Origin of the sequence: Halopseudomonas oceani, assembly GCF_002903165.1 — a bacterium.
GTDB classification, from domain to species: Bacteria; Pseudomonadota; Gammaproteobacteria; order Pseudomonadales; family Pseudomonadaceae; genus Halopseudomonas; species Halopseudomonas oceani.
The window spans coordinates 336024-393449 of sequence record NZ_PPSK01000002.1; the positions used below are offsets into that span (position 1 = coordinate 336024).

At 60.8% G+C, this 57426-nt stretch carries 51 protein-coding genes and 3 tRNA genes (2 of these 54 running past the window's edge); 38 read left to right on the forward strand and 16 right to left on the reverse strand.

Going from position 1 to position 57426, the window contains the following annotated elements:
- Positions 1–46, forward strand: a tRNA-Sec gene (locus tag C1949_RS19385); it begins 49 nt to the left of the window's first position.
- A gap of 15 nt (positions 47–61) precedes the next feature.
- On the opposite strand, the gene C1949_RS03785 is transcribed toward C1949_RS19385, so the two are convergent.
- Positions 62–496, reverse strand: a complete 435-nt coding sequence (locus C1949_RS03785; protein WP_104737135.1) for a GNAT family N-acetyltransferase — start codon at positions 494–496, stop codon at positions 62–64.
- 258 nt (positions 497–754) lie between these two features.
- Here C1949_RS03785 and katG point away from each other — a divergent pair, with 258 nt between their 5' ends.
- The 3 genes from katG to C1949_RS03800 all read left to right on the forward strand — a co-directional run bounded on the left by katG (position 755) and on the right by C1949_RS03800 (position 7547).
- A complete protein-coding gene (gene katG, locus C1949_RS03790; protein ID WP_188656514.1) occupies positions 755–2965 on the forward strand; it encodes a catalase/peroxidase HPI in 2211 nt (736 codons plus the stop codon).
- A gap of 474 nt (positions 2966–3439) precedes the next feature.
- Positions 3440–5422 (forward strand): carboxylesterase/lipase family protein, encoded by a 1983-nt coding sequence (locus tag C1949_RS03795; RefSeq protein WP_170062992.1) that lies wholly within the window; start codon positions 3440–3442, stop codon positions 5420–5422.
- Positions 5423–5522: 100 nt separating this feature from the next.
- The gene (locus C1949_RS03800; RefSeq protein WP_104737137.1) at positions 5523–7547 is read left to right on the forward strand and encodes a carboxylesterase/lipase family protein; all 2025 of its coding nucleotides are present in this window, start codon (positions 5523–5525) and stop codon (positions 7545–7547) included.
- A gap of 346 nt (positions 7548–7893) precedes the next feature.
- Here C1949_RS03800 and C1949_RS03805 read toward each other — a convergent pair whose 3' ends face one another.
- The 3 genes from C1949_RS03805 to C1949_RS03815 form a co-directional block, all read right to left on the reverse strand.
- Positions 7894–8913: a CNNM domain-containing protein gene (locus tag C1949_RS03805; protein ID WP_104737138.1), complete on the reverse strand. Its 1020-nt coding sequence runs from the start codon at positions 8911–8913 to the stop codon at positions 7894–7896.
- Positions 8914–9079: 166 nt separating this feature from the next.
- Positions 9080–9514: a regulator gene (locus tag C1949_RS03810; RefSeq protein ID WP_104737139.1), complete on the reverse strand. Its 435-nt coding sequence runs from the start codon at positions 9512–9514 to the stop codon at positions 9080–9082.
- A 35-nt stretch (positions 9515–9549) separates the two neighbouring features.
- The gene (locus C1949_RS03815; protein ID WP_104737140.1) at positions 9550–11682 is read right to left on the reverse strand and encodes a NosR/NirI family protein; all 2133 of its coding nucleotides are present in this window, start codon (positions 11680–11682) and stop codon (positions 9550–9552) included.
- Between the two features lie 217 nt (positions 11683–11899).
- Between C1949_RS03815 and ercA the strand changes: the two genes are divergently transcribed.
- The 5 genes from ercA (at position 11900) to tatB (ending at position 17655) form a co-directional block, all read left to right on the forward strand.
- Positions 11900–13063, forward strand: coding sequence for an alcohol dehydrogenase-like regulatory protein ErcA (gene ercA / locus C1949_RS03820; protein WP_104737141.1), 1164 nt, complete (start codon positions 11900–11902; stop codon positions 13061–13063).
- A complete protein-coding gene (locus C1949_RS03825; RefSeq protein ID WP_104737142.1) occupies positions 13047–14792 on the forward strand; it encodes a PAS domain-containing hybrid sensor histidine kinase/response regulator in 1746 nt (581 codons plus the stop codon). Before ercA ends, C1949_RS03825 begins: the two co-directional genes overlap by 17 nt.
- Before the next feature lie 197 nt (positions 14793–14989).
- Positions 14990–17026: a PhoX family protein gene (locus C1949_RS03830; protein ID WP_104737143.1), complete on the forward strand. Its 2037-nt coding sequence runs from the start codon at positions 14990–14992 to the stop codon at positions 17024–17026.
- A 118-nt stretch (positions 17027–17144) separates the two neighbouring features.
- Positions 17145–17366, forward strand: coding sequence for a twin-arginine translocase TatA/TatE family subunit (gene tatA / locus C1949_RS03835; RefSeq protein WP_104737144.1), 222 nt, complete (start codon positions 17145–17147; stop codon positions 17364–17366).
- Between the two features lie 13 nt (positions 17367–17379).
- Positions 17380–17655, forward strand: coding sequence for a Sec-independent protein translocase protein TatB (tatB, locus tag C1949_RS03840; RefSeq protein ID WP_104737145.1), 276 nt, complete (start codon positions 17380–17382; stop codon positions 17653–17655).
- 27 nt (positions 17656–17682) lie between these two features.
- Here tatB and C1949_RS03845 read toward each other — a convergent pair whose 3' ends face one another.
- On the reverse strand, positions 17683–19155 hold the full coding sequence (locus C1949_RS03845; protein WP_146040284.1) for an alpha/beta hydrolase family protein: 1473 nt from the start codon (positions 19153–19155) through the stop codon (positions 17683–17685).
- A 445-nt stretch (positions 19156–19600) separates the two neighbouring features.
- On the opposite strand from C1949_RS03845, the gene gspC reads away from it, so the two are divergent.
- From gspC to bamD, 13 genes are read left to right on the forward strand one after another with little or no spacing between them, the layout of a single operon-like run.
- A complete protein-coding gene (gene gspC, locus C1949_RS03850; RefSeq protein WP_170062994.1) occupies positions 19601–20467 on the forward strand; it encodes a type II secretion system protein GspC in 867 nt (288 codons plus the stop codon).
- Positions 20468–20472: 5 nt separating this feature from the next.
- Positions 20473–22518 carry a type II secretion system secretin GspD gene (gene gspD, locus C1949_RS03855; protein ID WP_104737209.1) on the forward strand — a complete coding sequence of 682 codons (2046 nt, stop codon included), beginning with the start codon at positions 20473–20475 and terminating at the stop codon, positions 22516–22518.
- A 3-nt stretch (positions 22519–22521) separates the two neighbouring features.
- The gene (gspE, locus tag C1949_RS03860; RefSeq protein ID WP_104737148.1) at positions 22522–24027 is read left to right on the forward strand and encodes a type II secretion system ATPase GspE; all 1506 of its coding nucleotides are present in this window, start codon (positions 22522–22524) and stop codon (positions 24025–24027) included.
- 2 nt (positions 24028–24029) lie between these two features.
- Complete coding sequence (gene gspF / locus C1949_RS03865) at positions 24030–25241, forward strand: type II secretion system inner membrane protein GspF (protein ID WP_104737149.1); 1212 nt, start codon at positions 24030–24032, stop codon at positions 25239–25241.
- Between the two features lie 2 nt (positions 25242–25243).
- The gene (gene gspG, locus C1949_RS03870; protein ID WP_104737150.1) at positions 25244–25708 is read left to right on the forward strand and encodes a type II secretion system major pseudopilin GspG; all 465 of its coding nucleotides are present in this window, start codon (positions 25244–25246) and stop codon (positions 25706–25708) included.
- Positions 25708–26250 (forward strand): GspH/FimT family pseudopilin, encoded by a 543-nt coding sequence (locus C1949_RS03875; RefSeq protein ID WP_104737151.1) that lies wholly within the window; start codon positions 25708–25710, stop codon positions 26248–26250. The genes gspG and C1949_RS03875 overlap by 1 nt, the downstream gene beginning before the upstream one ends.
- Positions 26237–26626: a type II secretion system minor pseudopilin GspI gene (gene gspI / locus C1949_RS03880; RefSeq protein ID WP_104737152.1), complete on the forward strand. Its 390-nt coding sequence runs from the start codon at positions 26237–26239 to the stop codon at positions 26624–26626. Before C1949_RS03875 ends, gspI begins: the two co-directional genes overlap by 14 nt.
- The gene (gene gspJ / locus C1949_RS03885) at positions 26623–27249 is read left to right on the forward strand and encodes a type II secretion system minor pseudopilin GspJ (RefSeq protein WP_104737153.1); all 627 of its coding nucleotides are present in this window, start codon (positions 26623–26625) and stop codon (positions 27247–27249) included. The genes gspI and gspJ overlap by 4 nt, the downstream gene beginning before the upstream one ends.
- Entirely contained in the window at positions 27246–28046 is an 801-nt protein-coding gene (locus C1949_RS03890) for a type II secretion system minor pseudopilin (protein ID WP_104737154.1), read from the forward strand. Before gspJ ends, C1949_RS03890 begins: the two co-directional genes overlap by 4 nt.
- A 19-nt stretch (positions 28047–28065) precedes the next feature.
- Positions 28066–29262 carry a type II secretion system protein GspL gene (gspL, locus tag C1949_RS03895; protein WP_104737155.1) on the forward strand — a complete coding sequence of 399 codons (1197 nt, stop codon included), beginning with the start codon at positions 28066–28068 and terminating at the stop codon, positions 29260–29262.
- On the forward strand, positions 29259–29744 hold the full coding sequence (gspM, locus tag C1949_RS03900) for a type II secretion system protein GspM (RefSeq protein ID WP_104737156.1): 486 nt from the start codon (positions 29259–29261) through the stop codon (positions 29742–29744). Before gspL ends, gspM begins: the two co-directional genes overlap by 4 nt.
- Positions 29744–30496: a type II secretion system protein N gene (locus C1949_RS03905; RefSeq protein WP_104737157.1), complete on the forward strand. Its 753-nt coding sequence runs from the start codon at positions 29744–29746 to the stop codon at positions 30494–30496. Before gspM ends, C1949_RS03905 begins: the two co-directional genes overlap by 1 nt.
- Positions 30497–30507: 11 nt before the next feature.
- Entirely contained in the window at positions 30508–31131 is a 624-nt protein-coding gene (gene bamD, locus C1949_RS03910; protein WP_170062995.1) for an outer membrane protein assembly factor BamD, read from the forward strand.
- 372 nt (positions 31132–31503) lie between these two features.
- Here the strand turns inward: bamD and rdgC are convergent, their stop codons facing one another.
- Positions 31504–32421: a recombination-associated protein RdgC gene (gene rdgC / locus C1949_RS03915; protein ID WP_104737159.1), complete on the reverse strand. Its 918-nt coding sequence runs from the start codon at positions 32419–32421 to the stop codon at positions 31504–31506.
- Between the two features lie 189 nt (positions 32422–32610).
- Between rdgC and C1949_RS03920 the strand changes: the two genes are divergently transcribed.
- The 3 genes from C1949_RS03920 (at position 32611) to bamJ (ending at position 33633) form a co-directional block, all read left to right on the forward strand.
- Positions 32611–32686 (forward strand) — tRNA-Val (locus tag C1949_RS03920).
- Positions 32687–32701: 15 nt separating this feature from the next.
- A tRNA-Asp gene (locus tag C1949_RS03925) sits at positions 32702–32778 on the forward strand.
- Positions 32779–32931: 153 nt separating this feature from the next.
- The gene (gene bamJ, locus C1949_RS03930) at positions 32932–33633 is read left to right on the forward strand and encodes a BamJ family beta-barrel-assembly machinery protein (RefSeq protein ID WP_104737160.1); all 702 of its coding nucleotides are present in this window, start codon (positions 32932–32934) and stop codon (positions 33631–33633) included.
- A gap of 269 nt (positions 33634–33902) precedes the next feature.
- On the opposite strand, the gene C1949_RS03935 is transcribed toward bamJ, so the two are convergent.
- The 3 genes from C1949_RS03935 to C1949_RS03945 all read right to left on the reverse strand — a co-directional run bounded on the left by C1949_RS03935 (position 33903) and on the right by C1949_RS03945 (position 38735).
- Complete coding sequence (locus C1949_RS03935) at positions 33903–34631, reverse strand: substrate-binding periplasmic protein (RefSeq protein WP_146040285.1); 729 nt, start codon at positions 34629–34631, stop codon at positions 33903–33905.
- Positions 34632–34680: 49 nt separating this feature from the next.
- Complete coding sequence (locus tag C1949_RS03940; RefSeq protein WP_104737162.1) at positions 34681–36471, reverse strand: bifunctional diguanylate cyclase/phosphodiesterase; 1791 nt, start codon at positions 36469–36471, stop codon at positions 34681–34683.
- 167 nt (positions 36472–36638) lie between these two features.
- The gene (locus C1949_RS03945; RefSeq protein ID WP_104737163.1) at positions 36639–38735 is read right to left on the reverse strand and encodes a carboxy terminal-processing peptidase; all 2097 of its coding nucleotides are present in this window, start codon (positions 38733–38735) and stop codon (positions 36639–36641) included.
- A 97-nt stretch (positions 38736–38832) separates the two neighbouring features.
- On the opposite strand from C1949_RS03945, the gene C1949_RS03950 reads away from it, so the two are divergent.
- The gene (locus C1949_RS03950) at positions 38833–39786 is read left to right on the forward strand and encodes an NAD(P)H-quinone oxidoreductase (RefSeq protein ID WP_373289798.1); all 954 of its coding nucleotides are present in this window, start codon (positions 38833–38835) and stop codon (positions 39784–39786) included.
- Positions 39787–40108: 322 nt separating this feature from the next.
- On the opposite strand, the gene C1949_RS03955 is transcribed toward C1949_RS03950, so the two are convergent.
- The 5 genes from C1949_RS03955 to minC all read right to left on the reverse strand — a co-directional run bounded on the left by C1949_RS03955 (position 40109) and on the right by minC (position 44104).
- The gene (locus C1949_RS03955; RefSeq protein WP_104737165.1) at positions 40109–41404 is read right to left on the reverse strand and encodes a M18 family aminopeptidase; all 1296 of its coding nucleotides are present in this window, start codon (positions 41402–41404) and stop codon (positions 40109–40111) included.
- Positions 41405–41439: 35 nt separating this feature from the next.
- Positions 41440–42075 (reverse strand): RluA family pseudouridine synthase, encoded by a 636-nt coding sequence (locus tag C1949_RS03960; protein WP_104737166.1) that lies wholly within the window; start codon positions 42073–42075, stop codon positions 41440–41442.
- A gap of 42 nt (positions 42076–42117) precedes the next feature.
- Complete coding sequence (gene minE, locus C1949_RS03965; protein ID WP_088276757.1) at positions 42118–42375, reverse strand: cell division topological specificity factor MinE; 258 nt, start codon at positions 42373–42375, stop codon at positions 42118–42120.
- Entirely contained in the window at positions 42375–43184 is an 810-nt protein-coding gene (gene minD / locus C1949_RS03970; RefSeq protein ID WP_104737167.1) for a septum site-determining protein MinD, read from the reverse strand. Before minD ends, minE begins: the two co-directional genes overlap by 1 nt.
- Before the next feature lie 143 nt (positions 43185–43327).
- A complete protein-coding gene (gene minC, locus C1949_RS03975) occupies positions 43328–44104 on the reverse strand; it encodes a septum site-determining protein MinC (protein WP_104737168.1) in 777 nt (258 codons plus the stop codon).
- A 209-nt stretch (positions 44105–44313) separates the two neighbouring features.
- Between minC and C1949_RS03980 the strand changes: the two genes are divergently transcribed.
- On the forward strand, positions 44314–45273 hold the full coding sequence (locus C1949_RS03980; RefSeq protein ID WP_104737169.1) for a lipid A biosynthesis lauroyl acyltransferase: 960 nt from the start codon (positions 44314–44316) through the stop codon (positions 45271–45273).
- The gene (locus tag C1949_RS03985) at positions 45273–46454 is read left to right on the forward strand and encodes a patatin-like phospholipase family protein (protein ID WP_104737170.1); all 1182 of its coding nucleotides are present in this window, start codon (positions 45273–45275) and stop codon (positions 46452–46454) included. The genes C1949_RS03980 and C1949_RS03985 overlap by 1 nt, the downstream gene beginning before the upstream one ends.
- Here the strand turns inward: C1949_RS03985 and rapA are convergent, their stop codons facing one another.
- Positions 46455–49289, reverse strand: coding sequence for an RNA polymerase-associated protein RapA (gene rapA, locus C1949_RS03990; protein WP_104737171.1), 2835 nt, complete (start codon positions 49287–49289; stop codon positions 46455–46457).
- 108 nt (positions 49290–49397) lie between these two features.
- On the reverse strand, positions 49398–49523 hold the full coding sequence (locus C1949_RS19735; RefSeq protein WP_268236196.1) for a hypothetical protein: 126 nt from the start codon (positions 49521–49523) through the stop codon (positions 49398–49400).
- Between C1949_RS19735 and C1949_RS03995 the strand changes: the two genes are divergently transcribed.
- The 10 genes from C1949_RS03995 to astA form a co-directional block, all read left to right on the forward strand.
- Positions 49522–49779 carry a hypothetical protein gene (locus C1949_RS03995; RefSeq protein WP_104737172.1) on the forward strand — a complete coding sequence of 86 codons (258 nt, stop codon included), beginning with the start codon at positions 49522–49524 and terminating at the stop codon, positions 49777–49779. The genes C1949_RS19735 and C1949_RS03995 overlap by 2 nt on opposite strands.
- A gap of 48 nt (positions 49780–49827) precedes the next feature.
- Positions 49828–50004 carry a hypothetical protein gene (locus tag C1949_RS19390; protein ID WP_170062996.1) on the forward strand — a complete coding sequence of 59 codons (177 nt, stop codon included), beginning with the start codon at positions 49828–49830 and terminating at the stop codon, positions 50002–50004.
- 89 nt (positions 50005–50093) lie between these two features.
- Positions 50094–50210: a cytochrome c oxidase subunit CcoM gene (gene ccoM / locus C1949_RS19740; RefSeq protein WP_280527925.1), complete on the forward strand. Its 117-nt coding sequence runs from the start codon at positions 50094–50096 to the stop codon at positions 50208–50210.
- 60 nt (positions 50211–50270) lie between these two features.
- The gene (locus C1949_RS04000) at positions 50271–50888 is read left to right on the forward strand and encodes a tRNA-uridine aminocarboxypropyltransferase (protein WP_104737173.1); all 618 of its coding nucleotides are present in this window, start codon (positions 50271–50273) and stop codon (positions 50886–50888) included.
- A 192-nt stretch (positions 50889–51080) separates the two neighbouring features.
- Complete coding sequence (locus C1949_RS04005) at positions 51081–51893, forward strand: SDR family oxidoreductase (RefSeq protein WP_104737174.1); 813 nt, start codon at positions 51081–51083, stop codon at positions 51891–51893.
- Between the two features lie 191 nt (positions 51894–52084).
- Positions 52085–53272, forward strand: coding sequence for a thiolase family protein (locus tag C1949_RS04010; protein WP_104737175.1), 1188 nt, complete (start codon positions 52085–52087; stop codon positions 53270–53272).
- Between the two features lie 193 nt (positions 53273–53465).
- Positions 53466–54458 (forward strand): GlxA family transcriptional regulator, encoded by a 993-nt coding sequence (locus C1949_RS04015; RefSeq protein WP_104737176.1) that lies wholly within the window; start codon positions 53466–53468, stop codon positions 54456–54458.
- A gap of 66 nt (positions 54459–54524) precedes the next feature.
- The gene (locus tag C1949_RS04020; protein WP_373289799.1) at positions 54525–55733 is read left to right on the forward strand and encodes an aspartate aminotransferase family protein; all 1209 of its coding nucleotides are present in this window, start codon (positions 54525–54527) and stop codon (positions 55731–55733) included.
- Positions 55734–55750: 17 nt separating this feature from the next.
- On the forward strand, positions 55751–56770 hold the full coding sequence (locus C1949_RS04025; RefSeq protein WP_104737178.1) for an arginine N-succinyltransferase: 1020 nt from the start codon (positions 55751–55753) through the stop codon (positions 56768–56770).
- Position 56771: 1 nt separating this feature from the next.
- Positions 56772–57426, forward strand: the 5' portion of a protein-coding gene (gene astA, locus C1949_RS04030) for an arginine N-succinyltransferase (protein WP_104737179.1). 356 nt of this gene lie beyond the right edge of the window; the window shows 655 of its 1011 coding nt (coding positions 1–655); it begins with the start codon at positions 56772–56774; its stop codon lies beyond the right edge, outside the window.

A 57426-nucleotide genomic window follows, 5' to 3' on the forward strand; every position in this document is an offset into this window, starting at 1 on the left:
TGCGCAACGCGTGTCTGGTGGGTTCGACTCCCATGTCCTTCCGCCAACTTTCCGCTCTGAGCTATTCGCCCTGGGTGTCGTAGCGCATGCACAGCTCGGCATGGCCGGTGTGCTCGTCTACTTGCTCGGCGGTGACCCTGAAACCCTGTTTTTGGTAGAAGCCGACACTGGCGTGATTGGCCTTGTAGACGGTCAACTGTAGTGACTTGCGCCGCCGCTTGGCTTCATCCAGCAGTCGAGAACCGATCCCCTGGCCCTGACGGTCAGGTGCGACAAACAGCGCTGCCAGACAGTCGTCCACCAGACAGCAGAAACCGCTAGCCCGGCCTTGATGCTCCTCCAGAAAACACTCCGAGGCAGGAATGTAGAGCGTGCGCATGTCCTCCAGCCGTGCCTGCCAGAAGGCCGGTTCGACAAAGTCATGCGCCTTGATTGAGGCGGCCAGCCAGATGTCGGCAAGCTGTTTCGTATCGTCCTGACTAGCGGCTCTGATCACCTTCCGTGCTCCCTGCAAAATGTTAAGGCGGCGATGCTACCTGAACAGCGCCAGGGCGCAAGGCGATGCAAGCACTGTCTGCCTCTGCGCCGGTCTTCTAGTCATAGGCCTGCTCTATGAGGACCTTTGTTTTTAGTTAATGGCGCAAATTGTCTCGCATGCTTAACTTGTCAACAGGTGGCAGACATACGGCCAACCCGGTTCGACCAGGGTTGCCCTGCGATGACCATGATACCCATACCTGCAGCGGAGAATGACATGAGCGACAAGAAGACTGGCGGATGCCCGGTGATGCATGGTTCCAATACCAGGCTGACTGGCCGCGGCACCATGAACAAGGACTGGTGGCCGAACCAGCTCAATCTGGCGATTCTGCATCAGCACAACCCCAAATCCGACCCGATGGGCGGTGACTTTGACTATGCGGCCGAGTTCAAAACGCTCGACCTGGCGGCGGTCAAGCAGGATATCGCTGCCGTCATGACCGACTCGCAGGACTGGTGGCCGGCCGACTACGGGCATTACGGGCCGTTGATGATTCGCATGGCCTGGCACGCCGCGGGTACCTACCGTACCGCTGACGGTCGTGGCGGCGCTTCTACCGGCAATCAGCGCTTTGCGCCGCTCAACAGCTGGCCGGACAACGGCAATCTCGACAAGGCACGCCGCCTGCTGTGGCCGGTGAAGAAAAAGTACGGTAACAAGCTGTCCTGGGCTGACCTTTACGTTCTGGCCGGCAACGTGGCGCTGGAGTCCATGGGCTTCAAAACCTTTGGCTACGGCGGTGGTCGCGCTGACATTTGGGCGCCGGAAGAAGACATCTACTGGGGCGCCGAGAGCGAATGGCTCGCCACCAGCGACAAGCCGAACAGCCGCTACTCTGGTGACCGTGACCTGGAAAACCCGTTGGCGGCAGTGCAGATGGGGCTGATTTACGTCAACCCGGAAGGTCCGGATGGCAACCCCGATCCGTTGGCATCAGCCCGTGACATTCGCGAAACCTTTGCCCGCATGGCGATGAACGACTATGAAACCGTCGCCTTGACCGCCGGCGGTCATACCTTCGGTAAAGCACACGGCGCCGGCGATGCTGCCTGTGTCGGGCCGGAGCCGGAAGCGGCGCCGATCGAGGCGATGGGCTTTGGCTGGCTGAGCAGCCACGGCAGTGGCAAGGGCAGCGATGCTATCACCAGTGGCATTGAAGGCGCCTGGACGCCAAACCCGACCCAGTGGGACATGGGCTATTTCGACGTGTTGTTCGGTTACGAGTGGGAACTGACCAAGAGCCCGGCCGGCGCCCATCAGTGGCAGGCCAAGGGGTTGGCGGACAAGGACCATGCACCGGATGCCGAGGATGCTGCCAAACGTGTTGGCATCATGATGACGACTGCCGACATGGCCATGCGCGAAGACCCGGCATACCGCAAGATCGCCGAGCATTTCCACAAGAACCCGGAAGAGTTCGCCGATGCTTTCGCCCGTGCCTGGTTTAAGCTGACTCACCGCGACATGGGGCCAAAGGTGCGCTACCTCGGCCCGGAAGTACCGGCCGAAGACCTGATCTGGCAGGATCCGGTGCCGGCGGTGGAGCACGAGCTGATCAATGCGCAGGACATCACGACGCTCAAGGCCAAGCTGCTGGCCTCGGGCCTGAGCGTAGCCGAGCTGGTATCGACCGCCTGGGCGTCTGCTTCGACCTACCGTGATTCCGACAAGCGTGGTGGCGCCAATGGTGCGCGGATTCGCCTGGCGCCCCAGAAGGACTGGGAAGCCAATCAGCCGCAGCAACTGGCGAGGGTACTCAAGGTACTGGAAGGCATCCAGGCTGACTTCAATGCCGCCGGTGCCAAGAAGGTATCGCTGGCTGACCTGATCGTGCTGGGTGGTGCCGCCGCCATTGAGAAGGCAGCGCAGGATGCCGGGCACAGCGTGTCCGTACCCTTTGCGCCGGGCCGTACCGATGCCACCGACGAGCAGACCGATGTTGAATCCTTCGAGCCGCTCAAACCCGAAGCTGATGGCTTCCGCAACTACCGCCGGACCAAATTCACCGTCTCTGACGAGGAAATGCTGGTCGACAAGGCGCAGCTGCTGGGTCTGAGTGCACCGGAGATGACCGTGCTGGTCGGTGGTCTGCGGGTTCTGGGTGCCAACCACGGCGCTAGCAAGCACGGTGTGTTTACCAGCACCCCGGGCGCGCTGACCAATGACTTCTTCGTCAATCTGGTCGATATGGATACCGCCTGGTTCCCGACTTCGGCCGATGGGGATGTGTTCGAGGGACGCTGCCGCAAGAGCGGGGCAGTAAAGTGGACCGGTACCCGGGTGGACCTGGTATTTGGTTCCAACTCGCAACTGCGGGCACTGGTCGAGGCCTACGCCCAGGATGATGCCAAGGCGAAGTTCGTTGCTGACTTCGTCGCAGCCTGGAACAAGGTGATGAACGCGGACCGGTTCGATCTGACCTGATCCCGTCGAGGTTATCCTTCCTACCCACGGGCGCCGCGAGGCGCCCGTGGCGTGTCTGTTACCTGCACCGACCTATCACGCTGGTGAATACCGTCTCACAGGAAGAAGTGTGACTGTTCCTGCGTCATTTTCTGTCTCGTTGCGCTCGGTTATCTGCCCCCTTTTCAGGGTGATTTATCTGTTTTGGCGCAGTAGCTGCGTTGCTCGCAGGTGATTGTTTTTATTTAAAGAATGAATGTTCAGTCATTTATTTGCTGCGTTGATGTCGCTATGTCTGTGCGCTAGCGATGGCTGAGACGGAGTTGCTTTATGTATCGAAGTGAGCTGTTGATACGGCCGGAATGATCGTTCATTTTTGCGTTGTGCGGTCTTGCCCGCTTGCCTATGCTCGTTGCGATCGGACCTGTGACTGCCAGGTCACGACTGGTCTGACGCCCTCACAAAAATAAAATGGAGCGTTGCATGAAACCCGGTATGGCAAAATCCCCTTTGCGTCTCAGCTATCTGAGCGCCTCTCTTATGGTGCTGGCACTGCCGCTGGCCGGCTGTCTTGGCGGCGGCGGTGGCGGAAGTGACGACAATAGTCGCACCGGTACCTTCGTCGATAGCCCGGTAGCTGGTCTCGATTACAGTGCTGGCAACCGCACTGGCACTACCAGCGCCACCGGCGACTTCAGCTACCAGCCAGGAGAAACGGTCACCTTTTCAATTGGTGACCTGGTGCTGGGCGCCGCGGCAGGTGCTGAAATGATGACCCCACTGAGCATCATGCAGGGTGCAACCGATGCATCCGACCCGCGGGTCAACAACCTGCTTATTCTGCTGCAGTCGCTGGATGCCGACGGCAACCTGAACAACGGTATCCAGATTACCGAGCAGATTCGGGCCGAGGTCTCGCTCGCGGCGGCGGGTATCAATTTTGATCAGCCGGTGGCCGACTTTCGCACGGCCATTGCTGGCCTGATCGGTGATCTTGAGACTGCCGGTGCGTTTTCCGATACCGATCCGCGTGCGCGCAAGGTGGTAGCCGCTGACGATGCCCGTGAGCACTTCAGCCGCTCGACCGGTGAGCGTATCGTCGTCACCACGAGTGCTGGCGAGCTGCGCGGTTTCGAGTCCAGCAACACGACCTGGCAGTTCCTTGGGGTGCCCTACGCCAAGCCGCCGCTGGGTGAGCTGCGCTGGCGTGCCCCGGAGCCGGCTGAGCCGTGGGAAGGCGTCCGCGATGCTGTCGCCTGGAGCGATCAGGCGGCTCAGAACGCGGCACTGGAGCGTTTCGGTGAAGGCGGTATGAGTGAAGATTCGCTCTACCTCAACGTCACCACTCCCAAGGACGCCGATAACCTGCCGGTCATGGTCTGGTTTCACGGCGGCGGTTTCACCGCGCTGACCAGCAATACCATCCCGTTCAACAACCCGGAAGCGGTTGTCAGCAAGGGCGTTGTGCAGGTCTCGGTCAACCACCGACTGGGCGCCTTCGGCTACCTGGCACACCCGGAGCTGACCGCCGAGAGCAGCTACGGCGGCTCCGGTAACTATGGTCAGATGGACCTGATCATGGCCCTGCAATGGGTTCAGGACAACATCGAGGCGTTCGGCGGCAATCCGGATAACCTGACCATTTTTGGCGAGTCCGGTGGTGGTCGCAAGGTGCTGTCGCTGATGGCGTCTCCGCAGGCCGCAGGACTGTTCCATCGCGCGATCAGCCAGAGCGGCACCCTGCGTCCGGATACCCGCACGCTGGCCGATGGTGAGGCCCTTGGCCTGACAATTCAGGAGCGCATGGGCGTCGATTCACTGGCCGAGATGCGAGAAGCGACCTGGCAGCAGGTGGCGGCAGCTGCGACGGGTAACGAGTACACCAACATCGACAACTACTACCTGCCGGTATCCGAGCGTGCGCTGTTCGAGACCGGTCAGGATAACGACGTGCCGTTCATGTTCAGCGTCAACACCAACGACACTGTGGAGCCGACCTATACGGCTATCAACGTGTTCCCCTGGATGGCACCGCTGAAAGCCCAGCCGATGTACGCGACCTTGTTTGCCCACCAACCGGCAGGCTGGCGCGCCCGCGGCATGCAGGCCTATCACGCGGCAGAGCTGGCTTATCTGTTCAACAAGCTCGATAGCGTGGTGACCCATTACCAGCTTGGTCTGGTACTGGATCCGGCGACCGGCAGCTCATTGGTGATTGGTGATCTGAACAACAACGGCGTTACTGGCTCGCGCGGTGATCCTGCAGACATCATGGCTTCAGCTGGTTTCGATGCCACTGACGAGGAGGTGATCGACCGCATGATGACCATCTGGACCAACTTCGCCAAAACCGGTAACCCGAGCATTGACGGCGAGATCAGCTATCCGGCCTACAACGCTGCCTCCGAGCCTTATGTCGAGCTGAACGAGGGCGCCGAGGCCAAGGTGTATCTGGGGGGCGCGCTCAGCGATGACTGAGTGCAGCGCAGATAACGCAAACAATCTTAGGTTGGTTCTCGACCCACCGGCTGCAACGGCAGCCCGGTGTGGTCGCTGAAGATGCAACAGGGAGTATCACATGGCTATTTCAAGACTGCGTAAACCGGCGCGTGTAGCCGCGCTGGGAGTCGGTTTGACCCCGCTGTTTCTGGCCTTGACGGGATGTCTGGGCGGTGGTGGCGGTGGCTCTGATGGTGATGCCACGCGCACCGGGGTGTTTGTTGACAGTCCGGTCGCCGGACTGGATTACGAGGGCAGTAAAACGCCTGCCGGACAGACCGATGCCGAGGGAGGATTCCGCTACCAGGCGGATGAAACCATTCGCTTCTTCATCGGCGATCTGGCGTTGGGGGCGGCAGTCGGTGCCCCGGAATTGACGCCGCTGAGTGTTGTCTCCGGAGCGGAGTCTGCGACTGATCAGCGGGTCACCAATCTGCTGATTTTGCTGCAGAGCATCGATGCCGATGGCAACCTGAATAACGGTATTCAGATCACCCACGAGATCCGCCAGGAAGTCTCGTTCAATGCTGGCAATATTGACTTTGACCAACCCAGTGCTGATTTCCGCGCCAGCCTGACGGCCATGCTGGAACGGCTGGATGACGTCGGTGCGTTCACCGATACCGATCCGCGTGCTCGTGCGGTTGTTGATGCCGCTGACGCTCTGGCGCATTTTCAGCGTTCGACCGGCGCGCGTGTTGAAGTCGAGACCACCGGTGGCACCTTGCGCGGATTTGAAGCCAACGCCTCGACCTGGCAGTTCCTCGGGGTTCCCTATGCCAAGCCCCCGTTGGGTGAGTTGCGCTGGCGCCCGCCGCAGCCGGCCGAGCCGTGGGAAGGTGTGCGTGAAGCGACGTCCTGGGCGGACCAGTCAGCGCAGGACTACACCCTAGAGCGGGTCAATGAAGGGGGCATGAGCGAAGATTCGCTTTACCTCAATATCACCGCACCCAAGGATGCTGACAACCTGCCGGTCATGGTTTGGTTCCACGGCGGTTCGTTCGCCATCCTGTCGGCCAACTCGCCGCAGTACAACAACCCCAACGGACTGGTCACCAAGGGCGTGGTGCAGGTCAGCGTCAATCACCGACTGGGGCCATTCGGTTACATTGCCCATCCGTTGCTGAGTGCCGAGAGTGGCTATGGCGCCTCTGGCAACTACGGCCAGATGGACCTGGTCATGGCGCTGGAGTGGATTCGCGACAATATCGCCGCCTTTGGCGGTGACCCGGGCAATGTCACCATTTTCGGCCAGTCCGGCGGCGGCGGTAAGGTCTATTCGTTGATGAACTCGCCGCAGGCGGTTGGGCTGTTCCACAAGGCGATCGTGCAGAGTGGCGTCGCACCGTTGGAGACCGACAGCTCGCCTGCCGATTCGCTGGCGGTATCTGAAGCCATTGGTGAGGCACTGTTCGAGCGGGTTGGGGTATCCACCCTGGAGCAAGCGAGGGCGTTACCCTGGACGGCGTTTGCCAAGGCGGATCTGGATAACGACATCCCGCGGCAGACCTATCGCCCCAACTCGGATAATTACTATCTGCCCAACACCTATTACGACAATGTTCAGCAGGGCATGCCCAGCGATGTACCGTTGATGGCTGGGGTGACCAATGGTGACTACACCACGATACGCGGGGCATTGCCGATCTGGTTGCAGCAGCGTAGTGCCGACTATCAGTCCAATCAGTACATCTATCGCTTCAGCCGGGTGCCGCCGGGCTGGGATGATCTGGGGCTGAGCAGTTGCCATGGCTGTGAGCTGCCGTACCTGTTCAATTACCCGGCCGGTATGGTGCAGAACTACCTGCTGGGGCTGGTATTGACCGATGCCTACACCCGGCCGCAGATCGGTGACCTGAACAACAACGGTGTGACCGGGACCCAGGGCGACGCAGCGGATATCTACGCCTCCATGCGCTGGGGCGCGCAGGATATGGCCATGGCCGATTTGCTGATGACCCAGTGGAGCAACTTCGCCCGTACTGGCGACCCGAGTACCGAAACGCTGGCCTGGACGCCCTACAGTCTGGCAAACGATGCCCTGATGGAGCACGGCAATGACGGTGTCGCGGCGATGACCACCGGAGTCGCCGAGACTCCCTGAGCCTTTTGTATCGTGCGTGGGCTGTGAGAGCAGCCCTTCTGGCCAGATGGCCTGATCCGGTGCCCGCGTTGGTGGGCACCGGTTTTTTTGTTCTGTTCGGAAGATCGGCGGTGCTACAGAATATTCCGCCAATGTGGTTCGCCGAATACTCGGATGGTGGAGTGTGCACTGGGGGGACGTCCCGTTTACGCGGGCAAGCAGCCACCCTTGGCTCGCCGTGAAGGCGAAAGGCTGATGCAACATCAGCGCGATACAGGAAGTGGTTCTGCTACCTGTGCTTGGCCAAGTCGGCGTTGGAGCTCTGCCAGCCTGAGGGCAGCTCCCATGCTCACCCGGGATGAACCGTTTACCCGGCGGCCTTCAGTCGGTGTTCCCACAACCGGCGCGCCAGGCGACGCATGTTCGGAATCTCGTCGGTTTCATCGAGGATCGGACGACCGATAAGGGTCTCGATGATGTCTTCCATGGTTACCAGGCCGCACCAGCTGCCGAACTCGTCGTAGACCAGACACAAATGCTGCTGCTCCTTGAGCATCTGGGTCATCAGCGCCTCGATATTCTGGCTGTCCTGCACGACCTTGACGGGCTTCATCAGGGTCGATATCGCAGCGTTCCGGTCATCGGTTGCCAGCAGGTCTACGCGAAACAGCACACCCAGCGGGGTTTCCTGCTCATCCAGCACCGGATAACGCGAGAACTGACCGTGCTGGACGCGCTGGCGTGCCTGCGTAACTGTCAGATTCGGGCCCAGTACTTCGCTGACGGTACGCGGTGTCATGATGTCGCGTACTCGGATGGTGTGCAGGTCCAGCACGTTTTGAATCATTCGCTGCTCGTCTTCATCCAGCGATTTGAGCTCCTGACCGAGCGCGGCCAGCGCCTTGATTTCGGCGCGCAGGTCATGCTCCGGCGCCTTGCCACCGAGACAGCGGGTCACCAGATCAGATAGCAGAATGAATGGTTTGAGCAACAGAATCATGCTGTTCAGCACACCGGGCATCAGCGGTGCCAGTGCCGGCCAATAGCGAGCGCCCAACGTCTTGGGCAGGATTTCTGAGCCCAGCAGGATCAGCAGGGTCATGATCGCGGAAGCGACGCCCAGATAGCCGTCACCGAACACGATTGTCACCTGTGCACCAACGCCAGTGGCGCCAACGGTATGGGCGACGGTGTTAAGGGTCAGGATGGCCGCCAGCGGTTGGTCGACGTTCTCCTTCAGCTGCTTCAGGCGTGGGTACAGGTTCGGGCGCTCGGACTTTTGTCGGGCGATGAAACTAGGTGTCATCGACAGCAGTGCCGCTTCGAGGATGGAACAGATGAAGGAAACCAGAATGGAGAGGACAGCAAACGCTATCAGAAGGGACATGGGGATCTTGAGTGGCCAATGATGCGCCTAGTATACGACCGGTCGATTCCGGCTCAATTGTCTGGCTGATTCAGGATGTTTCCAGTCTCTGAGTGCCGGTGCCGCCACCTGTGCCTGGTTCGGGATACCTACCAGGCCGGATGCTCTCGGCGATCCGGCACCGGCGCTATGCTGCGTCGCTGTTGGCTGCGAACAAGGCTTCAAAGGTGTCCATGTCGAGCGCGGCGATGATCTTCTGTTGGTCATCGAGAATTTCGTACATCACACCTTCGGTACCGCGGATGCTGAACAGCACCAGGGTGCCGCCATCGCCGCCGCACTCGCGGTGGGGCGTGGTGTCTGGCTGGCTGATGGTGTAGCTGCCGGTTGGGCGGGTTTCTTTCAGCTCGCCGTTGGCGTGAAACAGCTGATGCTCACCGCGAATAACGAAGGTGTGGTTCACCGCGCAATGTCGGTGCAGCACGATGGGATCGTGGGCGTGAAAGTGAAATAGTACGTCGACCAGCTGGTTGGGGCGGTCGACACTGAGAATGCAGTAGTCGAAGTTCTCGAAGCCCGGCAGTTGGTGCCAGCGGATGTGGTTCAGATCAAGAGTGTGCATGGTTACGTCCTTTTGTTGTTGTGGCACTGCGGTTATCAGCGCTGTGGCATCCAGTCACTGACGATGATGTTGTCAGCACGCTTGGCGCGTTCGGCCTTTTTGCGTGCACTGATCTGCGCGACGCACTGGTCTTCGTTATTGAGGATCACGATGCACTCCAGGCACTGAATGCACTCGTCGTAGTCGATGGTGCCGCTGCGTTTGATCGCCCCGATCTCGCACTTGTTGTGGCAGTGTTGGCAGGGTTTGCCGCAGGCGTCGATGCGCGTCAGCCAGGAGAACAGGCGCAACCGGCCGAGGATCGCCAGGCCAGCGCCGAGGGGGCAGACATAGCGGCAGTAAAACTTGTGTACGAACAGGCCGATACCCAGCAGCAGCACCGCGTACAGCACAAACGGCCAACTGCGCACGAACACCAGGGTGATTGAGGTCTTGAAGGGCTCCACTTCGGCCAGCCGCTCGGCCAGCGTCAGTGAGTAGAAAGCGGTTGGGACCAGGCCGATCAGAATCAGGTATTTCAGCCACTGCAGTCTGTGGTGCCAGCGCTCGCTGATCTTCCACTGGCGCAGGTGCAGCTTCTTCGCCAGCCAGCTGACCATCTCCTGCAGTGCACCAAAGGGGCAAAGCCAGCCGCAGAACAGGCCGCGCCCCCAAAGGAACAGGCTGATGAAGGTAAAGGTCCAGAGGATGAATATCACCGGGTCCATCAGAAAAACGGTGATGTCGAAGTCATGCCATATGGCGAGCAGCAGGGTGAAAATATTGACCACCGAGAGCTGGCCCTGGGCGTAGAACCCGATGAACAGCAGGGTGAACAGCAGGAAGCCGGCGCGCAGCAGGTGAAAGCCGCGGGCGTGCCGGCTGACCCGCTGCTGATAGATGAATAGCGCGGTGACCAGCGCGAGCGACAGCAGCAGAGCGCCAATTTGCCAGGCACGTTGCTGCCACATCTGCAGCCAGATTGGCGTGGGGGCGGCAACGGCGCTGGCTTCTTGCAACTCGAACAGTTCCGGCTCCAGTGTCAACGCTTGCTCGAAGTGGCTTTGCTGCTCGCTCAGCGGGTTACGGCGCAGGGTGACGTTGAGCTGCAGCGCGGCAGGCTCCACCGGATTGAAGGCCGCGTGGGTCTTGATGCGGAAGATGTTGGCCCGCCAGTCGCCGGGCGGTGCTGCCAGCAGCGGCAGCAGGATGCCGTTATTGAAGTTCATGTCGTGCAGCTCGATCGCCTTGCCGTGTTGCAGCAGGTTGATGCGACTGGGTGCGGTGGCGGGAATGAAATCCTCCGGCACATGCGGGTACTGGCCGCGTGAGAGCACCAGCAACGCCTGCTCGCCTGGCAGCAGTTCGTCTTGCAGCTGACTGAAGGTGTCGTCGCCGAGCAGGTTACGGCCAGTGATCGGCGTGTTCAGGTACGCGAAGTACAGCTCACTGAAAGGCCGCTCGGTCGTGTCGGAAAAGTCCGGATACAGGTTCAGGCTGCTACCCAGTGCTGCTTCCACTGTGGGCGTATCCAGTTGCCAGTGCTGCAACAACCCTCGAGTCAGCAACTGCTGCCAGTCCAGTGGCTCGAACAGCTCGGGACGGGCAACGGCCTGTGGTCCCTGGGCAAAATCCGGCAGCAGCGCGCGGGCAACGGTCATCGCCGATTGCAGTACTGTTTCGTTGAGGATGACGACCGACACGGTGGCCTTGCTGACCCCGTCGATGTAACCCACCGCATCGCCATCGACGCTGCCGCCGTGGGTGCTGCCGACGACGATGGGTGTGGCGATATTGCGCCCGGCGTACTGGTCGGCGAAGTCGAACAGCGCCTGTTCACCCAGGCCATGCAGGAACACCGGTTCATGGTGCTCGAGCACGGTCACACCGGTTAACTTGCCTTCCGGGGTCATGCCGATCAGCAGCCGAATCGGCTTGCCGGAAAAGCCCTGCAGGCTGGAATAGTCGGTCGACTCGAAGGCATAGCCGAGCAGTTGATCCAGCTGAAACGCCTGATAGACGGGAGGCGTGCCCTGTTTTTCGATCAGCCGGGTGGCACTGGGGAACAGTTGCTGCACCGCCGGCTGCCAGTCGCGCGCACTTTGGGGTTCGGCGCGCAGGGCGGAGCCAAGCAGGCACAGCAGGCAGACCAGCAGTAGCTGCCGGAGCATTGGGCGACGGGCAGACATGGCGACTCATCCTTGTTGTTGTGCTCCCATGCTGGCGAGCACAGGGGCAGGGGAGCCATCCAACTTAGGGGCCGAGCCGTTGCTACTTCAGTCTTAGTTCGCTGCCTGGCGGCTTATAAACGGGACCGCTTTGGGGTAGTCTGCCGGAACCGCCTGCGTCGCTCTGCAGCGCCTTCTGGAGCACGCAGCATTACAACAACAACGCGGATGCCAGAGCATGTCCTACGATGTCAGCCAGTTGCGCAAGTTCGTCACGCCCGAGATCATCTTCGGTGCAGGGTCGCGCAAAACCGTCGCCAATTACGCCTCTACCTTCGGTGCCCGCAAGGTGCTGCTGGTGTCGGACCCGGGAGTCCAGGCTGCCGGGTGGGTGGTCGATGTCGAGCAAAGTCTGATGGAGCAGGGTATCGACTATGTGTTGTTTACCCAGGTCTCTGCCAATCCGCGCACCGAAGAGGTCATGCATGGCGCCGAGGTGTACCGCGCAGCCGGTTGCAATGTGATCGTTGCCATTGGTGGCGGCAGCCCGATTGACTGCGCCAAGGCCATTGGCATTGCCGTGGCGCATGACCGGCATATCCTGGAGTTTGAAGGGGTCGATACCATTCGGGCCCCGATTCCGCCGCTGATCTGCATCCCGACCACCGCCGGCACCTCGGCCGATGTGTCGCAATTCGTGATCATTTCCGATCAGCAGGAGAAGGTGAAATTCTCCATCATCAGCAAGGCGGTGGTGCCGGACGTGTCGCTGATCGATCCGGAAACCACGTCAACCATGGACACCTTCCTGTCTGCCTGTACCGGAATCGACGCCATGGTGCACGCCATCGAGGCCTTCGTATCGACCGGCAGCGGGCCGATGACCGACGCCCACGCCCTAGAGGCGATGCGCCTGCTTAACAGCAATCTGGTGCAGATGATTCAGAACCCGCAGGACATTGCCGTGCGCGAGCAGATCATGCTCGGCAGCCTGCAGGCGGGGCTGGCGTTTTCCAACGCCATTCTCGGCGCAGTACACGCCATGTCACACAGCCTCGGCGGCTTTCTCGACCTGCCGCATGGGCTGTGCAACGCGATCCTGGTCGAACACGTGGTGGCGTTCAATTTCGACGCCGCACCCGAGCGCTTCAAGGTGATTGCCAATACCCTGGGTATCGACACCCGTGGCCTGACTACGCCGCAGGTTCGGCAGCGGCTGGTGCAGCATGTGATCGATCTCAAGCAGGCGATGGGCTTCCATCAGAGTCTTCGCATGCACGGGGTCAGTAACAGCGATCTGCGCACCCTGTCGCTGCACGCGATGGACGATCCCTGCATTCTTACCAATCCGCGCGAGTCCAGCCTGAAGGATGTCGAGGTGGTCTATGCAGAAGCCCTCTGATCCGCGCCGTGAGGTGCTGACAGGGCTGCTGGGACTGGGGTCGCAGTCCTCGCGCAAGAGCTACTACCCGGAGCTGCTGGCGCGATTGGAAGAGCTGGAGGACGAACGCAATCGCTACAAATGGCTGTTCGAAAATGCAGTGCACGGGATTTTTCAGGCCAGCCTGGGTGATGGCTTGCGGGCGGCCAACCAGTCGCTGGCGCGGATGCTTGGCTATGACTCGGTTAGCGCGCTGGTGGACGCCCGGCGTTCGCTGGCAGAGCAATTTTTTATCGGAGGTTCCGAGGAGTTCCAGCGCATTCGTCATCACCTGCTACGCAAGGGCGAACTGAGCGGCTACGAAACCCGGCTACGCCGTGCCGATGGGAGCCTGATGGACGTACGCATGAATATTTTGCTGCGCCCTGACGCCTCCGACCATGTGATCGAAGCCTTTGTTGCTGATGTGACCGAGCGCAAGCAGGCGCAGCAGGCAATGCAGCAACTGAATGATGAGCTGGAGCAGCGGGTTCAGCAGCGTACCCGGGAGCTGGAAACACTGAACGAAAGCCTGCGTTTCGAGATCATTGAGCACGAGCGCACTCAGGGGGAGTTGCGCAAGGCGCGGGATGCTGCCGAGCAGGCCAATCGCAGCAAGGGCCGTTATCTGGCCGCAGCCAGTCACGACCTGCTGCAACCGCTTAATGCTGCGCGGCTGCTGATCTCCACGCTGCGCGAAACTCCCTTGGAGGAGGGCGCGGGTCTGCTGGTCGAGCGCTCGCACACGGCATTGGAAAGTGCCGAGGATATGCTCAGCGATTTGCTGGACATCTCGCGGCTGGACCAGCCGAATCTGCAGCCCGATTGTGGCGACTGCGCGGTGGCCGACATTCTGGAGCCCCTGCTCAGTGAGTTCGGCAGCGTGGCCGAAGCCGCCGGGGTTGGCCTGCGAGGCCGCTTTGGTGATCAGGTGGTGCGTACCGACTACCGTCTGCTCAGTCGCATCCTGCGCAATTTCATCAGCAACGCGATTCGCTACACGGACCGTGGCGGCGTGCTGGTTGGCTGCCGGGTTCGCGGCAGTGAGCTGTGTATCCAGGTCTGGGATACAGGCCGCGGTATCGCCCGCGGCGACTTCAAGCGCATTTTCCAGGAGTTCAATCAGCTGGACGTGGATCGTGCCGACCAGCGCCGCGGCGTTGGGCTCGGGTTAGCGATTGTTGATCGCATCGCCCGGCTGCTGAATGCCCGCATCGAGGTGCAGTCGCGCCTGGGGCGGGGCTCGATGTTTGCGGTCAGTATTCCGCTGGCCGTCGCAGGCCCGCATCGCAGCGATGCCCCAGCCAGCCAACTCCTTAGTTCTATTGAGGTGCCGCTGCAAGGACGGCGGATGCTGGTGCTGGATAATGAGCAGATCATTCTGCAGAGCATGCGCGGGCTGTTGGAGCAGTGGGGCGCCGAGGTGCTCACTGCGGTCGACCTGGAGCAGGCTCAGGCGGTGCTTGGTGAACAGCCGCCGGACGCGCTGCTGGTGGATTTTCACCTTGATGGCGGGCGCACCGGTGGTGAGGCGGTGACGGCGCTGCGTGCCCGCTTCGCCAGCGAACTGCCGGCGATCATGATCACGGCCGATCGCGGTGGGGCCTGTCGTCAGGTGGCGCGTGAGCTGGATATCATGGTGCTCAACAAGCCGCTGAAGGCAGGCAAGTTGCGGGCTGCTCTCGGCACACTGCTCAGTAGTAACGACTAGACTGAGCGCGCAGTTGCAGAGAACGGCCAGTAACCATGCTGTAACAATTGTTTCGGCAGCGTTGCATTGTCATCAAAGGGACTCGGCTGTGTCGTCGGAACGCCGCTGAAAGTTCATCGTTCATTGCCTGATCTGTCACGTTCGGTCGCCATCCTGTTTGGGTTTTCAATCAAACCAAACCTGAGAGGAAGGAACCGATGTCCATCGAACAACGCGACCAGCTGGTTTATATCGACCACGGTGAGGGTGATGAGCCGCTCAGCACCCGCAAGATGAACCCGCTGTTTTCCAGCATCCTGGAAGCCCGTCTTGCCCGTCGTCAGGTACTCAAGGGTAGTGCCGGCGCCGCTGCGCTGGGCTTCTTTGGCCTGGGTCTGGCTGGTTGCAAGAGCAGTTCCAGCAGCGATGATAACGGCAGCCCGGCACCGGCTGATCTGCTGGGTTTCAGTGCTGTTGGCGTCAGCAGCGCAGATCAGATTGTCGTTCCGGAAGGCTACAGTTATCAGGTCATCATTCCTTGGGGCACGCCGATTCTGGGTAGCTTCCCGTCGTTCTCGGTCAACAGCACCGGTGCGGATCAGGCCGAGCAGATCGGTTCGCACCACGATGGCATGCACTTCTACCCAATTAACGGCAGCTCGGAAGATGGTCTGCTGGTACTGAACCACGAGTATGTTGAACCGCGTCTGATGCACGCGTCTGCCCAAGGCGTGGCCCTGTCTAGCGGAGCGACCGCGCCGCTGGTTGGCGGTCAGCGCCCGGCCGATGAAGTGCTGAAGGAAATGAACGCTCACGGTGTTTCCGTCGTGCGCATCGTCAAGGGCGTGAACAACGAGTGGAGTGTCCAGCCGGACAGCATGAACCGCCGTATCACCGCTCTGACACCAATGGAAATCCAGGGCCCGGTTCGCGGCAGCGATTTCGTCAAAACGCTCTATAGTCCCAACGGCACCATGACCCGCGGTACCCTGAACAATTGTGGTAACGGCTACACGCCCTGGGGTACCTATATGGCGGCCGAGGAAAACTGGGCCGGTTACTTCACCAACAAGGGTGACAACCCGCGCGAGCATTCGCGTTACGGCGTGTCCTCCGGCAGTGGTCGTTGGGCCTGGGAACTGGCTGACAACGGTGCCGATGAGTTCATCCGTTTTGATGCCAGCATCAAGGGCGCCGACGCCACCCAGGACTACCGCAATGAGCCGGTGTGCTTCGGCTGGATGGTCGAAATCGATCCGTTCGATCCGACCAGCAACCCGAAGAAGCGCACTGCCATGGGCCGTTTTGGTCATGAAGGGGTGGTCTTTGCTCCGGCTGAAGAGGGCAAGCCGGTCGTGTGTTACTCGGGCGACGATTCCCGCTTCGAGTACATCTACAAGTTCGTCACTGCGGCAAACTACAACGCGGCGACCGCCAATGGCAGCATGTTGGATGAAGGCACTCTGTATGTCGCCAAGTTCAACGATGACGGCACCGGTGAGTGGTTGCCGCTGGTCTACGGCCAGAACGGGCTGGACGAAACCAACGGCTTTACCAGTCAGGCCGACGTGCTGGTCAACACGCGCCTGGCTGCCGATTTCATGGGCGCTACCCCGATGGACCGCCCGGAATGGGGCTCAGTGGATCCGGCCAACGGCGATGTCTACTTCACCCTGACCAACAACACCAACCGCAACGCTGGCAACGTCAACGAAGCCAACCCGCGGGTCGCCAACCGCCACGGCCATATCATTCGCTGGAAGGAAGACGGTGGTGAGCAGGCTGCAACCACCTTCAGCTGGGACATCTTCCTGTTTGGCGGTGACAGCGGCGATAGCGGCGTTGACACCAATATCGGCTATGACCCGAACGGCGACATGCTGACCGCCGACAATATCCTCAGCTCGCCGGATGGTCTGTGGATTGACCCGGACAGCCGTGTCTGGATTCAGATGGATAGCGGCTATCGCGACCCCTTTGGCAACTGCGCCATGCTGGTTGCCGATCCGACGACGGGTGATCTCAAACGCTTCCTGGTTGGCCCAATCGATCAGGAAATCACCGGCATCACCATGACCCCGGACCAGAAGACGTTGTTTATCAACGTTCAGCACCCGGGTGAAGGCACCAGCCCCGCCGACTTTGCTACCAGAGACTACACCAGCAACTGGCCGGACTTCACGCCGACAACCCGTCCGCCGCGCTCGGCCACGGTCGTGGTGTGGAAAAACGATGGCGGCGTGGTTGGTAGCTAAACGCTGTTGGTAGCCAAGAGGCTATCCAGGCGGGGCCGCTGGCGCTGCCTGGACAGAAAAACGGTACGTCATTTCGGGGTTGGCAGCAGCTGACCCCTGCTTTTACGGAGAAATCATCATGGGTGTAGGTGGAATCAGTATCGGCTCACTGCTGATCGTGCTGGTTATTGTCATGCTGCTGTTCGGCACCAAACGTCTGCGCAACATTGGCAGCGATCTGGGTGGCGCGTTGAGCGGCTTTCGCAAGGCTGTGCGGGACACGGACGAGGCCCGTGATGCACTGACCATGGATTCCCAGGAGCAGGTTGCCGGGCGCAGCGAAACGCGCTCGCGCGCTTGAGGGCGGGTGCCGCATGTTCGGTAACGGCATGACGGAATGGCTGGTGGTCGGGGTGGTGGCGCTGATCGTGCTCGGCCCCGAACGCCTGCCTTCGCTGGTGCGCATGGCGGGTCGCGCAACCGGTAAGGTGCGTGGCCTTTGGAGTGATGTGCAGCGCGAGCTGGACGGCAGTCTGCCAGCCGATGAGGTCAAGGAGTTGGCTGAAAACGTACGCGAACTGCGGGCTCAAACCAACGTCAAACAGTTTGTCCGGCGATTGGCGGTAGATGAAGAGCGCCGCCAGGGCTGAGCCCCGGCGGCGGGTTGGTATCGTTGTTTAGGTTGGGTTGCAAGGCGGCAGATCGAAACGAATAAAGGGATCTGATCCGGACACTGGGCCGTCAATCGTATAGGTGCAGCCGAAAGCTGGATCGGCGACTTTTTCTGGATCCAGAATGTCGTCGTTTTCCCCGGTGGGCACAATGTTTTGTTGTTCCCATTGGATCATGGCGTCGAAGGTGGCATCGATTTCGTCCAGCGTGAACTGGCAATGGCCGGGCGAGCGGATAGCCCTTTGCACGAGCCATTCGTCGTTACCGCTCGCGATTGTTCGTTCGCGGTAAACCTGCTCCATCAAGAACGGCACAAACAGATCGCCGGTTGTGTGAGCACTGACGACCGGTATATCGAATTCTCCATTGATTCTGGGAACCCAGCGCAAACCGTCGTCTCTAGGACCGTTGGCCTCAGGGTCTGCTTCCGCTTGGGCAATTGCGCTGTTGAAGTTGATTTCGTCGTTGCTTAGCGGTTCGCCAAGCTCGGTCTCAAAACGATAGGTTAGCCCTGTCGTATCGACGATATTGTCCAGCAGAATGCCATCTACCGTGCCGTCTGACCCGGCAAAGCTTTGCAGTAGCAGCTGGAATTCTTCAAACGCTTCGCGGTATATGGGACGTTCTCCACCGCTAAGGTTCTTCAGTGTCTGGAATAGCAACTGCCCCTGCGCAGTCAGCCCATCGGCGCTTTGATCGTTGGCGAAGTCCGTCCATAGGGTGCTGCGTGCTGCTGCAAGTCGCTCAGCCGCTTCAGTCTCTGACAGAGGGAACGTCTCTACCGGGATGCCTGCAAAGGCTGATAAAGCGATGGTATAGCCGGCGAAGTAGTTGAACAGCTCGGCATCTCCAACCACGCCGCAAAACGGAGCTGCGCCAACATAGTCGACCACGTTGTTGGCGGTGTCCTTGGTTTCCTGCTCAATGGCGGCGGCGGTTACGTGGCCGCCAAGGGAAAAGCCGGTGATGTAGTACTTGCTTGGCGCAGGCAATGTGCGGCCGTTCTCTTCGGCAATGGCGTTGAAGGCGAGTGCCAACGCGTTGGTATCTTCGACGCCGGCGCGTACATCGTAATAGTTGGTGCTGTAGCTGGAAGCCGCCCAGGCAAAACCATTGTCGAGCAGGTATTTGCGCATTGGTGGGTTATCTACAGTCAGTGTGCTTCCTGTGCCTCTGTAACCATGCGCATACATCACCAGATGGCCGTTCCAGTTCTCTGGTACCTCAATACGATAGCCTGCTCCGTCTAGAACGCCGCTCCAGCGACTGGTGTTGTTGTAGAGGGGCACATCAGCCAAGGCACCGAATGGAAGTTGGCCCTCGTCTACAACGAAGAAATTGTTGTTGATCCGCACTTGCTGTTGGCGCAGCACTTCTTCTTTTTCATCGTTGCCCCCACCGCCGCCGCTCAGACAGCCGGTCAGGGCAAGGGTACCGACCACCGTTGCCGTTAGCGCCGATTTTCTAAACGCGTTCATTATTTTTATTCTCCATACGCAAGCTGTTGTTGTTGGTTGAGTCTTGCGGCTATCAGTTAAGAATCAGTGCTGGCAAAGGGCAAGTACTCACTGTCTTGTTTTGAGACGTTCTCGCGAGCATGGATAGGAAGGCATCAGTGGTCTGGATTGCTGTAACAGAGGCATCACCCATTCGGGTGAGTTCATTGGATTTGCTGGTGTTGGGTTAGCCCAAATGGGTGATTTGGTGGCAGGGATGGAGCCGATAGCGTCGGTGATCTGGTCAGGCCTGTCTGGAATAACCAGTTCAGGGGGGTTGCCGAGCGATTACATAATCGTGACAATCGGGACGGCCTCGCAGTCATATTGCAGGCTTATAACAATAATTTTGCAAAGAAAGGTCAGTACCTTATCCCCAACTGCCCTGCGCCCGATCACACTCGGGATTCTTTGCCATGGAGAGAGCATGCCACTGGTTGCCCGTTTATCGCTGGAGAACCTAGTCACACTGGTTTGCAGCCTGTTTGTTTTGCTTTCAGCCTGGATCACCGGGCATCTGGTATGGATACTGCTGGAGCCGCAGAGTGTGCTGCCGGCGCCCCCTGTGCTTACCTACTCATCAACTGCAACAGAGCACGGCGTTGCCCAGCCCGGTTTTCGCGAGCTGGCGCTGTTGTCCCCCTATGGTCGTGCCGATAAGGCGCCCGTTGCCGTTGACGCGCCCGATACCAAACTCAGTTGGACGCTGAAGGGCGTGTTGTCTGACCCCGATCCCGCACGCAGTGCCGCCATTCTGGTTACCCAGGGCCAGCCAGAGAAGCTGTATCGCGTTGGTGCTACGCTGCCGGGGCAGGTGCGGCTGGAACAGGTACTCGCTGACCGGGTGATGCTGATGCGCGATGGCCAGCTCGAGACCCTGCGACTCAAACGCAACGAACTTACCAGCTCCGGGCACCCGGCCCGCAGCAGCCGTGCCGTTGCGCTGCCCGGCAGTGACTCCAGTCAGACGCTGGCGCCAGACGGTGGCCTGGCGCGTATCGATCGGGAGGCCTGGCTGAGTGATCCCCAGCGTTTTGCCGAAGTCATCAGTGCTAACCCGGTGATGGTGGACGGCGCTTTGTACGGGATTGAAGTGTCGCCCGCGCGCAACGCGCGTGAATTTGAAGCAGCTGGCCTGCAGGCCGGTGACGTGATTACCGACGTGGATGGAACCCCGGTTTCCCAGATAGAGGACTACCGCGAGATCCTGCGCGAGTTGTCCGGCGCCAGTTCGGTGTCGGTGTCGCTCGAACGCGACGGACAACCCATGAACATTACGATAACGATGGATTGATGCTGATGTCGATGCAGTTTCGCAAACAACGGCTGGCGCTGGCGCTGGCGTTGAGTCTGGGGGTAGTGAGTGGCTCGGTGCAGGCGCAGACAACTGCGGGTGCAGCAGCTGAAGACGAAGATCTGGTGCTGAATTTGCGTGATGCAGATATCAACGGCCTGATTGAGATTGTTAGCCAGGAGACTGGAATCAACTTTATTGTTGACCCTCGCGTACGCGGGCAGGTTAACGTCGTCTCGGGGCAGCCGATCCGTCGTGATGAACTGTACGATCTGTTTTTGGGCGTGTTGAAGTCACAGGGCTTTGCGGCTGTGCGGGGCAGTGACGGCATGGTTCGCATCGTGCCGGAAGTGCAGGCCAAGGAAAACGAGGTTGCGGGTCTGAGTGGGGATACGCCCGGCGACGAGTACATTACTGAAGTCATCACCGTCAACAACATGGACGCGGCACAACTGGTGCGAATCCTGCGGCCGCTGGTACCCAAGGGGGGCCACCTTGCTGCCGCTGCCGCGTCCAACAGCCTGGTGATTGCCGATACGGCAGCTAACGTGCGACGTATCCAGGCGCTGATTGCGCGCATGGATCGCGAGTCGACCGAGGATTTTGAAGTGCTTCCCCTGCAGCATGCGTCGGCGTTGGATGTGGTACGCATTGTTCAGGGACTGGATAGCAACGCGCCCGCGGAAGAGTTTGCCCGGGGGCCGAAGCTGATCGCCGATGAACGCACCAACTCGGTCATTCTGCGTGGTGATCCGGAGGCACGGGCCAGCCTGCGCTCCGTGGTGCGCAGGCTGGATGTCGAGGGCGATCAGGGCAACACGCAAGTGCATTACCTGCGTTATGCCAAGGCCGAGGAAGTGGCAGAAGTGTTGCGGGGAATCGCCGAGGGGCGTGAGCGCAACAGTACCGGCACGACGTCAACCAACTCGGGCGCTGCATCTACCAGCAACACTGCAGAACAGAATCGCGTTCGCATCGAGGCTCATGAGAGCACCAACTCCGTCGTCATATACGGGCCTGCGGAGCTGTCTCGCGAACTGTCTTCCATCATCCGTCAGCTCGACATTCGCCGCGCGCAGGTGTTGGTGGAAGCGGTCATTGCTGAAGTGTCCTACGACCGCGCCAAGGAGCTGGGTGTCCAGTGGGGCTTTGGTAGTGAAGATTCTGGCGTCGGCATAATCAACTTCAACCGCAACGGTAACGGTATCGTTGACCTCGCTGCAGGGGTAAACGCGTTTCTTGACGGCGACGTCAGCACTCCTCCCTCGCTTGGCAGTGGTCTGAGTCTCGGTGGGATTGGCTCTATCGGCAGTGCCCAGATCGCTTTGCTGGTCAACGCGCTGCAGGGCGACACCGCCAGCAACATCCTGTCTACTCCGAGTCTGCTGACCCTCGACAACGAGGAAGCCGAGATCGTGGTCGGTCAGAACGTGCCCTTTATTGTCGGCCGCTCGGTGGAGGATTCGGGGCAGGCCTTTGACACCATCCAGCGTGAAGACGTGGGTATCACCCTGAAAATTCGCCCGCAGATAAACGAGGGCAATGCGGTGCGTTTGGAGATTGCCCAGGAAGTCTCACAGATCGCGCCAGGCGTCAGCGGTGCGGCTGATATCATCACCAACAAGCGCAGCCTGACCACGCACGTCATGGTTGATGACAACCAGATGATTGTGCTGGGCGGGCTGATTGACGACCAGATGATAGAAACGTCGGACAAAGTACCGTTTCTTGGCGATGTGCCCGGTCTTGGCCGACTGTTCCGTTATGACACCGCCTCGTTGCAGAAGCGCAATCTGATGGTCTTCCTGCGCCCGGTGATCGTGCGTGATTCGGCGGTTGCCGAGAGCCTGACCCACGCCAAGTACAGCTATATTCGCGACCGCCAGGTTGCCGAGCAGAGCCGCCGTGGCCGGCTGGATGTCGGCGAAGGAGTCCCGGTTCTGCCCGATTGGAACTACCTGCTGGCGCTGCCGCCGCCGTTTGAAAACGCACTGCAGGGCACCGCCGTACCGACGGCAATCAGTGCGCCACCCAGCGCAGCGCAGGAGTAGGCGATGAGCGAGCAGGAAAGCAGCAGTGTCGCCGCGCCAGCCGCTGAAACCGGTTATCGCTATTCCCGCCGGGTGGGTGTGTTGACGGGGGCGATGCGTGATGACGGCCAACTGGAGGTGTTCGTGCGGGCCGACTGTGATCCGCAGGGGCTGCTGGAGCTGCGTCGGCGGCACGGTTGTCCGTTGTTGCCGATCGAGTTGGACGACGATGCCTTCGCCGCGCGGCTTCGTGATCGCTACGAACGCTCGGCCAATGATGCCATGCAGTTTGTCGAAGGACTGGGTGAGGACGCTGACCTGCTCTCGGTCGCCCAGTCGCTGGCTGAGCCAGAAGACTTGCTCGAATCGCAGGATGAAGCGCCGATCATCCGATTGATCAACGCGCTGCTGTCCGAGGCGGTGAAGGAAAACGCCTCGGACATTCATATCGAACCGTTTGAAAATCGCCTGTCCATCCGTTTGCGGGTCGACGGTGTATTGCGCGAAGTGCTTGAACCACCGCGCGCTCTGGCGCCGGTGATCGTGTCACGGATCAAGGTCATGGCCAAACTGGACATCGCCGAGAAGCGTCTGCCACAGGACGGTCGGATCGGCCTGCGGCTGGTGGGGCGGGCGGTGGATGTGCGGGTTTCGACCCTGCCTTCCGGTCATGGCGAACGGGTGGTGCTGCGTCTGCTCGACAAACAGGCCGGGCGCCTGGAGCTGCGTCAGCTCGGTATGTGCCCAGAACATTACGCGGCGATGGAACGGGTAATCAGCCGCCCGCACGGCATCGTGCTGGTAACCGGGCCGACTGGCTCGGGCAAGACCACCACGCTGTATTCGGCGCTGATGCGGCTGAACGACCGCAGCCGCAATATCCTCACCGTCGAAGATCCTATCGAGTATTACCTCGACGGCATTGGTCAGACCCAGATCAACAACAAGGTCGACATGACCTTTGCCCGCGGTCTGCGTGCAATTCTGCGTCAGGACCCTGATGTGGTGATGGTCGGTGAGATTCGTGATATCGACACGGTGCAGATCGCCATTCAGGCCAGTCTGACCGGTCACCTGGTGTTTTCCACCCTGCACACCAACACCGCCATCGGTGCCATTACCCGTCTGCGCGACATGGGTATTGAGCCGTTTCTGCTGTCGTCGACCCTGAACGGCGTGTTGGCCCAGCGGCTGGTGCGCACCTTGTGTCCGGACTGCCGCGAGCCGCATCAGGCCAGCAGCAGTGAATGTCGTTTGCTGGGGCTGGACGAACAGACGCCACCGACGCTGTATCGTGCGGCCGGTTGCGCCGCCTGCAATGGCAGTGGCTATCGCGGGCGTACCGGCATCTATGAGCTGATCGAGATCGACGACACCCTGCGCGGCATGATCCATGATGGCGCCAGTGAGCAGGCCATGGTACGGCACGCCCGACTGGCGCAGCCGGGGATTCGGCAGGATGGGGTGCGCCGGGTGCTGGCAGGTGACACTACGCTGGAAGAAGTCCTGCGCGTTACCCGGGAGGACTGAGCGTGCCTGCCTTTGAATACACTGCGCTGGACGCCAGCGGCCGGACCCGCAAGGGCGTAGAGGAGGGCGACTCTCCCCGTCAGGTGCGTGGTCGGCTGCGTGAGCAGGGGTTGACGCCGATGACGGTCAGCCAGGTGGCTGAGCGCGCAGCGGTGCTGCGCATGCCCGTGCTGCAGCAGCGGATCAAGCCGCTGGAACTGTCCCTCGCGACCCGGCAGATGGCAACCCTGGCGCGTGCTGGCCTGCCGATCGAAGAAGTACTGGCCACGGTGGCCCGCCAAAGCGAGTCGCCCAAAGTGCGCTCGGCGCTGACGGCAGTGCGCACGCGGGTCATGGAGGGCCTGCCGCTGGCGCACGCACTGGGCGAGTTCCCCTCGGTCTTTCCGGTCATCTACCGCACCACCATCGCCGCTGGCGAGCAGGCGGGGCGGTTGGATCTGGTGCTGGAACGGCTGGCTGATAACGTTGAGGCGCAGAACGCCATGCGCCAGAAGATCCAGCTGGCGATGTTCTACCCGGCCATCCTCACCTGTGTAGCGTTGCTGGTGACCGTCGCGCTGCTGACCTACGTGGTGCCTGAAGTGGTCAAGGTGTTTGACGGCATGAATCAGCAGTTGCCGCTGCTGACCCGTATGCTGATTGCGGTCAGCGATACCCTGCGCGACTGGGGGCTATTGATGCTGCTGGTACTGGGGGGGCTAGGTTATGGCCTGCGCACCCTGTTGCAGCGGCCTGCCTACCAGCGGCGCTGGCACGATCTGCTGCTGCGGCTGCCGCTGATCGGTCGCTTGACCCGCGGTCTCAACACTGCCCGTTTTGCGCGGACCCTGAATATCCTTGCCGCCAGTGGTGTACCGCTGCTGGATGCATTGAACATGAGTGCGAGTGTTATCACCAACCTGCCAATGCGCGAGGCGGTCAGCGAGGCCGCCCAGCGTGTGCGTGAGGGGGCCGGGGTAGGCCTGGCGCTGGAGCGTAGCGGCTATTTCCCGGCGATGACCCTCAGTCTGATCAAGAGCGGTGAAAGCAGCGGCACCCTCGATGACATGCTGGAGCGGGCGGCGGAAACCCAGGAACGCGAGCTAGAGGCGCGTATCGCCATGGTGATGGGTGTTTTCGAGCCGCTGCTGATTCTGACCATGGGCGCGGTAGTGCTGGTGATCGTACTGGCGATTCTGCTGCCAATCTTTGAACTCAACCAACTGGTGAATTGATGATGAGCAATAACCACGTACGCCGTGCTGCGCAGCGCGGTTTTACCCTGATTGAAGTGATGGTTGTGGTAGTCATCCTCGGGATTCTGGCGGCGGTGGTGGTGCCGCGGGTCATGGACCGGCCGGACCAGGCACGGATCACCAAGGTGCAGAGCGACATTCGTGCTATCGAGAGCGCGTTGAATCTGTATCGACTGGACAACTTCAGCTACCCGACCACTGAACAGGGCCTGCGTGCACTGGTGCAGGAGCCTACTGGTCAGAATGCGCCACGTAACTGGCGCAAGGGTGGCTACCTGGACCGCCTGCAGCAAGACCCGTGGGGCAACGACTACCAGTATCAGACACCGGGGCGCGATGGTCGCCTGTTTGATCTCTACAGCTTTGGCTCCGACGGCCGCAGCGGTGGCACTGACAGCGCTACCGATATTGGCAACTGGAATCTGGAACAGAACGGCGAGCGTTGATGAGCATGCGTTCCGACCACCACTCTGCGCACAGGCTGCAGACCGGCTTTACCCTGTTTGAAGTGCTGATCGTATTGGTGCTGATCGGGGTGATGGCGGGTCTGGCGACGCTGTCGCTGGGTGACGGGGCGGAGCGCGAGCTGCGTCGCGAGGCTGATCGGCTGGCTACGGTGCTCAAGCTGGCCCGTGACGAGTTGCTGATCAGTGGCGGCAGCGAGCGGGCGCTGGGAATTCGGCGTGACAGCTACAGCATGCTGGATCTGGTCCTGCTTGATGACGCCACTCGTGAGTGGCAGCCGGTGAACGACGCGCAGCTGGGGCCGCATGTTGTGACCGAGGGCTTGATCGAGCTGGACTTCGAAGCTGCTGATCAGCCGCGTAGCCTGTCCTCCAGCAGGGTATGGACACCCCAGCTGCGGCTGAGCAACACCGGCGAGATGACGCCGGGCCTGATTGTCCTGCGGGCACGCGAGCATAACCTGGAGCGCTTTATTCAGGTTGAGTTGACCGGCCATATCGAGGTGTTCAGTGAGCGTCCGTAGCAGCCGTGGTTTTACCCTGCTGGAAGTGCTGGTGGCGCTGACCGTGCTTGCAGTCGCCCTCGGGGCGCTAGTCAAGGCGGGCAGCGATCACGCCCGCAATACCGGCTATCTGCAGGAGCGCACCCTGGCGCACTGGGCTGGCAGCAATCTGCTGGCTGAGTACGAATCGGGCATGCGTCCGGCCACCGACGGCGAGCTGAAGGGCGAGACCAACATGGGGCCCTACCGCTTCGGCTATCGTACCCAGATCAGCGATTACAGCGCCAAGTCGCCGTTTCCGCTGCCCTCGGTCAAGCGGGTTGATATTCGCCTTTGGTTGCTGCCCGGTGATGAAAGTGACCAGCGCGCGATGGTTAGCGGGTTTGTGCTGCCATGACGGTGCGCAACGGGCAGTGCGGTTTTACCCTGCTGGAGCTGCTGGTGGCCATGCTGCTCTTTGCGGTGATGAGTGTGGTCGCCTATCAGGGCCTGCGGGCGGTGCTGGAGACCAACGAAGTCAGCCGGGAACACGCGAGCGAACTGGCGGATCTGCAGGTTAGCCTGAGTGTGCTGGAACGTGATCTCGCGCAGTTGGTGGATATCCGCGTGCGCGACGAATTTGGTGACCGGTTGCCGCCGCTGCGGCTGCAGGCTAACAGTGATCAGCCGTTACTGGAAATTGTGCGGGCCGGGGCAGGCGGTGAGCAGCGTTTGCGCCGCACCGCCTGGCGGCTGACCGAGCGTGGTCTGGAGCGGGAGCTGTGGCCAGGCGTTGATGTGGCGGATGCCGACAGCTTGCGCCTGCAGCCGTTCGCTGAACTGGTGGGCGAGGACGAACGCCTCGGTGTGGACAGTGGATTTCACTTTATCGTGCGCGGGGCAAGCGGACTGGAGCGGGTCGACAGCTGGCCGCCGGCGGATCTTGACCCGGAATCCACCCAACTGCCGCTAGCGGTTGAAATACAGCTGGATCTGCCGCGCCTTGGCCTGATCCGTCGACTGATTGCGGTGGGGCAATGAAGCGTCGGCAGCAGGGGGTTGCGCTGATTACCGCGCTGCTGATCGTTGCGCTGGCGGTCACGGCGGCGGTCGGCATGGCGATGCGCGGGCAGGCGGACATTCGCCGCAGCAGCGCGGTGTTTGAACGCGACCTGTCGCGTGAGATCGCACTTGGGGCCGAGAAGATGGTGTTGCAGGTGCTTGAACAAGTCGACAGCGCTGACGAGTTGCTGTGGGACACCTGCCTGTCTCCGGTATTGCCATTTGAGGTCGATCAGGTGCAGTTGCAGGCGACGCTGGACAACATGCGTTGCCGGTTCAACCTTAACGCGCTGGCCTCTGGAGACGAACAACAGCAAGCGGAGTTCGCCCGTTTGGTCGACCGCGTGGCGCAAGACTCAGGTGTGGCCATGCCAGCTGGCAGTCAGCTGGCACTGGCGGTTACCGACTGGATGAACCCGGAAACCGACGACCCGGTGTATCGCTTGCAGCAGCCGCCACGGCTATCGGCCAATCGCACCATGCTGGTTGCGTCCGAGCTGGCATCGGTCAGTGGCATGAGCGCAGAAGCCTGGCAGGCGCTGGCACCTTATGTCACGGCGTATCCGTCTGATCAGAGTCCGATTGACGTGGAACGCAGTAATGATCTGATCAAAGCCGTTTTCAGTGGCCGCACGGCGCCGGGCAATGATGCGCCTTGGTTCATGCGGCTACAGATCGTCGCGCATTTTGGTGAGCGCAATTTTTATCAATGCACACTGCTTGATGCCCCTAATGGCAGGGTAGTGCTGCGGGAACAGACGGCGTGCGAGCCGTAATGAAGACAGGAAGCAAGGCATGCTGATAGTGCTGTTGAGCAACCCCGACCAGCCGCTGCACTGGTGGCGTTTGGAGCGGGATGGACAGGTTCAGGATCAGGGGTGTGATCCGCTCTCGGTGCTTCAGGGGCGCTACCCGGGTGCACGGGTCAAGGCGTTGCTCGCCGACGGAGTCAATCTGTTGCGTGCCTCCTTGCCCGGACAGCGGACCGCAGCGCTCAAGGCGGCGCTGCCGTTCGCCCTGGAAGAGCAGTTGAGTCAGGACGTTGATGAGCTGCACATTGTTATGGGGCCGCGTCGTAGCGACTCACGGATCAGTGCTGCGGTGGTCGAACGGCGCCTACTGGAGCAGTGGCTGGAGTATTTTTCCGCTGCCGGCTTGCGGCTGGAGGCGCTGCTGCCGGTCACTGCCGTTCCAGCCGACGCGGTGCCTGCTGCGGGCGTGCGAGTGCAGGCATCCCCCTGGCCGCAGGATGCTCGCTGGCTGGTTACCGACAGTGCGGCTGAAGCCGTATTGCTTGAGCAGAGCATGCTTGCCATCTGGCTACGCAAGCGCCTGCTGGAGCGAGATGAGGCGGAACGCGCTGTCGAGCTGGCCGGAGAGGCCGCTGCGGGTCTTGAGGTGCTGCTGCCTGCGGGGGTATCGGTAACGCGCAGTCAGGCCACGTTAACCTTGCAGCAGCAGTTTGCCGTTACGGATTTCAATTTACTGTCAGGCCCCTACGCAGTCAGCATGGCACCACCGCCCTGGCGTGTCCTGCGACCGGCCCTGGTGGCGATGGCTGCCACGCTGGTGCTGGGAATTGGCTGGCTCGCAGCGGAGCGGTATGCCCTGCAGCAACAACGCGATGCGTTGCAGCTGCGCATCGAGCGCAGCTTCAGCGAGGCGCTTCCCGGAGAGCGCATGCTGGATCCGGCGATGCAGTTTCGTCAGCGTCTGAATTCCGCTTCTGGGGGGGGCGCTCAACCCAGCGCAGGCCAGTTGCTGTACGCGGTGTATAGCGCCGTAGGACAGCAGCAAGGCGTTGAGGTAAAACAGCTGCGCGGTAGCCGTGATGAGCTGGAGGTGGAACTCAAGGTTGCAACCTTTGCCAACCTGGAGCAACTGCGTAGCCAGTTGGCCGCTACCAGCGGCGTGAGCGAAAGCCTGCTCGGTGCCGACTCCGATAGCGGCTCTGTGACGGCACGGTTGCGGATTACAAGGAGCGACTCATGAACGCCTGGTGGTCAGGGCTCGCGCCCAGAGAACGACGTATCCTGCTGCTGGGAGGGCTAGCACTGGTGCTGATTCTGGCCTGGGTCGCCATCTGGGAGCCGCTGGTACAGGGCCGCAGCGCGTTGCGCAGCGAGGTTGCCCGAATGTCAGCCGAAGCGGTCTGGATGGAACAGGCCAGTGATGAAGTGCGCCGACGGGCAAGACTGGAGCAGCGCGCGCCCGCCCTCCCCGGGGGCGGCGGCTCGGTGCTGACGCTGATCGAAGTATCGGCCAACGCCGCGGGACTGCGTTCGGCGTTGACCCGGGTGCAACCGGAAGGAGAGGGCGCGCGGTTGATCCTGGATGATGTCAGTTTTGATGCACTGATGGGCTGGCTCGCTGAGTTGGAGCAGCGCCAGGGGCTGCTGGTGACCCAGTTGGCCCTGGAGGGCAGCGAGGCCGCAGGGCAGGTTTCTGCACGTATCTTGTTGGAGCAGCGTTGATGAGTTGGTTAAAAGGACGTCGGCTCTGGTTGTTGGCAACGCTGGTATTGCTGGCGACCTTGCTCTGCAATGTGCCGGCGCAACTGGTATGGCGTCAGGTTCAGCCCTATCTGCCGGCAAAGGTCGAACTGGATGGTCTGACCGGTACCCTATGGCACGGCAGTGTTGCACGCATGCAGGTTGAGGGTATTGATCAGGGCGCGCTGGAATGGCGCTGGCAGCCGTCGGGGTTGCTGGCAGCGGAGCTGGTGTTGGACTTGGACTGGCGTCCGCGTGATGGTCAGGTTCAGGCGATCCTGCGGCTGGCTGGCAACACCGTTTCGCTGGAGCAGGTACGCGGCCGGCTCAGTGCGGCTAGCATGGCCCAGGTCAATAAGGCGCCCTTTGTTCTGCAGGGAGACTGGTTGCTCGATATTCCCCGGTTGACCTTGGCTGACTTGCGCGAGGTAACCGAGGCCAGTGGGCGGATCGCCTGGCAAGATGCTGGCGGCGGGCTGCCCAATCCGCTGGCGCTTGGCAATCTCGGCGCTGACCTGACAGCGGATAATGGCTGGCTGGTCATGAACCTGGCCGATGCAGGCGGCCCCCTGGGGTTGGCCGGTACCGCGCGGTGGCAGCCAGCCAAGCCACTGAAACTGGACACCCGGCTGCTTGCCCGTGCCGATGCCGAGCGCGACCTTGCCGCGGGCCTGCAGCTGCTGGGCCGGCCAGACCCGCAAGGCTGGGTGCACTGGCGGGCTCAATTGCAATGACGGAGATAGTGATGAGAACAGGTCGAATCGGCTGCTGTCTGCTGCTGGCACTCAGTCTGGGTGGCTGTGCAGGCAATCAGCTTAAGCAGCAGGAGCAGGACGCTGCGGTAGCGGATGTGCGCGCCCGATTGGGAATGGGGCAGTGTGATTCGGCGCTGGCGGAACAGGTACGGAGTCTGCAGGTGCCTGCAGTGTTGCTGGAAGCCGCGTATCAGTGCCTTACCCACGCCGAGCTGGATATTGCTCAGCGTCTAGTGGACAGCTACTTGGGTGAGCAGGAAAACGTCAACGAGCGTGACTACGCAGCGTATCTCGCGGCCCTTATCCCATATGCACGTTTTGAACTCGCTGCAGGCGACAGCCAGCTGCAGCTGGATCTGGGCCGTGAGGCCCACGCCGCGCTGACCGGTTTCGTTCGAACCTATCCCCAATCCGGCTATCGGGCAGAGATGGTGCCGCGTGTGCAAGCCGTGCTGGAAGGAATGGCCAGGGCAGAGTACGACCTAGCAGTACTGGATCAGGAGCGGGGGCAGGCAGAGCGCGCCCGGGCGCGGATGCGCTATGTGCAGACCAGTTACCCACGTAGCTCGGCGGCAGCCGACGCAACCGCCTGGCTGCTCGACAATCAGAGTTGATTCATTCCTCCATGCTCCTGGCCAGCTGCCGAGAGATATGTTGATGCGTTGAAATGGCGCACCTAATGGCCTTGACTTCTGGCGTTTTGCCCCGCGATTGTGCACAGCGGCGGGGCAACCTGTCATCAATTCGTCAAAAGCCGCTGTAAGTCACTGATATCTGACGTCATATCGTAACCTATTGATTTGTAAGGCAAAAAAATAGGTTAAAAAATGATCATTCTAAGAGGTGGCCCCGTTTTATATACCTTGAGGCGGGTTTTCTGCAGGCTGTCCACATAGTTATCCACAGGATTTGTGGATAGTTTTGCCGGAGCCCCGCAGGGAGCGGCTTGCCGCCCCGGAGCCGGAGCGGCAATGCCTGCAAGACAGTCAGATTCCTTGCGGAATGTCCTCACCACCCAATGCACTGGTGATGGCGGGCAGTAGCTCGCTCAGGGTGCTGGCCATGATGGTGAAGCTGGCGTCCAGCTGGCTCAGCATGTCGTCGCCGCCGTTCTCGTCTGCTTCTTCGCGCAGCAGGTCCTCGAACTTGACGCGCTTGAGCGTCAGCTTGTCATCGAGCACGAAACTCAGCTTCTCTTGCCACTGCAGAGCCAACTGGCTGACCTGCTTGCCCGTGCTCAAGTGCAGCTGAATCTCGTCGCTGGCCAGATCCTGGCGCTTGCAGCGCACCACGCCGCCGTCCTCGCTGGTGTCACGCAACTCGCATTCATCACCGATCTGTAGCTGCTCCGGCGCCTGATTGTCCTTCACCCACTGGGTCATGCAGCTGGCAGGTGCGATCTTCACGTTGAGCGGCCGTACCGGCAGCGAACCTGTGCATTCGCGTAGGAGGCTAAGCAGGTCTTCGGCACGCTTGTGACTGGAGCTGTCAACTGCGATCCAGCCCTCGGTTGGGCAGATGCAGGCAAAGGTGGTCTGGGTGCGGGTAAAGGCGCGCGGCAGCAAAGACATGACGATCTCATCCTTGAGTGTGTCGCGCTCTTTCTTATAGACCTTGCGGGCGTCACGGTTTTCGATTTCCTCAACCTTTTCCGCGAGTGCTTCCTTGACCACGCTGCCGGGAAGAATGCGTTCTTCCTTGCGCATGGCGATCAGCCAATAGCCGTTGCTGACTTCGACGCGATTCTCCGAGTGACGTCCCCATGGTGTGGTCCAGCCAAGCGTATGTGTCTCCTGGCTGGCGCAGGGGCGGGACGGCTTCTGCTCAAGCGCCTCGATCAGCTGGGATTCGCTGAAGGGTACGGATTGACTGAAGCGGTAGATAAGCAGATTGCGAAACCACATGTGTGTTGTCCTTCTATTGCCGTGGGCAGGGTGCCCGAGAAAACGGCCAATATTGCCCCAGCAGACCGCCAGCAGCCAGTGTTTCCGCGGCTTCCGAATAAGATATTGAAATAACCTGATTTTTTTTTGAAAAAGGTGTTGCCAGAACCGAAAAAGCTCCCTAGAATGCGCACCACTTCGAGAGCAAACGGGTGATTAGCTCAGCTGGGAGAGCATCTGCCTTACAAGCAGAGGGTCGGCGGTTCGATCCCGTCATCACCCACCACTCGAGAAGAATAGCGCAGCGGTAGTTCAGTTGGTTAGAATACCGGCCTGTCACGCCGGGGGTCGCGGGTTCGAGTCCCGTCCGCTGCGCCATTTCCCCCTCCTGCAGTAACTCCTGATTTACCTTTCTAAAGTACGCTTCAGTACTCGTTCACAATTGCGTTTCTGCCGGTAGCCGGGCGTTTAAACCCCTGCTAAGCTGGCTGCTTCTTTTCGCCCATAAAGGGCTTGTCTACTGAGGTAAGCATGAAGCGTAATCTGCTGGCAGTCAGCATTGCAGTCGGGGCCCTGGCTCTGGCCGGTTGTAACAAGGACGAACCGGAACTCACTACTCCTATCCAACAAGCTTCTTACGGCATCGGCCTGAACATGGGTCAGAGTCTGCTGCAGGATGGTCTGGGCGATATTGATCCGCAGGCACTGGCGCTAGGCCTGCAGGATGCGCTGGGCAGTCAGGAGCAGCGGGTCGGTGATGAAGAGCTGACCAGTGCCTTCAACGAGCTGCAAAAGCGGTCCCAGGAGCGTGCTGAGGCACTGGCTCAGGAAGCGCTGGATGCCAACAAGAAGTACCTGGAAGAGAACGCTGCCAAAGATGGCGTAACGTCGACCTCGTCCGGTCTGCAATATGAAGTGATCAGCAGTGGTGATGCGGACGGTCCGCAGCCGCAGGCTGACGATGTGGTTGTGGTGCATTACGAAGGGCGTTTGCTCGACGGCACCGTTTTCGACAGTTCCGTTCAGCGTGGCCAGCCGGCTGAGCTGCCGGTGGCCGGTGTCATTCCGGGTTGGGTCGAGGTGCTGCAACTGATGCACGTTGGTGACAAGTGGACCGTCACGGTTCCAGCTGAACTGGCCTATGGTCCGCGCAGCCCCAGTCCGGTCATTCCGCCGAACTCCATTCTGGTGTTCGACATGGAGCTGGTGGGTATCAAGCCCCGCGAAGAGTAAGCGCCAGGTAACACGTCGGAATGCCCGTGGCAAGGCCTTCGGGTATTCCGTTGTTACCTTTATGCACATTCTTCGGTAACGCTCGCTGTTTACTTTTGGTTTTTTTTCTGCTCTTCCTTTCTTTTGCTAACTCGCTGAAAAATTTGAATTTTTTGCTCTGGTTAAAATATGCGCGGTTTGTCTGCAGGCGCATGTAAACGGGCGTTTGAGCGAGTTTTCCTGATTTTCTTCACAGACTTATCCACAGAAGCTGTGGGTAACCTTCTGGACTACTGGTAGCGCTCAATCAGCTCGGCTATCTGCCCTTGATCGAGAAGTTGGTGAATCGCGTCGATCAGCGAGCGCGAGTCGTCCGGTTGCCGTTGGGTTGCACAGCGCAGATCGAAGCGTTCTATCTCCCAGTCGCTGATCTGGATGTTGGCCGGCTTTGTCAGTAGGTAGTGTTGGAGTGGGCGGCGCATTTCGACGGTGGCGTCGAGTCGACCGCGCTCCAGCATCTTTATACGGGTGTTCAGGTCGCGCACGTCGTGGCGGGTTAATTGGCCGCTTGCGAACGCCTCTGTGAGTGTCTCGCTGTAATGGTAGCCAAGGGTTGCTCCGACCATAGCCCCTTTCAGGTCGCTGAGGCTGGCTGGCGACCGGCTGAGGCTGCGTGTGGCGATGACGTCGGCGTCCTCGTACAACACATCGCTCCAGCTAAGCTGCTCGGGATGGGAGTGCCAGGATGGCTGGGTATTGCAGATGATGTCGATGCGGCCCTGGGTAAAGGCTTCATCAATCCGGTTGTTGGGGACGGCAACGAAGACTACAGCTCGTGCAGTGGTGCTGGCCACAAGCTCGCCCAGGTCCCGGGTCAGGCTGGTCTGCAGGGCAGTACCGCTCATCGCCACGTAGGGTGGCGGGTCGGAAGGAGAAAAGCCCCAGTTGATCGGCCCAGCGTGGGCTCCGGTCGACCAGAGAAATGGCAGCGTACTGAGATAGCCTAGAATCGGCCTCACGGTGTTACCTGTGTGTTGAGCTTACCTAAGCATAGATCAAAGTCGGTATTCAGCTACAAAGGTTAAGGTACCGTTCCGGGTTGTCCTGGCTGTCCGGTGGCAGGGTCTGGATGACCAGGCTGAATCCGCGTTGTTTCTTCGCTTCGTGCTTTGCCCGTGAAGCCAGCTCGGCAAGGCGCGCGGGGTCAAACTGGCGTGCCTGGCTGCCAACCAGCGGTAGAATGCCGATCGACAGGTTCAACAGGTCGTGGCTGCGCCAGCGACCCTCACGATCCGGTGCGGTAAAGCACTGGCTTTGCAGGTGCTCGGCCCGGTAGAGGGTGCGGCATAGCTGCTGAAACCGGTCATCCAGTCGCTGCAGGCGCTCTCGCCAGTCATCACTGCGCATGACCAGCATGAAGTCGTCGCCACCGATATGGCCGACGAAATCGCAACGGGGGTCGCACAGCTCTCGCAGCAGCTGCGCCAGCCCCAGCAGGATCTCGTCCCCTTTGCCGTATCCGTACAGGTCGTTGAAAGGTTTGAAATTATCGAGATCAATGTAGCAAAGCTGGGCGTCGACCTCGCGCTCCAGTAACCGTTGCAGACATTGCTGAATCGGAATATTGCCTGGCAGCAGGGTCAGCGGGTTGGCATGCCGGGCCTGCTGCAGCTTCAGCTCGGTGATCTGCCGGAGTACGTCAATGCCACGCCCCAGGCCCTTGTAGAGCCCTTGGTCGACGATGATGAAGTCGTCCTCCAGGCGCTGGCGTGCGCGGCTGGTCAGCAGGCGGCTGACGCGCTGCAGGCTTTGCCTAATGTCGACGGTCAGGCAGTCGGGGTCCATCAGTTGCCGGATCGGCTTGCGGTTGTAGATTTCCTGGGCAAAAGGTTTGAGCATGGTCTGGCTGAGTGCGTGACGTTGCACCGCACCAATGGGGTGGCCCTGCTCGTCGATGATCGCCAGGGTGTTGAGCGTGGGTTGTTGCTGAAAGCAATCCAGTACAGCCTGCACTTTGGTGTTTTCCGGCACCGCCGGTATCGGCAGCAGCAGACTGTGGATGGGGGCGTCCTCACTTGCACCCGACTGGGTCCGGCTTAAACGCTCGCTCAGGTTGATGTCGTCGATGCGTGGGTCGGCGTCCGGGCGTCCGAGCAGATAGCCCTGGACCCAGTCGACGCCGATTTCCTCAAGGACAGCCAGCTCCTCGGGTTGCTCAATCCCTTCGGCAATGACACAGGCGCGCGAGGCTTTGGCCATCTGCAGGATGGACGCGACAAATTCGCGCTTTACCGGATCGCGGTGGATGCCATCGACAAAGTGGCGGTCGATCTTGACGAACTCGGGCTGCAGCTCAGACCACAGGCGCAGGCTGGAGTAGCCGGCACCAAGGTCGTCCAGCGCGATTGAGAAGCCCATGTCGCGGTAGTGGTGCAGTGCATTCTGCAGTAGGGACAGATCTTCGATGGGCGCCTGCTCGGTCAGCTCGATGACCACCTGATCGGGGGAGAGGCCATTGCGTTGCAGTATTTCCAGCGTGCGCCCCGGGTAGTGCTGATGTTCCAGCAGGCTTTCCGGCGAGACGTTCAGGAAGAGCTTGCCCGGAAGGTTCAGGTTGCAGAATCGGCTCACGGCGCGATCGCGACACAGCATTTCCAGTTCGGTCAGGATGCCGTGGTGACGGGCTGCGGCGAACAGGGTCACGGGCGAGTGCAAGGGGCTGTCGGAGGGGCCTCGACTGAGGGCTTCAAAGCCGACAATACGCTCTTCCAGCATCGAAACGATGGGCTGAAACAGGCTGCTGACAGCGCCTCGATTGAGGATGGAGATGAGGGCCTGACGTTGTTCGGAGACGGTCATAGAGGTTCCCAGGCAAATGGAAGTGGCCGTACCTGGCCGCCCGGGTTTGCGTTAGACGCGTTCGCGGGCATTCGTCCTGACCGCGAAAGTGTGTCACTTGGCTATTACAGAAGGGTTACAGTCATGGTACTGCCTGCCAGCAAGCGCCGGCAGGCAGCTGGCAGGGATCAGTCGACGGTAGCTACCTGATGTTCCAGTTGCAGCAGGTCCAGCAGGATGTGACTGGTTTCAACCAGGAACGCATCGTCCTCAGAGGTATCTTTCTCGTCTTCAGCGTGATTGCTGTCAAGCAAGGGGTCCTGATTCTCCAGGCTGGTCAGCGGTTCTTCACCTCGCGCGGTAAGCCGCTGGTTTTCCAGAGTCAGCAGGCGCGACTCGTAGTCTTCCTGGCGCTGCTTGCGCTTGGCTTCATTCAGCGGCACGGTCTGCTGGGCGCGGATTTCTGCGTCCAGATTGATGCGTGCCAGGGTGTAAATGAAGTCCGGGTCTTTTGCGGCACGCGCTTCGTGCAGTTTCTGCAGTTGGGTGATGAATGGCTGCAGCTGGCTGCTAGCGCGGAAACGGGCCGGCGCAATGGTGTCCCAGGGCATGGCATGGGGGAGGGCGCTCTCGCCGATTTCCTTGCTGTCGAGCAGTGACGGATAGCTGATATCCGGCACGACGCCGCGGTGCTGGGTGCTCTGACCCGACACCCGGTAGAACTTGGCCAGCGTCAGCTTGAGTTCGCCATGGTTCAGCGGCTGGATGGACTGCACGGTTCCTTTGCCGAAGGTGGACTCGCCGATGACCAGCGCGCGGCCGTAATCCTGCATGGCACCAGCGAAAATCTCCGAAGCGGAGGCGGACAGACGGTTTACCAGTACGGCCAGTGGTCCGTTGTAGGTAATACCGGCTTCGGGATCATCCAGTTGCTGAACCTGGCCTTGACTGTCGCGCACCTGTACGGTCGGGCCCTGATCGATAAACAGGCCGGTCAGCTCGGTCGCCTCCTGCAATGACCCGCCGCCGTTGTTGCGCAGATCCAGCACTATGCCGTCAACGTTCTGTTTGCTCAGTTCGCCGAGCAGACGGCGCACGTCACGGGTGGTGCTGCGGTACTCCGGATCACCCTGGCGATAGGCCTTGAAGTCGATATAAAAACCGGGCACCTCAATCACACCGATGTGGTAATCGTGACCCTGCTCGTTGATGTTGATGATGGAAGACTTGGCAGCTTGATCTTCCAGTTTTACAGCTTCACGGGTCAGGTGCACGATCCGGCTGGTCAGGTCGCCCGGCGGGTTGCTGGCGGGGATGACCTCCAGGCGTACCGGAGAGCCTTTGGGGCCGCGAATCAGCTTGACCACCTCATCCAGGCGCCAGCCAACCACGTCTACCATGTCATCGTCGCCTTGGGCGACACCGACGATCTTGTCGCTGGTGGCGAGCTGCTGGCTGCGTTGGGCCGGGCCGGCCGGTACCAGGCGAACGATCCGGGTGTACTCGTTATCGCTCTGCAGTACCGCGCCAATGCCTTCCAGCGACAGGCTCATATTGATGTCGAAGTTCTCGGCGTTTTCTGGCGAGAGATATTGGGTATGCGGATCGTAGACCTGAGCCATGGCGTTGATATAGCTCTGGAACAGGTCCTCGGAGCGGGTCTGATTGATCCGGATCTGCTGCCCGCGGTAGCGCTTGCCGAGCAGCTCCTTGATCCCTGCCATGTCTTTGCCGGCCAGCTTCAGGCGCAGTACTTCGTCTTTGGCCTGTGCGCGCCAGAGCTGCTCAAGGGCCTGTTCGTCAGCCGCCCAGGGCGCGTCTTCGCGATCAACCAGAATCTCCTGGTCGCTGCTGAAGTCGAGCGTGTCGAGCTTGTTGTCGATCAGGTCCAGGGTAAAGGCCAGGCGCTGCTGCACACGCTGCAGCTGACGCTTGTGCATGGCAAAGCCGACGCTGAGGTCGCCGGCTTTGAGCAGGTCGTCGAAACGCAGGCGGTTGCCGGCGAAGGCATCGATGTCCTGCTGGGTAAACAGGCTGCGCTGCGGATCGAGCTGCTTGATGTACGTGTCGTAGATCTGCGCGGACAGGGCGTCGTCCAGGCGGATGCGATTGTAGTGATGGCGTCGCAGTAATTCGACGGTATTCAGACTGGCAATGACCTGGTCGCGGGTCGGTTGCAGTGAATCGAGGTCGAGGGCTTGATTCTGCTCGGCCGAGAGCACAGTGCCGCTGAGGGTCAGCAGGGCAATGAGACAGGACTGGCGCAGGAGAGGGAAACCTTTCATCTGGGGTATCGTGTCCGGAGAGAGTATGCTTTTGGAGTTCCGACGGGAGCCTAGAGTTCCCGCATATGGCCACTATTGAATGAACTATGGAGGTAGCGTGAGAGGATTGCAAGCTGAGGGCGGGGAGCTGTCATGGCAGGTCCAGCCTGCTGTAGAGCTGAAATCTGGCGAAGTTCGCGTTCGCGTCATGGCTGCCGGTTTGAACCGGGCAGACCTGTTGCAGAAGGCTGGCATGTATCCGCCGCCTGCGGGCGTAACCCAGGTTCTGGGGCTGGAATGTGCCGGTGAGGTGATCGAGGTTGTCGAAGGTTCACGCTGGAAGATCGGTGATCGCGTTTGCGCGTTGCTGGCCGGCGGCGGTATGGCGGAAGAGGCTGTGGTTGACCAGCGTCATCTGCTGGCGGTACCGGACAACCTCGGCTGGGCCGAAGCGGCTGCCATTCCGGAGGTGTTCAGCACCGCCTGGTTGAATGTATTTGTGTTGGGCAATGCGCGCCCGGGCGAGAAGGTGCTGATTCACGCCGGTGCCAGTGGCGTGGGCACTGCGGCAATTCAGCTGTGCAAGGCGCAGGGCAACCCTTGCTGGGTCAGTGTCGGCAGTCAGGACAAGCTGGATGCCTGTGTTGAACTGGGTGCCGAGGGTGGCGTGCTGCGTCAGGGCGGGATTGCCGCGCTGAAGGACTTCGGTCCATTCAATGTCGCGCTCGACCCGGTCGGTGCTACCTACGCTGCTGATCACCTGGATCTCTTGGCGTTGGATGCACGCTGGGTACTCATTGGATTGATGGGCGGTCGCGACGCGACCCTGGATCTGGCCAAGGTGCTGGCCAAGCGCATCAGTCTGATCGGCTCAACCCTGCGGACCCGTGATGCCGAGTTCAAGGCCACGCTGCTGGCCGACATGGAGCAGCGCCTGATGCCCCAGTTCGCATCCGGTGAGCTCAAGCCGATGGTGGCAAAAACCTTCGGTTTTGCCGATGCCGCTGCGGCGTTTGAAGAGCTGGCGCGTGATCAGGTGGTTGGCAAGGTGATTCTGGTGCGCGAAGACTGATTGTCCGCGCTCCGTGCCACAACAAGCCCCAGGCGTTGCTGACGCTTGGGGCTTTTTTGTGGTGTTGCGCGGGAGTCTGCCAGCACTTGTTGTGACGGGGTTTTCGCGGACACGCTGCACTCTGTCCGCCCTGCGGGCCGGAGCTGCGCTGTGGGGCGCAGCAAGCCAATGGCCTGCGCGCGGAAGGGGGCTGAGGTTAGCGCAAGCCTTTGAGTACTGATCGGGCATTCGCATCCGCGGACACGCTGCGCTTTGTCCGCCCTACGGGCCGGTGCTGTGTTGTAGGGCGGACAAAGCCTGGCGTGTCCGCCAAGGGCGGCGCTTAGATCAGTTGTGCGCTGTTGCAGAAGGCGGTCAGCACGGTAATCAGATAGCCCGGATCACGGCTACCAGCTAGCTCGCGGATCGAGTGCATGGCAAAGGTCGGTGCGCCGATGTCGACGGTGCGTACGCCCAGGCGGCTCGCAGTGATCGGGCCGATGGTGCTACCGCAGCCCATGTCACTGCGTACGACGAACGCCTGGACCGGGACGTCTGCACTGGCGCAAAGGTGGCGGAAGAACGCAGCAGTTTCGCTGTTGGTGGCGTAGCGTTGGTTGCTGTTGATTTTGATGACCGGGCCGGCGTTGAGCTTGGGGCCATGGTTTTCGTCATGCTTCATGGCAAAGTTCGGGTGCACGGCGTGGGCGTTGTCCGCTGACACCAGTAGCGAGCGCTGGATCAGTTGGATGCGTTCGGCGGCGTCCGGCACGAGGCGGCGCAGTACGTCTTCGAGGAAGGGGCCGTCGGCGCCGCAGCAGGAAGATGAACCAATTTCTTCGTGGTCAGTGCAGACCAGCAGGCAGGGTTGCTGGCCATCGCTGTTCAGTAACGCCTGCAAACCCGCGTGACAGGACAGCAGGTTGTCGAGCCGTGCGGCGCTGAAAAAATCACCGTCCAGGCCGATCTGGGCTGGCGGTTGGGTATCGTAGAAGCTCAGCTCGTAGTCGAGTACTGCTGCATCGGCGCAATCCGGATGTTCCTGCTGCAGCTGAGTTGCCAGCAGGGCGCGCAGATCACGGCCACCATCCAGGCTGTGCGCCAGCACCGGTGGCATGTCGGTCTGCGGGTTGATCGACAGGCCTTCATTAACTCCACGGTTGAGGTGAATCGCGAGGTTGGGAATTACCGCAACAGGGCGTTTGAAGTCGATCAGTCGGCTGTCCAGCATGCCATCGGCGCACCGGAAGGTAACGCGGCCAGCCAGCGATAGGTCGCGATCGAACCAGGGCGCGAGCAGGGCGCCGCCGTAGATCTCGACACCGAGCTGCCAGAGGCCTTGCTGGTCTTTTTCCGGCTGCGGCTTGACGCGCAGGCACGGGCTGTCGGTATGGGCGCCGATCAGGCGCAGGCCGCGGCTTTGCAGGGCGCCGTCGGCACCCAGCTGGAACGCGATGAGGGAAGAGTCGTTGCGGTTGACCAGATAGCGTCCGCCGGCCTTTAGTTGCCAGTCCTCTCGCTCGTCCAGCCCTTCAAATCCGGCTGCGAGCAGACGCTCACGCAGGGTGGCAGTAGCGTGAAAAGGGGTGGGTGAGCGGGCAATGAAATCGGCCAGATCCTGAAGCTGTTGGTCCTGCATGAAGCTCTCCTGCAAGGTTGAATTCGGGCCCGTCGTCAAAACGGGCAGGGGCTCTCGAACGCCATACGCTCGCCGGTTTCCGGGTGACTTATGGTCAGCCGGGCGGCGTGCAGGGCCAGCCGCGGGGATGCGTCGAGTGCAGCGCCTTCGGCATACAGGCGGTCACCCAGCAGTGGGTGACCGATTGCCAGCATGTGCACGCGTAACTGGTGCGAGCGACCGGTGATCGGCGTCAGTTCCACCCGGCAGTAATTCTGATAGCGCTCCAGCACACGCCAGAAGGTCTGCGCATGCTTACCCTGCTCGTGGTCGACGATATGCCGTGGCTTGTTCGGTGGATCATAGCGCAGCGGCAGGTCGATATGTCCCGCGTCGCCTTCGGGCTGACCCCAGCACAGGGCGATATAGGCCTTCTCAGTCTCGCGGTCATGGAACTGGCGAGACAGCTCGCGATGGGCGTCGGGGTTGCGGGCGATGACCAGCAGACCAGAGGTTTCCCAATCCAGTCGATGGACGATGCGGGCTTCGGGGTAGCCGTTTTCCTGCAGACGGGTAATCAGGCAATCTTTGTTGTCCTCGGCACGGCCGGGCACGGACAGCAGCAGAGTCGGCTTGTCGACGATCAGGAAGGTAGGGTCCTGATGAATGATGCCGATGTGGGTCAGGGGCATGGGAAATCCGCGGCGCCACCCGGATGGGCGGCGCCGACTTGCTCAGGGGCGTTCGGGCAGGGTGATGTTGAGTTCGAGAATCGAGCAATCATCCTGATTGTCCAGCGCGACGTGTACCTGTTCGCGATCGATAGGAACGTACTTGCTGATGACATCGATGATTTCTTGCTGCAGCTGCGGCAGATAGTCCGGCTGGTTACGCTGGCCTCGCTCGTGGGCAACAATGATCTGCAGGCGCTCCTTGGCGATCGACGCGGGCGTCGACTTCTTGCGATCGCGGAAATAATCGAAAATGCTCATTAACGCCCTCCGAACAGGCGCTGCAGTAGGCCCTTCTTCTGTGCTTCGAGGAAACGGTGCGGAATATCCTTGCCCAGCAGGCGCTCTACGGCGTCGCTGTAGGCCTGACCTGCATCGCTTTTGTCGTCCATGATGACCGGGATACCCTGGTTGGACGCTTTGAGAACAGCCTGTGACTCAGGGATGACACCCAGCAGCGGAATTGACAGGATGTCTTCCACGTCGGCTACTGAGAGCATTTCGCCGTTGTCGACGCGCTCGGGGTTGTAGCGGGTCAACAGCAGGTTTTCCTTGATCTTCTCGCCGTTCTCGGCGCGACGGGATTTGCTCGACAGCAGGCCCAGCATGCGGTCGGAGTCGCGCACGGAGGAGACTTCCGGATTGGTCACGACGACGGCTTCGTCAGCAAAATACATGGCCAAGTGAGCACCCTTCTCGATGCCGGCTGGGGAATCGCAAACGATGTAATCGAAGGTTTCCTTCAGCTCGTTCAATACGCGCTCAACGCCTTCAACGGTCAGTGCATCCTTGTCACGGGTCTGGGACGCCGGGAGGATGAACAGGTTGTCGGAGCGTTTGTCCCTGATCAGGGTTTGATTCAGGTTGGAATCGCCATTGATCAGGTTGACGAAGTCGTAAACCACGCGGCGTTCACAGCCCATGATCAGGTCCAGATTGCGCAGGCCCACGTCGAAGTCGACGATAACGGTCTTGAAACCGCGCAGTGCCAGCCCGGTACCGATGGCGGCACTGGTGGTTGTTTTGCCCACCCCGCCTTTGCCTGATGTGACAACGATGACTTTTGCCAAAATGACCTTCCTGTCGAAATTGTCTGGATAGTGGAACGCACCGGACGCGTATGGTTCCCGGTACGATGAAAAGGAAAATGGCTACGGCGGAACTCGGTCACAGACCAGAGAAAAAGGGCCCCCGAATGGGAGCACAGTATCTGTTAAAGCCCGGTTATCTTCAAGCTGTCGCCGTCCAGACTGATCTGTACCGCTTCCTTCCATTGGTGCTTGCGCAGATCCTCCGCCACCTTGTATTGCCCGGCGATGGAAACCAGCTCGGCTTCCAGGCTCTGGCAGAAGATGCGGGCTTGCTGATTGCCTTTGACTCCGGCCAGGGCGCGGCCCCGTAACGGGCCGTAGACATGGATGTGACCATCGGCGAGCAGTTCGGCGCCGGCGCTGACCGGCGCCATGACAATCAGGTCGCCGCCGCGGGCATAGACCTGCTGGCCGCCGCGGACCGGTTCGGTAACAATCTTGCCCGCGCTGACCGGCGCGGGGGCCGATGCTTCCACCGCAGGGGCAGGGGCAGGGGCAGGTGCTGGCTCCGGCGCGGGCTCCGGTGCGACAGCTGCTGTTTCGATACTGCGCTCACGCTGGCGGCCCGGCGGTAACAGGACCATGGCTGCACTCTGGGCAAGCTCCCGAAATGCCTCGCCACCGCGCAGCGCCACAGGCTGCAGGCCGTGGTCACGGCAGATACTCAGCAGGTGGCTCAAGGTGAGGTCGGTGAGGGCTTCGTTCAACTTGTCGAGTGCGATGACCACCGGGGTGTCGACGAAGAAGTTGGGCGCCTGTTCGACCTTCTCCGCCAGCTGTCGGGCAAACTGGTCCGGGGCGAGGCGGATCAGCTCGACCAGCGTCATCGTCAGCATGCCACCCTTGAGGTGGAATACCGGGTCGTTGTCGAGCAGGTCGAGGGTGGTGTCAGCAGTCATGGGCAATCCAGTTCACAATGATCGGTAGCGCGTTGGCAGGGCGATGTGCCTGCTTGGCTGTTCTGCGCTTCCTTATATAGAAGGGCCCGGTTGATCGCAAGCCGCAGACGGCCTGATCCGGTGCTGTTTCGCCCGGATAGAGTAAACCCGGCTGGCGATGACGGCAGCACAGGCCATAGAATGTCGGTTTTCGTTGATTGGACCTTTTGATGGAACGTCCGGGTTTTTCTGTTGCCCTGCTGCACCCGCGTTACTGGTTGCTCTGGTTGGGGCTTGGGTTGCTGTGGCTGGTGATACAGCTGCCGTATCGCTGGCTGCTGGGTTTGGGGCGTCTGCTGGGGTGGGGCATGTTCCACCTGATGGCCGACCGCCGTGAGGTGGCCCGTACGAACTTGGCTCTGTGCTTCCCGGAAATGTCGGAGATTGCCCGCGAGCGTCTGCTGCGCGACAACTTTGCCTCGAACGGTATTGCCTTGTTTGAAATGGCCATGGCCTGGTGGTGGCCGCGTCATCGGCTAGCCAGGCTGGCGCATATCGAGGGGCTTGAGCATTTGACCGAGGCAGCCGCTGCCGGCAAGGGCGTGGTGCTGATGTCGCTGCATTTCACCACGCTGGAAATCGGCGCTGCGCTGCTGGGGCAGGCGGTGACGATTGACGGCATGTACCGTGAGCATCGCAATGCCGCCTTTGATTTTGTTCAGCGCCGTGGACGCGAGCGTCACAATCGCGATGCCAAGGCAGTAGAGCGTGAGGACGTGCGCAGCATGATGCGCTCGCTGCGCAGTGGCCGGGCGATCTGGTACGCACCGGATCAGGACTACGGCCGCAAGGCCAGTGTTTTCGTGCCGTTGTTTGGGGTTGACGCGGCGACCGTCACCGCCACCAGTACCTTTGCTCGCTTGGGCAAAGCGCTGGTCGTGCCGTTTACCCAGACCAGGCTGCCGAACGGGCAGGGCTACCAACTAACTGTGCATCCGGCATTGACCGATTTTCCTGGCGAGAGCGAGACCGCAGACGCACTCCGTATCAACCAGTGGATTGAGCAGGCGGTACGCGAACAGCCGGAGCAATACATGTGGGTGCATCGCCGCTTCAAGACCCGCCCGGAAGGGCAGAGTCGGCCGTATGCCAAGCGGCGTCGGCGTAAGCGTCGGGCGCGGCGGCGCTGATGAATGATCGCATCGGGCGTGATTGCGCTGGGCTGATCCTGTCAGGTGGCGGTGCCCGTGCCGCCTATCAGGTGGGCGTGCTGTCGGTGATAGCCGACTTGTTGCCTGAGGGCGCAGCCAATCCCTTCCCAGTGATTTGTGGCACCTCGGCCGGCGCAATCAATGCACTGGCACTGGCGACCCACACCCGTCACTTCGCAGAGGGGGTGAAACGGCTGGATACGGTCTGGTCGGAGTTTCATTGCGATCAGGTCTACCGCACCGACTGGCCTGGTGTAACGGCGCAGGCCTGGCGTTGGGCCAAGGCCAACCTGTTTGGCTTCCCGAGCAAGCACCCGACGGCGTTGCTGGATAATGCGCCGCTGCGATCGCTGCTGCAGCGCACCTTGCACTTTGGTCAGATTGATGAAGCGCTGCAGGCCGGGCTGCTGCACGCGGTGTCGGTCAGTGCCTTCGGCTACCAATCGGCGCAATCGGTCAATTTCTATCAGGGCCGAGAGCGGATTGCCCCCTGGTCGCGGCACCGGCGGGTCGGGGTTCAGACCCGACTGGGGCTGGAGCATCTGATGGCGTCGTCGGCTATTCCGCTGGTTTTTCCACCGGTGCTGCTCAACCGTGAGTGGTTCGGCGATGGCGCGGTGCGTCAGCAGGCGCCGGTCAGCCCTGCGCTGCATTTGGGGGCCAATAAGGTACTGGTGATCGGCGTGTCGGATAACCTGGCAGATCCGCCCGGTGGCCGTCGCGGGCCGCGGTTGCGCGCGGCTGCGCCGCCGACGCTGGCACAGATTGGTGGGCATCTGCTCAGTAGTACCTTTGTCGACAATCTCGAAGCGGATGTGGAGTTGCTGGATCGGATGAACCGACTGGCGGGTTACCTGCCGAGTGCGGCGAGACAGTCAGGAAAGGGAGTGCGCCAGGTGGAAGTGCAGATTATTTCACCGAGCGAGCCGCTGGACGTGATCGCAGCCCGGCATCGCAAGCTGCTTCCACGTACCCTGCGAACGTTTCTGCGCGGCAGCGGGGCGACCCGGGCGTCGGGTGGCAGCGTGGTCAGTTATCTGTTGTTTGAGGCGGACTACACCCGCGAGCTGATCGAGCTGGGCCGGCGTGACGCCATTGCCCAGCGCGAAGCACTGCAGCGCTTTCTTGGTCTGTTGTGCCCGGTGCCGAACCCGTCCTGATCAGCCGGCGACCAGGACACGGATCGCATCCAGGCGCAGCTTCGCCTGTTGCAACAGGTGATCGCCTTCACGCAGGCGCTGTTCCTGCGCAGCAATCTCTTCATCGCGTACCAGCGGATTGACCCGCTGCAGCGCCTTCAGTCGTTCGATTTCTTCCTGCAGTTCGCTGTTGAGCTGGGCGCGGGCGTTGTCGACCAGTTGCTGGTGCTGCGCCGCAGCGGCGGCTTCACCTTTACTCAGGATGGCTTCAATCGGCTCGCGCTGGGTCTTGGCGATCTTGACTGCCAACTGGCGCGGCAGCGATTCAACCTGTGAGTCCAGCGTGTCGAAACTGACTTTGCTGGCCAGGTTGTTGCCGTTGACGTCGAGCAGGCAGCGAATCGGTGTTGGCGGCAGTACCCGTTGCAGTTGCAGTGCGCGGGGAGCGACAGCCTCACACACATAAATGCATTCGAGCAGCATGGTGCCTGGTTTCAGTGCCTTGTTCTTCAGCAGGCCCACGGCGCTGTTGCCCATGCTGCCGGACAGCACCAGATCCATGCCGCCCTGCAGCATCGGATGTTCCCAGGTGAGGAACTGCATATCCTCGCGGGACAGGGCAGTGTCACGGTCGTAGGTAACGGTGACGCCCTCGTCGTTGCCGAGCGGGAAGCCGGCATCCAGCATGCGCTCACCCGGGCGCAGGATCAGTGCGTTGTCCGAGTGGTCCTCGCTGTCAACGCCAAATACATCGAACAGCCGCTCCATGTAAATCGGCAGCTGGAAGTCGCTGTCCTGATTGGCAATGGTCTCCAGCATCTGCTCGGCGTCCTGATGTCCGCGTGAATGCAGCTCCAGCAGGCGGTCACGGCCGTTGTGCATTTCCTCTTCCAGCGCCAGGCGGCGTTTACTGGCCCGTTCCAGCAGGTCGTTCCAGCCGTCCTGTTGCGGGTGATCGAGGTGCTGCAGCAGTTCGCTGCCAAAGCTGTGCTGTAGTGCGTTGCCGGTTGGGCAGGTGGCACGGAAGGCGTTCAGTGCGCTGTCGTACCACTCGACCAGATGCGCCTGAGCGGTGCCTTCCAGATACGGTACGTGCAGCCCAATGGTGTGCTGCTGGCCGATGCGGTCGAGGCGGCCAATGCGTTGTTCGAGCAGGTCCGGATGGCTTGGCAGGTCGAACATCACCAAGTGGTGGGCAAACTGGAAGTTGCGACCTTCGCTGCCGATTTCCGAACAGATCAGTACCTGCGCGCCGAACTCTTCATCGGCGAAGAACGCCGCTGCACGGTCGCGCTCGACGATACTCATGCCTTCATGGAAGACGGTGGCAGGTGTGCCGCTGCGCAGGCGCAGAGCATCTTCCAGATCCAGTGCGGTTTCGGCGTGGGCGCAGATCACCAGCACTTTGTTGCGCTTGAGCAGCTTGAGGGTGTCGATCAGCCATTCCACCCGCGGGTCGGCCTGCCACCAGGGTGTTTCGCCGCCTTCGGCCTGCAGTGCCTGCTCGGGATAGAGCGCTGCCTGACCTTCGAGGTCCTGGTACTGCTCGGGACACGGCAGCGGGTAGGCGTGCAGCTGGCGCTCCGGAAAGCCGGAAATGGCCGCGCGGGTGTTGCGATAGAGGACCCGGCCGGTGCCGTGGCGGTCCAGCAGCTGACGGATCAGGCTTTCGCGTGCGGCTGCGGCTTGTTCGCCGCCCTCGGCTGCCGTCGCCAGCAGGTCCGCGGCGCTGTCGCCGAGCCAGCCAGTGATGGCGGTAACGTCTTCTGTGCTCAGGTGATCCTGTTCCAGCAGGTGCTGCACTGCCTCGGCAACGGGCTGGTAGCGCTCGGTCTCCTTGATGAACTCTTCTAGGCTGTGGAAGCGGTCCGGGTCAAGCAGGCGCAGTCGGGCAAAGTGGCTGGCCTGGCCGAGCTGCTCCGGGGTTGCGGTCAGCAGCAGGACCGCAGGTGTGCGGCGCGCGAGACCTTCGATTAGCAGGTACTCCTCGCTTGGCTGCTCTTCGTGCCAGACCAGGTGGTGCGCTTCGTCGACGATTAGCATGTCCCAGTCGGACTGGTCCAGGTAGTCGCGGGCCTTGTCGTTCTCCAGCAGAAATTCCAGCGCAACCAGCGCTAGCTGGGCTTCTTCGAACGGGTTGCTTTCTGCGCCGTCGCAACGGTCGGCGTTGAACAGGGCAAACTCCAGGTTAAAGCGGCGGCGCATTTCCACCAGCCACTGGTGTTGCAGGTTTTCCGGGACCACGATCAATACCCGGCGAATACGTCCGGTCTGCAGCTGGCGATGGAGAATCAGGCCCGCTTCGATGGTCTTGCCCAGACCGACCTCGTCCGCCAGCAAGACGCGCGGCGCCATGCGGTCGGCAACGTCGCGCGCGATGTGCAATTGGTGGCCGATTGGCTGGGTGCGGACGCCGGCAAGGCCGAGTAGTGGAGAGCGCTGAATACGGCAGTAGTGACGCAGGCTTTCAAAGCGCAGGCTGAACCAGGGCAGGGGGTCGATCTGGCTGGCGAACAGGCGGTCGCTGGCCAGGCGGAACTGAATGAAGTTGTCGAGCATGGTTTCGGCAAAGGCGGCTGGAGTGCCGTCTTCGCGCAGTCCGGCATAGGCGAGCAGGCCGTCTTCCTCGACCACGTCGCTGACCACCATGCTCCAGCCTTCGTGGTGGGTAATGCTGTCACCGGGGCTGAAGCGGACGCGGGTCAGGGGCGCGTTCCGCAGCGCATAGTGACGGGTCTCGCCACTGGCGGGAAAGAGGATGACCACCAGGCGGGCGTCCTGTGACAGTACCGTACCCAGTCCCAGTTCCGCTTCGCTGTCGCTGACCCAGCGCTGTCCGGGGGTAAAACCTGTCATGCCGCTCTCCTGATGGTGCAAAAAAGGGCGCATATCTTACCTGATCGTCTTGCTGCTCGAAACCGCGGTGTTTACGGGTTGTGGCGCTGCGAGCTGGTTAAAATTTGTTCATTTTTGTGCGCCATGCCACAGTGCAAGGGTAAAGGCGTCGGGTTTGCGGTCGATATCAGTGTAGTCGTCAGGATTTTCACAGGGGAACATCCGGACAAACCGGCACGAGGTCACGTTAGTCATGCTGATTCCTGGGTTGCCAGCAGCGGGTGCGCAGAATGATGCGGTCAAGGTCTCGCGGGAGGTAAAGCCTGCTGCGGCGTCGGAGCCTGTGCACGAGGCTGACGTGCAGCAGGTTGAACGTCGCCGGCGCGACAATGGGCATTGGCCTGAACGTCGGCGCAAGCGCCGCCGCGTGCACACGCGCCAGGAGCAGCCGCCCCAGGAACGTGATCTGGACCTGTCCGGTAAGGGGTTGCTGGTTGACATTGAAGTCTGAGAGGGTGCTAGTCTGATGTCACCCGTTGTCGTCTGTGAAGGCTGTGTGATGACAGAAAAGACTGTTTCCCCTGAAGTGATCGACTTCGCTGAAGCCCGCCGCCAGCGTATTCACGATATTCATGACGCCCGTCTCGAGGCTATGCGCGCGGCCTTTACTCGTGCGCTGCCGTTGCCTTCGAAAGCGGCCGGCAAAAAGCGCAAGAAGAGCAAGAAGCCCCGTTGAGTGCTTTGGCTCCTGCTATTGATCAGCGTCAATAACCCTGCGTCTGGTAAGGCTTAACCTGCAGTCGTTGATAACGCAGGAGGTGCCTTATGTACGTGGATGAAGCTGTCATCGCTGGTGTAATTACTGTTGGTCTGATGGTCGCCTTTCTGGGTGGTGTTGGTCTGTTCATCTGGCGCGATGCGCACAAGAAGAAAAAACAGTAAGCGGTTCTGATCTGCTGTATGGGGCATAATGGCCTGCCGTAGCACGTTCGGTAGTTCTGCATGCCCCAAGCCTCCCGTCGCCAGCGCTGTGCCGCGTGTTTTCGCCCGCTCAGCCACTGTCTGTGCCATCTGATTCCCAGGCTCTGGCCTGATACCCAGTTGCTGGTCATTCAGCATCCCGATGAAACCTCCCACGCGCTGAATACGGCTCGACTGCTGGTGAGCGGGCTGGTTAACGCGCATCTACTGATTACCGAGTCGTTGGACGAGCATCCTCAATGGGTGGCTCGCCTGAGTGATGCCAGTTGGCGCAATGAGCTGCTTTTCCCGGGCGCTGATGCCGTTGAGCTGGTGCCTGCCAATGATGGCCGACCGCGTCGTCTGGTGCTGCTGGACGGTACCTGGCGCAAGGCACGTAAGCTGCTTTACCTCAATCCTGTTTTGCAGGCCTTGCCACAGGTGCGACTTGTCGACGGGCTGGTGAGCCGATACCGCATACGCAAGGTGCCTGTGCCGGGCGCGCTTGCCACGATTGAAGCGGGCGCCGAGGCGTTGTCCGTGCTGCATCCCGGATTTGCCCGTGAGCAGTTGCTGGCCCCGTTTGACGCGCTGATCGAGGGACAGATTCAGGCGATGGGAGAGCAGCGCTACCTGCACAACTACCGCAGCAACTCATAGACTGCCCGTTGCTTGAGCGCCAGGGCGGTCGGCGTATGGCTAGAGCCTTCCATTCACGACTTTTATTATTGCTTTTATTTGCCGCGCAACCCCAGTGCGCTCGCTAGACTGCCAGCTACAGACTTACAGTCCGTAACAAAACAACAAGAACAGCCGTATCAGCACTGGTCTGGCGACAGATAAGGGGAAAACATGCAAACAACAGGACAGCGCGTCGTAATTACTGGCGCCGGTAGTGGCCTTGGTCGCGAACTGGCGTTGCGCTACGCCCGTGAGGGTGCGCGCCTGGCGCTCGCGGATATCAATGATGCCGGTTTGGAAGAAACGCGGCGGCTGGCAACCGCTGCCGGCGGCTGGGCGTTTACCCAGCGCTGCGACGTCCGCGACTTCAGTCAGCTGGCTGCGTTGGAGCAGAGCTGTGAAGAGCGGATGCAGGGCGTCGATGTGTTGATCAACAACGCGGGCATCGCGTCTGGTGGCATGTTCTGGGATTTGTCGCTGGAAGACTGGGACTCGCAGATCTGTATCAACCTGATGGGTGTAGTCAAGGGTTGCAAGGCATTCATGCCGGTCTTCATGAAGCAGGGTGGCGGCCGGATCATTAACATCGCGTCAATGGCGGCGATTATTCAGACGCCGGGCATGAGCAACTACAACGTTGCCAAGGCGGGTGTTGTCGCTCTGTCCGAAAGCTTGTTGGTGGAGCTGCAGCCGCTCGGGATCAAGGTCAATGTGGTATGTCCGTCGTTCTTCCAGACCAACCTGCTGGAGTCTTACCACGGCCCCGACAGCAAGGCGCGCGACGATATGGCCAAGCTGTTGCAGAACTCGCCGATCAGTGCAGCGGATGTGGCTGACACCATCTACCGCGAAAGCGAAGCAGACCAGTTCATGATTCTGCCGCATGAGCGTGGGCGCCTGGCTGCAGAGCAGAAACGCGCTGATCCGCAGGTGATCTACGAGGAGATGTTCAAGCTGGCAGCCAAGCGTCTGCAGGGCAGCTGACGCAGCGCTATTTCATGCCTTTTGCCAGCAGCTGAGCGCATGTTTATCGGCTGCTGGCGACTGTTCGCCGCTAAATGGCGTTTTATCACGCCGGTCTATTGTGTTTACCCTCTGCGCCTTCGCCTTTATGCTTGTCCGCCTCTGGACGGCAGGACCGTCCCAACCCATCGGCAAGAAATGAGGTTACCGCAATGCGTGAAGTCGTAATCGTCGACAGTGTACGGACTGGTCTGGCCAAGTCCTTCCGTGGCAAGTTCAATATGACCCGTCCGGACGACATGGCAGCCCACTGTGTCAACTCGCTGCTTGAGCGCACCGGCGTTGACCCCAAGCTGATCGACGACTGCATCGTCGGTGCCGGCTCCAACGAAGGTGCCCAGGGCCATAACATCGGCCGTAACGTCGCGGTACTGTCCAAGATGGGCATCGACGTCGCTGGTATGACTCTGAACCGCTACTGCTCCTCTGGTCTGCAGGCGATTGCTATCGCTGCCAACCAGATTGCCTCCGGTTGCTCCGATGCCATCGTTGCCGGTGGTGTTGAGTCCATCACCCTGACCGCCAAGAGCCGCAACACCGATCACTTCGTTAACCCGATTCTGGAAAAAGACTTCCCGGGTATCTACTACCCGATGGGTCAGACTGCCGAGATCGTTGCACGCCGCTACAACGTAACCCGTGAGCAGCAGGATGCTTACGCGCTGCAGAGCCAGCAGCGCACTGCCCGTGCCCAGGCTGAAGGTCTGTTCGACGATGAAATCGTACCGATGGCCGTCAAATATCAGGTTCAGGACAAGGCCACCGGCGAAATCACCATCGTTGACGGCGTCGTCGAGGGTGACGACTGCAACCGTCCGGACACCACCATTGAAGGCCTGAACAGCCTGAAGCCGGTATTCGCCGAAGACGGTTCCGTCACTGCCGGTAACGCGTCTCAGCTGTCTGACGGTGCGTCCATGACGCTGGTCATGAGCCTGGATAAGGCGCTGGAGCTGGGCCTGAAGCCGCTGGCGTATTTCCGTGGTTTCACCGTCGCTGGCTGCCAGCCTGACGAAATGGGCATCGGTCCGGTCTACTCGGTGCCGAAGCTGCTGAAAGCCCGTGGCCTGACTGTTGACGATATCGATCTGTGGGAACTGAACGAAGCCTTTGCTTCCCAGTGCCTGTATGCGCGTGACTTCCTGAAGATCGACAACGAGAAATACAACGTCAACGGTGGCTCTATCTCCATCGGTCACCCGTTCGGAATGACTGGCTCACGTCAGGTCGGCCATCTGGTTCGCGAGCTGCAGCGTCGCGGCAAGCGCTACGGCGTCGTGACCATGTGTGTTGGCGGTGGCATGGGCGCAACCGGCCTGTTCGAAGCCTACCGCGGCTGATCTGTTTGGCCGCTAAGGCGGTCAGGCTGACAAAAGGCGCTTTCCGTCAGGGGAAGCGCCTTTTTTGTTGCAGATTTATCGCCGCTGTTACGGTGTGCAGCGTGCACCCTTGTGGCACAATGCTGTTTTTCCGAGTGAGACGGGATACGCCCGGTGACGTGTCTTAACGAGCAGTTGTGCGAGCAGGGTGATCATGGCCACTGAGTTGCGCCGTGTCGTCTTCGCCCTGCTGCCTGGCACCCACCCAGGTTGCCTGATGCCGGCCCTGTCTGTTCTGCTCTCGGCCAATCGCATGGCTGAGGACGTCTGCTACCAGATCGAGTGCTGCACACTGGACGAACAGTCGGTTCGTGCCGGCGACGGCTTGTTGTTGCAGCCCGCCCCGTTAGATCAGTGCACGCCGGGCTTCGCTCATCTCTGGCTGGTGGCCGAGAACCTGTCGGCTTCGGATAATCTGCCGGACTGGCTGGCACCGCGATTGCGGGCATGGCAGGCCGAGGGTGTGCTGATTGGTGGCCTGGAGGCCGGTGTAGCGGCGTTGGCGGCGTCAGGTCTGCTTGCAGGGGGGCGCTGCGCCGTGCACTGGCGCATGCTCGACGAGTTTCGTGAACGATTCCCTGAGGTAGAGGCTGTCACCCAGCTGTTTGTCTGCGGCGAAGCGCTGTGCTCCAGCAGCGGCGGACAGGCCAGTACGGATCTGCTGTTATCGGTCGTTGCGCGCGAGCAGGGCCAGGATCTTGCGGCGCTGGTTGCTGAGGATCTGGTCATCGAGCGCATTCGTGATGGAGCCGAACGGCAGCGCATGCCGCTGCGTAACCGGCTCGGCAGCAGTCACCCCAAGTTGACGCAGGCGGTCATCCTGATGGAGTCAAACATCGAGGAGCCGCTGACCACGGACGAGATCGCGCGCCACGTCTGTGTGTCCCGACGTCAGCTGGAACGTATTTTCAAACAGTACCTCAACAGCGTACCGTCGCAGTATTACCTTGAACTGAGGTTGAATCGGGCGCGCCAGATGCTGCTGCAGACCAGTAAGTCGATTATTCAGATAGGGCTGTCGTGCGGGTTTTCGTCGGGGCCGCATTTTTCCAGCGCCTATCGCAACTGTTTTGGGGTTACCCCGCGGGAAGATCGTAATCAGCGCCGTGCCCAGCAGGCCGCTGAGGGTGCAACCAGAGATAACTGAGCCCGGATACGCCGGGCTTGTGTAAATGCGCACGCCAGGTGCGCCTTATATAGAAAGGAGATGACAGTGTCAGCAACGGTCGGTCGGTCCGATTTTGATCGGGTGATGGTTCCCAATTACGCGCCGGTAAATATGGTTCCGGTACGCGGCGCAGGGTCGCGCCTGTGGGATCAACAGGACCGAGAATACGTCGATCTGGCTGGCGGCATCGCGGTCAACGCGCTGGGGCATGCGCACCCGGCGATGATCGAGGCGCTGACTGAACAGGCGCACAAGCTGTGGCATGTTTCCAATATCATGACCAACGAGCCTGCGCTGCGCCTGGCTGACAAACTGGTGCAGGCTACGTTTGCTGAGCGTGTCTTCTTTGCCAACTCGGGTGCAGAAGCAAACGAAGCGGCATTCAAGTTGGCACGCCGCTGGGGTCACAACACCTGTGGTGCGCAGAAGCACCAGATTATCGCCTGTACCAACAGCTTCCATGGCCGCTCGCTGTTTACCGTCAGCGTCGGTGGTCAGCCCAAGTATTCCGAAGGGTTTGGTCCGGCCATGGGCGGTATCAGCCATGTCCCGTATCAGGACATCGCCGCGCTGGAAGCTGCCATCTCGGATGACACCTGTGCAGTGGTGCTGGAGCCGGTTCAGGGTGAAGGTGGCGTCATTCCGGCCAGCACTGAATATCTGCAGGCTGTACGTGCGCTGTGTAACAAACACAACGCGCTGCTGGTGTTTGATGAGGTACAAAGCGGTATGGGGCGCACTGGCAAGCTGTTCGCCTATATGCACAGCGGCGTGGTGCCTGACATCCTGACCAGTGCCAAGAGTCTGGGTGGCGGTTTTCCGATCTCGGCGATGCTGACTACCGCTGCGATCGCCGATCACTTTGCAGTGGGCACCCACGGTAGCACCTATGGCGGCAACCCGCTGGCCTGCGCGGTGGCCGAGCGGGTGTTGGATATCGTCAACACCCCGGCGGTGCTGGACGGCGTGCAGCAGCGTCATGAGACCATTCGCGCCGAGCTTGAGCAGATGGGCGCCGAGTTTGATGTGTTCTCCTCGGTGCGCGGTAGCGGGTTGCTGCTGGGTGCGGTGATGAGCGACGGGTTCAAGGGTCGGGCGAAGGATGTCCAGGCGCTGGCGCAGGAAGAGGGTGTGCTGGTGCTGCAGGCTGGGCCGGATGTGGTTCGACTGGCGCCCAGCCTGATTATCGAGCAAGAGGATATCGCCGAGGGCATGACGCGTCTGCGTGCTGCGCTGCGGCGGATGGTCGGCTAGACCACAGGGGGAGATGGATGCTGATGCTGCGCTTGGGCAGGGCTGCGGACCTGCCACAGATTGAACGCCTGGCGGCGGACAGCCCGGTTGGGGTGACCGCGCTGCCGGCCAGTCGTGAGCGCCTGGCCGACATTCTGGCGGCATCCGAAGCGTCCATGGCCGAAGAGGTCGTGTTCAGTGGCGAGGAGCGTTACTTCTTTGTGCTGGAGGATACCGAAACCGGCACCCTGGCCGGCTGCAGCGGCATTATCGCCGCCTCCGGTTTTCGCTCCCCGTTCTACACCTTTCGCAATGAAATGTTTGTGCATGCCTCCCGCGAACTCGGGTTGCACAACCGTATTCACGTTCTGTCGCTCTGCCATGACCTGACGGGGCACAGTTTGCTAGTCGGCTATCACCTGTCTGATCAGTATCACCAGCCAGACGTCATGCAGCTCAATGCGCGCGGCCGTCTGCTGTTCATGGCCAGTCACCCGCAGCGCTTTGCCGAGTCCACCTCGGTTGAGGTGGTGGGGATCAGTGACGAGCACGGTAATGCGCCGTTTTGGGATGCGGTTGGTCGGCACTTCTTCGCCGTCAGCTATGCCGAGGCCGAGCGCATCGGCAGCGAACGCGGTCGTGGCTATCTGGCGGAGCTGATGCCGGGTTACCCGATCTACGTGCCGATGCTGTCCGATGAGGCGCAGGAGGTGATTGGTCAGGTCAATCCGTCTGTACAGGATGTGTTCGACATCCTTATGGATGAGGGGTTTGAGACCGACAACTATGTCGACATCTTCGATGGCGGCCCGGTCGTGCATGCCAAGACGGCGCTGCTCAGTACCGTGCGTTACAGCGAGTTGGCGGTCGTTGAGGTTGGTGAGGTGCAAGACGGCGACACGCTGTGGCTGGTTGCCAATACCAAGGTGTGTGATTTTCGTGCCTGCGCCTTGCAACTGCGCTGGCAACCGGGTGAGCCGGTGGTCTTGAGCGCTGCGATGGCGCAGGTGCTCAAGGTGTCGACCGGCGATCAGTTGCGCCTGGTCAGGGGAGGTTGAAATGCTGGTAAGAGCAGCCTGTCAGCAGGATCTTGAGGGGCTCGTGGCGCTGGCGGTCAGTGCTGGCGGTGGTCTGACCTCGTTGCCGGCTAGTGAAGAGAAGTTGCACGAGCGCCTGGTTCAGATCGAACGCAGTTTTGCCGGCGCGGCGATGCAAGCTGATGCTGACTACCTGCTAGTCATGGAAGCGCCGGATGGCCGCATCGTTGGTTCCAGTGGCATGTTGGGTGCCGCCGGTTTACGTGAACCCTGGTACAGCTATCGGATGGGTTTGACAGTCGCAGCCAGCAGCGAACTGGGGGTGTATCGGCAGCATCCGACCCTGTTTCTGGTCAACGACCTGACGGGCGCCACTGCGCTGTGTTCTTATTTTCTGGTGCCGGAATTTCGCTGCGGCGACTTCCCGCGTTTGCTTTCCAAGGCGCGCTTCATGTTCATGGCAGATGCGCCACAGGATTTCTCCGAGCGGGTGGTGGTTGAGATGCGCGGGGTTTCCGATGCCGATGAGCGCTCACCGTTCTGGGACAGCTTGGGACAGCACTTCTTCCGTATGGATTTCGCCCGTGCGGACTACCTTACCGGTATCGGCAACAAGGCCTTTATTGCCGAGATGATGCCCAAATTCCCGCTCTACGCCTGCTTCCTCAGTCAGGCGG

Coding starts and splice junctions, on each gene's coding strand:
- katG (WP_188656514.1), top strand. CDS start 755: ATGAGCGACAAGAAGACTGGCGGATGCCCGGTGATGCATGGTTCCAAT.
- C1949_RS03795 (WP_170062992.1), top strand. CDS start 3,440: ATGGCAAAATCCCCTTTGCGTCTCAGCTATCTGAGCGCCTCTCTTATG.
- C1949_RS03800 (WP_104737137.1), top strand. CDS start 5,523: ATGGCTATTTCAAGACTGCGTAAACCGGCGCGTGTAGCCGCGCTGGGA.
- C1949_RS03805 (WP_104737138.1), bottom strand. CDS start 8,913: ATGTCCCTTCTGATAGCGTTTGCTGTCCTCTCCATTCTGGTTTCCTTC.
- C1949_RS03810 (WP_104737139.1), bottom strand. CDS start 9,514: ATGCACACTCTTGATCTGAACCACATCCGCTGGCACCAACTGCCGGGC.
- C1949_RS03815 (WP_104737140.1), bottom strand. CDS start 11,682: ATGTCTGCCCGTCGCCCAATGCTCCGGCAGCTACTGCTGGTCTGCCTG.
- ercA (WP_104737141.1), top strand. CDS start 11,900: ATGTCCTACGATGTCAGCCAGTTGCGCAAGTTCGTCACGCCCGAGATC.
- C1949_RS03825 (WP_104737142.1), top strand. CDS start 13,047: ATGCAGAAGCCCTCTGATCCGCGCCGTGAGGTGCTGACAGGGCTGCTG.
- C1949_RS03830 (WP_104737143.1), top strand. CDS start 14,990: ATGTCCATCGAACAACGCGACCAGCTGGTTTATATCGACCACGGTGAG.
- tatA (WP_104737144.1), top strand. CDS start 17,145: ATGGGTGTAGGTGGAATCAGTATCGGCTCACTGCTGATCGTGCTGGTT.
- tatB (WP_104737145.1), top strand. CDS start 17,380: ATGTTCGGTAACGGCATGACGGAATGGCTGGTGGTCGGGGTGGTGGCG.
- C1949_RS03845 (WP_146040284.1), bottom strand. CDS start 19,155: ATGAACGCGTTTAGAAAATCGGCGCTAACGGCAACGGTGGTCGGTACC.
- gspC (WP_170062994.1), top strand. CDS start 19,601: ATGCCACTGGTTGCCCGTTTATCGCTGGAGAACCTAGTCACACTGGTT.
- gspD (WP_104737209.1), top strand. CDS start 20,473: ATGTCGATGCAGTTTCGCAAACAACGGCTGGCGCTGGCGCTGGCGTTG.
- gspE (WP_104737148.1), top strand. CDS start 22,522: ATGAGCGAGCAGGAAAGCAGCAGTGTCGCCGCGCCAGCCGCTGAAACC.
- gspG (WP_104737150.1), top strand. CDS start 25,244: ATGAGCAATAACCACGTACGCCGTGCTGCGCAGCGCGGTTTTACCCTG.
- C1949_RS03875 (WP_104737151.1), top strand. CDS start 25,708: ATGAGCATGCGTTCCGACCACCACTCTGCGCACAGGCTGCAGACCGGC.
- gspJ (WP_104737153.1), top strand. CDS start 26,623: ATGACGGTGCGCAACGGGCAGTGCGGTTTTACCCTGCTGGAGCTGCTG.
- C1949_RS03890 (WP_104737154.1), top strand. CDS start 27,246: ATGAAGCGTCGGCAGCAGGGGGTTGCGCTGATTACCGCGCTGCTGATC.
- gspL (WP_104737155.1), top strand. CDS start 28,066: ATGCTGATAGTGCTGTTGAGCAACCCCGACCAGCCGCTGCACTGGTGG.
- gspM (WP_104737156.1), top strand. CDS start 29,259: ATGAACGCCTGGTGGTCAGGGCTCGCGCCCAGAGAACGACGTATCCTG.
- C1949_RS03905 (WP_104737157.1), top strand. CDS start 29,744: ATGAGTTGGTTAAAAGGACGTCGGCTCTGGTTGTTGGCAACGCTGGTA.
- bamD (WP_170062995.1), top strand. CDS start 30,508: ATGAGAACAGGTCGAATCGGCTGCTGTCTGCTGCTGGCACTCAGTCTG.
- rdgC (WP_104737159.1), bottom strand. CDS start 32,421: ATGTGGTTTCGCAATCTGCTTATCTACCGCTTCAGTCAATCCGTACCC.
- bamJ (WP_104737160.1), top strand. CDS start 32,932: ATGAAGCGTAATCTGCTGGCAGTCAGCATTGCAGTCGGGGCCCTGGCT.
- C1949_RS03940 (WP_104737162.1), bottom strand. CDS start 36,471: ATGACCGTCTCCGAACAACGTCAGGCCCTCATCTCCATCCTCAATCGA.
- C1949_RS03945 (WP_104737163.1), bottom strand. CDS start 38,735: ATGAAAGGTTTCCCTCTCCTGCGCCAGTCCTGTCTCATTGCCCTGCTG.
- C1949_RS03955 (WP_104737165.1), bottom strand. CDS start 41,404: ATGCAGGACCAACAGCTTCAGGATCTGGCCGATTTCATTGCCCGCTCA.
- C1949_RS03960 (WP_104737166.1), bottom strand. CDS start 42,075: ATGCCCCTGACCCACATCGGCATCATTCATCAGGACCCTACCTTCCTG.
- minE (WP_088276757.1), bottom strand. CDS start 42,375: ATGAGCATTTTCGATTATTTCCGCGATCGCAAGAAGTCGACGCCCGCG.
- minC (WP_104737168.1), bottom strand. CDS start 44,104: ATGACTGCTGACACCACCCTCGACCTGCTCGACAACGACCCGGTATTC.
- C1949_RS03980 (WP_104737169.1), top strand. CDS start 44,314: ATGGAACGTCCGGGTTTTTCTGTTGCCCTGCTGCACCCGCGTTACTGG.
- C1949_RS03985 (WP_104737170.1), top strand. CDS start 45,273: ATGAATGATCGCATCGGGCGTGATTGCGCTGGGCTGATCCTGTCAGGT.
- rapA (WP_104737171.1), bottom strand. CDS start 49,289: ATGACAGGTTTTACCCCCGGACAGCGCTGGGTCAGCGACAGCGAAGCG.
- C1949_RS03995 (WP_104737172.1), top strand. CDS start 49,522: ATGCTGATTCCTGGGTTGCCAGCAGCGGGTGCGCAGAATGATGCGGTC.
- C1949_RS19735 (WP_268236196.1), bottom strand. CDS start 49,523: ATGACTAACGTGACCTCGTGCCGGTTTGTCCGGATGTTCCCCTGTGAA.
- C1949_RS19390 (WP_170062996.1), top strand. CDS start 49,828: ATGACAGAAAAGACTGTTTCCCCTGAAGTGATCGACTTCGCTGAAGCC.
- ccoM (WP_280527925.1), top strand. CDS start 50,094: ATGTACGTGGATGAAGCTGTCATCGCTGGTGTAATTACTGTTGGTCTG.
- C1949_RS04000 (WP_104737173.1), top strand. CDS start 50,271: ATGCCCCAAGCCTCCCGTCGCCAGCGCTGTGCCGCGTGTTTTCGCCCG.
- C1949_RS04005 (WP_104737174.1), top strand. CDS start 51,081: ATGCAAACAACAGGACAGCGCGTCGTAATTACTGGCGCCGGTAGTGGC.
- C1949_RS04010 (WP_104737175.1), top strand. CDS start 52,085: ATGCGTGAAGTCGTAATCGTCGACAGTGTACGGACTGGTCTGGCCAAG.
- C1949_RS04015 (WP_104737176.1), top strand. CDS start 53,466: ATGGCCACTGAGTTGCGCCGTGTCGTCTTCGCCCTGCTGCCTGGCACC.
- C1949_RS04025 (WP_104737178.1), top strand. CDS start 55,751: ATGCTGATGCTGCGCTTGGGCAGGGCTGCGGACCTGCCACAGATTGAA.